General features: G+C 67.9%; 53 protein-coding genes (1 of these 53 cut by a window edge). 16 read left to right on the top strand and 37 right to left on the bottom strand.

Annotated elements, in window-relative coordinates:
* On the top strand, positions 1-925 hold the 3' portion of the coding sequence (locus AB4Z27_RS00765; RefSeq protein ID WP_177219914.1) for a glucan biosynthesis protein G. Its footprint begins 623 nt before the window's first position; the window shows 925 of its 1,548 coding nt (coding positions 624-1,548); its start codon lies off the left edge, out of view; the stop codon is at positions 923-925.
* Between the two features lie 40 nt (positions 926-965).
* On the opposite strand, the gene AB4Z27_RS00760 is transcribed toward AB4Z27_RS00765, so the two are convergent.
* Together AB4Z27_RS00760 and AB4Z27_RS00755 are read right to left on the bottom strand one after the other, a co-directional pair.
* Positions 966-1,223 carry a DUF3820 family protein gene (locus tag AB4Z27_RS00760; RefSeq protein WP_441643763.1) on the bottom strand — a complete coding sequence of 86 codons (258 nt, stop codon included), beginning with the start codon at positions 1,221-1,223 and terminating at the stop codon, positions 966-968.
* 51 nt (positions 1,224-1,274) lie between these two features.
* The gene (locus AB4Z27_RS00755; protein ID WP_441643762.1) at positions 1,275-2,003 is read right to left on the bottom strand and encodes a 2OG-Fe(II) oxygenase; all 729 of its coding nucleotides are present in this window, start codon (positions 2,001-2,003) and stop codon (positions 1,275-1,277) included.
* A 163-nt stretch (positions 2,004-2,166) separates the two neighbouring features.
* On the opposite strand from AB4Z27_RS00755, the gene AB4Z27_RS00750 reads away from it, so the two are divergent.
* Entirely contained in the window at positions 2,167-2,742 is a 576-nt protein-coding gene (locus AB4Z27_RS00750; protein ID WP_255370811.1) for a cupin domain-containing protein, read from the top strand.
* Between the two features lie 5 nt (positions 2,743-2,747).
* On the opposite strand, the gene AB4Z27_RS00745 is transcribed toward AB4Z27_RS00750, so the two are convergent.
* From AB4Z27_RS00745 to AB4Z27_RS00695, 11 genes are all read right to left on the bottom strand, one after another.
* Entirely contained in the window at positions 2,748-3,293 is a 546-nt protein-coding gene (locus tag AB4Z27_RS00745) for a MarR family winged helix-turn-helix transcriptional regulator (RefSeq protein ID WP_092294587.1), read from the bottom strand.
* 2 nt (positions 3,294-3,295) lie between these two features.
* Entirely contained in the window at positions 3,296-3,781 is a 486-nt protein-coding gene (locus AB4Z27_RS00740; protein ID WP_092294589.1) for a DUF3237 domain-containing protein, read from the bottom strand.
* Positions 3,778-4,923 (bottom strand): ABC transporter substrate-binding protein, encoded by a 1,146-nt coding sequence (locus AB4Z27_RS00735; RefSeq protein WP_092294591.1) that lies wholly within the window; start codon positions 4,921-4,923, stop codon positions 3,778-3,780. The genes AB4Z27_RS00740 and AB4Z27_RS00735 overlap by 4 nt, the downstream gene beginning before the upstream one ends.
* 25 nt (positions 4,924-4,948) lie before the next feature.
* Entirely contained in the window at positions 4,949-6,229 is a 1,281-nt protein-coding gene (locus AB4Z27_RS00730; protein ID WP_441643761.1) for a flavin-dependent oxidoreductase, read from the bottom strand.
* 120 nt (positions 6,230-6,349) lie between these two features.
* Positions 6,350-7,396 carry a DUF2955 domain-containing protein gene (locus AB4Z27_RS00725; protein ID WP_092294595.1) on the bottom strand — a complete coding sequence of 349 codons (1,047 nt, stop codon included), beginning with the start codon at positions 7,394-7,396 and terminating at the stop codon, positions 6,350-6,352.
* A gap of 16 nt (positions 7,397-7,412) precedes the next feature.
* On the bottom strand, positions 7,413-8,543 hold the full coding sequence (locus AB4Z27_RS00720; RefSeq protein WP_092294596.1) for an HlyD family secretion protein: 1,131 nt from the start codon (positions 8,541-8,543) through the stop codon (positions 7,413-7,415).
* Positions 8,540-10,069: an efflux transporter outer membrane subunit gene (locus AB4Z27_RS00715; protein ID WP_441643760.1), complete on the bottom strand. Its 1,530-nt coding sequence runs from the start codon at positions 10,067-10,069 to the stop codon at positions 8,540-8,542. Before AB4Z27_RS00715 ends, AB4Z27_RS00720 begins: the two co-directional genes overlap by 4 nt.
* A 17-nt stretch (positions 10,070-10,086) precedes the next feature.
* A complete protein-coding gene (locus AB4Z27_RS00710; protein WP_092294600.1) occupies positions 10,087-11,256 on the bottom strand; it encodes an AI-2E family transporter in 1,170 nt (389 codons plus the stop codon).
* Between the two features lie 220 nt (positions 11,257-11,476).
* Complete coding sequence (locus AB4Z27_RS00705) at positions 11,477-12,592, bottom strand: porin (protein WP_441643759.1); 1,116 nt, start codon at positions 12,590-12,592, stop codon at positions 11,477-11,479.
* Positions 12,593-12,638: 46 nt separating this feature from the next.
* Complete coding sequence (locus tag AB4Z27_RS00700; RefSeq protein WP_092294604.1) at positions 12,639-13,688, bottom strand: amidohydrolase family protein; 1,050 nt, start codon at positions 13,686-13,688, stop codon at positions 12,639-12,641.
* A gap of 27 nt (positions 13,689-13,715) precedes the next feature.
* Entirely contained in the window at positions 13,716-14,864 is a 1,149-nt protein-coding gene (locus AB4Z27_RS00695) for a 4-oxalomesaconate tautomerase (RefSeq protein WP_441643758.1), read from the bottom strand.
* A gap of 154 nt (positions 14,865-15,018) precedes the next feature.
* Between AB4Z27_RS00695 and AB4Z27_RS00690 the strand changes: the two genes are divergently transcribed.
* The 4 genes from AB4Z27_RS00690 to AB4Z27_RS00675 all read left to right on the top strand — a co-directional run bounded on the left by AB4Z27_RS00690 (position 15,019) and on the right by AB4Z27_RS00675 (position 21,020).
* On the top strand, positions 15,019-16,233 hold the full coding sequence (locus AB4Z27_RS00690) for a LysR family transcriptional regulator (RefSeq protein ID WP_441643757.1): 1,215 nt from the start codon (positions 15,019-15,021) through the stop codon (positions 16,231-16,233).
* A 234-nt stretch (positions 16,234-16,467) separates the two neighbouring features.
* Positions 16,468-17,796 (top strand): MFS transporter, encoded by a 1,329-nt coding sequence (locus AB4Z27_RS00685; RefSeq protein WP_092294609.1) that lies wholly within the window; start codon positions 16,468-16,470, stop codon positions 17,794-17,796.
* 9 nt (positions 17,797-17,805) lie between these two features.
* A complete protein-coding gene (locus tag AB4Z27_RS00680) occupies positions 17,806-19,131 on the top strand; it encodes a gallate dioxygenase (RefSeq protein WP_092294610.1) in 1,326 nt (441 codons plus the stop codon).
* A 143-nt stretch (positions 19,132-19,274) separates the two neighbouring features.
* Positions 19,275-21,020, top strand: a complete 1,746-nt coding sequence (locus AB4Z27_RS00675; RefSeq protein WP_441643756.1) for a tannase/feruloyl esterase family alpha/beta hydrolase — start codon at positions 19,275-19,277, stop codon at positions 21,018-21,020.
* 45 nt (positions 21,021-21,065) lie between these two features.
* On the opposite strand, the gene AB4Z27_RS00670 is transcribed toward AB4Z27_RS00675, so the two are convergent.
* The 5 genes from AB4Z27_RS00670 to AB4Z27_RS00650 form a co-directional block, all read right to left on the bottom strand.
* On the bottom strand, positions 21,066-21,416 hold the full coding sequence (locus AB4Z27_RS00670) for a hypothetical protein (protein ID WP_092294614.1): 351 nt from the start codon (positions 21,414-21,416) through the stop codon (positions 21,066-21,068).
* A 203-nt stretch (positions 21,417-21,619) separates the two neighbouring features.
* Positions 21,620-22,576, bottom strand: a complete 957-nt coding sequence (gene pip, locus AB4Z27_RS00665) for a prolyl aminopeptidase (protein WP_441643755.1) — start codon at positions 22,574-22,576, stop codon at positions 21,620-21,622.
* A gap of 55 nt (positions 22,577-22,631) precedes the next feature.
* Positions 22,632-23,297 carry a DUF2076 family protein gene (locus AB4Z27_RS00660; protein ID WP_092294618.1) on the bottom strand — a complete coding sequence of 222 codons (666 nt, stop codon included), beginning with the start codon at positions 23,295-23,297 and terminating at the stop codon, positions 22,632-22,634.
* 85 nt (positions 23,298-23,382) lie between these two features.
* Positions 23,383-23,793, bottom strand: coding sequence for a VOC family protein (locus AB4Z27_RS00655; RefSeq protein ID WP_441592815.1), 411 nt, complete (start codon positions 23,791-23,793; stop codon positions 23,383-23,385).
* An 86-nt stretch (positions 23,794-23,879) separates the two neighbouring features.
* A complete protein-coding gene (locus AB4Z27_RS00650) occupies positions 23,880-26,312 on the bottom strand; it encodes a DUF3772 domain-containing protein (protein WP_441643754.1) in 2,433 nt (810 codons plus the stop codon).
* A gap of 280 nt (positions 26,313-26,592) precedes the next feature.
* On the opposite strand from AB4Z27_RS00650, the gene AB4Z27_RS00645 reads away from it, so the two are divergent.
* Positions 26,593-27,660, top strand: coding sequence for a zinc-binding metallopeptidase family protein (locus tag AB4Z27_RS00645; protein ID WP_441643753.1), 1,068 nt, complete (start codon positions 26,593-26,595; stop codon positions 27,658-27,660).
* Here AB4Z27_RS00645 and AB4Z27_RS00640 read toward each other — a convergent pair.
* The 4 genes from AB4Z27_RS00640 to AB4Z27_RS00625 all read right to left on the bottom strand — a co-directional run bounded on the left by AB4Z27_RS00640 (position 27,644) and on the right by AB4Z27_RS00625 (position 32,499).
* Positions 27,644-28,888 carry an MFS transporter gene (locus AB4Z27_RS00640; protein ID WP_441643752.1) on the bottom strand — a complete coding sequence of 415 codons (1,245 nt, stop codon included), beginning with the start codon at positions 28,886-28,888 and terminating at the stop codon, positions 27,644-27,646. The two genes, AB4Z27_RS00645 and AB4Z27_RS00640, sit on opposite strands and share 17 nt — an antisense overlap.
* A 141-nt stretch (positions 28,889-29,029) precedes the next feature.
* Positions 29,030-30,100, bottom strand: a complete 1,071-nt coding sequence (gene mnmH, locus AB4Z27_RS00635) for a tRNA 2-selenouridine(34) synthase MnmH (RefSeq protein WP_441592812.1) — start codon at positions 30,098-30,100, stop codon at positions 29,030-29,032.
* Positions 30,097-31,164 carry a selenide, water dikinase SelD gene (selD, locus tag AB4Z27_RS00630; protein WP_092294630.1) on the bottom strand — a complete coding sequence of 356 codons (1,068 nt, stop codon included), beginning with the start codon at positions 31,162-31,164 and terminating at the stop codon, positions 30,097-30,099. The genes mnmH and selD overlap by 4 nt, the downstream gene beginning before the upstream one ends.
* 66 nt (positions 31,165-31,230) lie before the next feature.
* Positions 31,231-32,499, bottom strand: coding sequence for a cytochrome P450 (locus AB4Z27_RS00625; protein ID WP_441643751.1), 1,269 nt, complete (start codon positions 32,497-32,499; stop codon positions 31,231-31,233).
* 369 nt (positions 32,500-32,868) lie between these two features.
* Here AB4Z27_RS00625 and AB4Z27_RS00620 point away from each other — a divergent pair, with 369 nt between their 5' ends.
* Positions 32,869-34,125 (top strand): epoxide hydrolase family protein, encoded by a 1,257-nt coding sequence (locus AB4Z27_RS00620; protein ID WP_441643803.1) that lies wholly within the window; start codon positions 32,869-32,871, stop codon positions 34,123-34,125.
* A 76-nt stretch (positions 34,126-34,201) separates the two neighbouring features.
* Here AB4Z27_RS00620 and AB4Z27_RS00615 read toward each other — a convergent pair whose 3' ends face one another.
* The 5 genes from AB4Z27_RS00615 to AB4Z27_RS00595 form a co-directional block, all read right to left on the bottom strand.
* Positions 34,202-35,938, bottom strand: coding sequence for a protein kinase domain-containing protein (locus AB4Z27_RS00615; protein ID WP_441643750.1), 1,737 nt, complete (start codon positions 35,936-35,938; stop codon positions 34,202-34,204).
* A 34-nt stretch (positions 35,939-35,972) separates the two neighbouring features.
* Positions 35,973-36,785: a formate/nitrite transporter family protein gene (locus tag AB4Z27_RS00610; protein ID WP_092294636.1), complete on the bottom strand. Its 813-nt coding sequence runs from the start codon at positions 36,783-36,785 to the stop codon at positions 35,973-35,975.
* Between the two features lie 275 nt (positions 36,786-37,060).
* Positions 37,061-38,314 (bottom strand): nitrate- and nitrite sensing domain-containing protein, encoded by a 1,254-nt coding sequence (locus AB4Z27_RS00605; protein WP_441643749.1) that lies wholly within the window; start codon positions 38,312-38,314, stop codon positions 37,061-37,063.
* Between the two features lie 177 nt (positions 38,315-38,491).
* Positions 38,492-39,964: a YncE family protein gene (locus tag AB4Z27_RS00600; protein WP_441643748.1), complete on the bottom strand. Its 1,473-nt coding sequence runs from the start codon at positions 39,962-39,964 to the stop codon at positions 38,492-38,494.
* A 13-nt stretch (positions 39,965-39,977) separates the two neighbouring features.
* Entirely contained in the window at positions 39,978-40,424 is a 447-nt protein-coding gene (locus tag AB4Z27_RS00595) for a DUF305 domain-containing protein (RefSeq protein ID WP_441643747.1), read from the bottom strand.
* A 165-nt stretch (positions 40,425-40,589) separates the two neighbouring features.
* Between AB4Z27_RS00595 and AB4Z27_RS00590 the strand changes: the two genes are divergently transcribed.
* From AB4Z27_RS00590 to AB4Z27_RS00580, 3 genes are all read left to right on the top strand, one after another.
* Positions 40,590-41,213, top strand: coding sequence for a DUF2239 family protein (locus AB4Z27_RS00590; RefSeq protein WP_441643746.1), 624 nt, complete (start codon positions 40,590-40,592; stop codon positions 41,211-41,213).
* Complete coding sequence (locus tag AB4Z27_RS00585; protein ID WP_441643745.1) at positions 41,210-41,611, top strand: GFA family protein; 402 nt, start codon at positions 41,210-41,212, stop codon at positions 41,609-41,611. Before AB4Z27_RS00590 ends, AB4Z27_RS00585 begins: the two co-directional genes overlap by 4 nt.
* Before the next feature lie 77 nt (positions 41,612-41,688).
* Positions 41,689-42,165, top strand: coding sequence for a RidA family protein (locus AB4Z27_RS00580; protein WP_441643744.1), 477 nt, complete (start codon positions 41,689-41,691; stop codon positions 42,163-42,165).
* 7 nt (positions 42,166-42,172) lie between these two features.
* Here AB4Z27_RS00580 and AB4Z27_RS00575 read toward each other — a convergent pair whose 3' ends face one another.
* From AB4Z27_RS00575 to AB4Z27_RS00565, 3 genes are all read right to left on the bottom strand, one after another.
* Entirely contained in the window at positions 42,173-42,871 is a 699-nt protein-coding gene (locus tag AB4Z27_RS00575; RefSeq protein ID WP_441643743.1) for an RraA family protein, read from the bottom strand.
* Positions 42,872-42,879: 8 nt separating this feature from the next.
* Complete coding sequence (locus tag AB4Z27_RS00570; protein WP_441592805.1) at positions 42,880-43,875, bottom strand: Bug family tripartite tricarboxylate transporter substrate binding protein; 996 nt, start codon at positions 43,873-43,875, stop codon at positions 42,880-42,882.
* A gap of 101 nt (positions 43,876-43,976) precedes the next feature.
* Complete coding sequence (locus tag AB4Z27_RS00565; protein WP_441643742.1) at positions 43,977-45,182, bottom strand: pyridoxal phosphate-dependent aminotransferase; 1,206 nt, start codon at positions 45,180-45,182, stop codon at positions 43,977-43,979.
* A gap of 132 nt (positions 45,183-45,314) precedes the next feature.
* Here AB4Z27_RS00565 and AB4Z27_RS00560 point away from each other — a divergent pair, with 132 nt between their 5' ends.
* Positions 45,315-46,262, top strand: a complete 948-nt coding sequence (locus AB4Z27_RS00560) for a LysR family transcriptional regulator (RefSeq protein WP_255370812.1) — start codon at positions 45,315-45,317, stop codon at positions 46,260-46,262.
* Between the two features lie 126 nt (positions 46,263-46,388).
* Positions 46,389-46,850: a GNAT family N-acetyltransferase gene (locus tag AB4Z27_RS00555; protein ID WP_441643741.1), complete on the top strand. Its 462-nt coding sequence runs from the start codon at positions 46,389-46,391 to the stop codon at positions 46,848-46,850.
* A 138-nt stretch (positions 46,851-46,988) separates the two neighbouring features.
* Here the strand turns inward: AB4Z27_RS00555 and AB4Z27_RS00550 are convergent, their stop codons facing one another.
* Positions 46,989-47,930: a LysR family transcriptional regulator gene (locus AB4Z27_RS00550; RefSeq protein WP_092294656.1), complete on the bottom strand. Its 942-nt coding sequence runs from the start codon at positions 47,928-47,930 to the stop codon at positions 46,989-46,991.
* A gap of 110 nt (positions 47,931-48,040) precedes the next feature.
* On the opposite strand from AB4Z27_RS00550, the gene AB4Z27_RS00545 reads away from it, so the two are divergent.
* The 3 genes from AB4Z27_RS00545 (at position 48,041) to AB4Z27_RS00535 (ending at position 51,457) form a co-directional block, all read left to right on the top strand.
* Positions 48,041-49,870 (top strand): gamma-glutamyltransferase family protein, encoded by a 1,830-nt coding sequence (locus tag AB4Z27_RS00545; RefSeq protein ID WP_441643740.1) that lies wholly within the window; start codon positions 48,041-48,043, stop codon positions 49,868-49,870.
* A 96-nt stretch (positions 49,871-49,966) separates the two neighbouring features.
* Complete coding sequence (locus AB4Z27_RS00540) at positions 49,967-50,950, top strand: Bug family tripartite tricarboxylate transporter substrate binding protein (RefSeq protein WP_092294660.1); 984 nt, start codon at positions 49,967-49,969, stop codon at positions 50,948-50,950.
* Between the two features lie 6 nt (positions 50,951-50,956).
* Complete coding sequence (locus AB4Z27_RS00535) at positions 50,957-51,457, top strand: GAF domain-containing protein (protein WP_092294662.1); 501 nt, start codon at positions 50,957-50,959, stop codon at positions 51,455-51,457.
* Positions 51,458-51,493: 36 nt separating this feature from the next.
* Here AB4Z27_RS00535 and AB4Z27_RS00530 read toward each other — a convergent pair whose 3' ends face one another.
* From AB4Z27_RS00530 to AB4Z27_RS00505, 6 genes are all read right to left on the bottom strand, one after another.
* The gene (locus AB4Z27_RS00530) at positions 51,494-52,216 is read right to left on the bottom strand and encodes an MgtC/SapB family protein (protein ID WP_092294664.1); all 723 of its coding nucleotides are present in this window, start codon (positions 52,214-52,216) and stop codon (positions 51,494-51,496) included.
* Between the two features lie 45 nt (positions 52,217-52,261).
* Positions 52,262-53,203, bottom strand: coding sequence for a pyridoxamine 5'-phosphate oxidase family protein (locus AB4Z27_RS00525; RefSeq protein WP_441643739.1), 942 nt, complete (start codon positions 53,201-53,203; stop codon positions 52,262-52,264).
* A 36-nt stretch (positions 53,204-53,239) separates the two neighbouring features.
* The gene (locus tag AB4Z27_RS00520; RefSeq protein WP_441592802.1) at positions 53,240-53,851 is read right to left on the bottom strand and encodes a glutathione S-transferase family protein; all 612 of its coding nucleotides are present in this window, start codon (positions 53,849-53,851) and stop codon (positions 53,240-53,242) included.
* A gap of 121 nt (positions 53,852-53,972) precedes the next feature.
* On the bottom strand, positions 53,973-54,872 hold the full coding sequence (locus tag AB4Z27_RS00515) for a LysR family transcriptional regulator (protein ID WP_441643738.1): 900 nt from the start codon (positions 54,870-54,872) through the stop codon (positions 53,973-53,975).
* Between the two features lie 61 nt (positions 54,873-54,933).
* Positions 54,934-55,917, bottom strand: a complete 984-nt coding sequence (locus AB4Z27_RS00510; RefSeq protein WP_441643737.1) for a Bug family tripartite tricarboxylate transporter substrate binding protein — start codon at positions 55,915-55,917, stop codon at positions 54,934-54,936.
* 23 nt (positions 55,918-55,940) lie between these two features.
* Positions 55,941-57,665 (bottom strand): AMP-binding protein, encoded by a 1,725-nt coding sequence (locus AB4Z27_RS00505; protein ID WP_441592799.1) that lies wholly within the window; start codon positions 57,663-57,665, stop codon positions 55,941-55,943.
* Between the last annotated feature and the right edge of the window lie 6 nt (positions 57,666-57,671).

The raw sequence follows: 57,671 nt of genomic DNA, 5'->3' as shown, positions 1-57,671 counted from the left end.
GATGGATTCCCAGCGYGCCACGGGCGCCTACCGCTTCGAGCTGATGCCGGGCACGGACGCAACGCTGAAGGTCCAGGCGCGCGTGTTCATGCGCGGCGCGGTGACCAAGCTCGGCATTGCGCCGCTGACCAGCATGTTCCTGTTCGGCCCGAACCAGCAGCGCGACGCCAACAACTTCCGCCCGGCGCTGCATGACTCGAACGGGCTCTCCATCCACACCGGCGACGGCGAATGGCTGTGGCGCCCGCTGAACAACCCCAAGCATCTGGCGATCAGCACCTTCCAGGTGAACAACCCGCGTGGGTTTGGCCTGATGCAGCGCGGCCGYGAGTTCTCGGCCTACGAGGACCTCAAGGACCGCTACGACCTGCGCCCGAGCGCGTGGATCGAGCCGCAGGGCGACTGGGGCCGCGGCAAGGTCGAGCTGGTGGAGATTCCCACGCCGGACGAGACCAACGACAACATCGTCGCGTTCTGGACGCCTGACCAGCTGCCGCCGAAGGGCCAGCCGATCAGGGCCGACTACACCATGCACTGGACCATGGACGAGCGCGCGATGGTCGACAAGGACCTCGCMTGGGTCAAGCAGACGCTGCGCAGCGCGGGCGAGATCATGCAGGCCAACCTGATCCGCCATCTGGATGGCAGTCTGGGCTTCGTGGTCGACTTCGAGGGCGGCGCGCTGGCCAAGCTGCCGCCGAACGCGCCGGTGCGCGCGTCGTTCAGCGTCAGCGACAACGCCGAGGTCATCGAGAACATCCTGCAGCCGAACCCGGTGACCAAGGGCTACCGGGTGACGCTGCGGATCAAGGTCAAGGACCCGAAGAAGGTGGTGGAGATGCGCGAGGCGCTGGTTTCCGGCGACAAGGTGCTCAGCGAGACGTGGAGCTACCAACTGCCGCCGGATTCGATGCCGGCCAACTGATCACGGATCGCCGTACGGCGATGCACCCGAGCGGGCCGCCTTAGCGCGGCCCGTTTTTCTTGGGGAGGGGGATGCGCCCGGCGCCTTCCCGCAGCGGCTTGAGCAGGTCCGACAGCCCGTTGTGGTCGAGTTCGTGCATCAGCGCCAGCAGGCGGCCAATCTCGCCGGGCGGGAAGCCCTCGCGCGCGAACCAGTTCAGGTAGTTGCCGGGCAGGTCGGCAATCAGCGTGCCCTTGTGCTTGCCAAACGGCATGGTGCGCGTGACGAGCAGGCGCAGGGCTTYGGCGTCGGGAAGCATGGGCGGCTATCGGTTGGGTCGGGAAAGCGGGCATTGTAGCGCCGCCGCCGGTCACTCGGCGTCGTGGAAGATGATGCCGAGCGTGTGGCGCATGCCCGAGCGCAGGCGGCTCACGCCGTGACGCATGTTCACCCTGTAGGGCCCGCGCGTGCCCTGCACGGGCCGCTGGCTGACCGCGAAGACCACCGCGTCGCCCTGCGCCAGCGCCACCACTTCCGCGCGCGACTGCATGCGCGGGCGCTGCTCCGTCATCACGAACTCGCCGCCGGTGAAGCCGGTGCCGGGCGCCGACAGCAGGATCGCCACCTGGAGCGGGAACACCTGTGCGCCGTACAGGTCCTGGTGCAGGCAGTTGTAGTCCCCCTCGCCATAGGCCAGCAGCAGCGGCGTGGGCCGGCGCTGGCCGGCGCGGTGGCACGCGTCGAGAAAGACGGCGTGCTCGGGCGGAAATTGCCGTTCGATGCCCATGGCCGCGTGCCAGCGGTTGGCCACGGGCACCAGATGCGGATAGAGCGCCGTGCGCAGCCCTTCGACCAGCGGCGGCAGCGGGTAGCGGAAGTACTTGTACTCGCCCCGCCCGAAGCCGTGCCGGCCCATGACGATGTGCGACCGGTACAGGGCGTCTTCGTCGTAGCGCGCCGCCAGGGCGTCGCATTCGGCGGTCGAGAGCAGGCCCGGGATGGTTGCGCAGCCCTGCGCGTCGAGGTCTTGCGTGATGGCGTCCCAGTCGAGCGCGCTCACGCGCTGCGCCGGATCGTGCTGGTAGGAAGATGTCCGCATCCGCATACCTTAAGCCACCGGCGGGCGCCGCGCTCGCCGRATTCGGACCCCCGTTCCAAACTGTTGTTCCAAATGTCACCGATGGTGCGGCCCCGCACGGAGCGCGGGTGTCACGCTGGCTTATCTTTCGTCGGTCAGCAACCTCAAACAGGAATGATTGCCGATGAAAGACGAGCATATGGCGGCCCACGGAGCTGACCAGGCACCTGCATCCATTCGCGAAACCGGGGCCTTCAGCAAGGCCAGTGCCCTCCCGATGAAGCCCTGCGAGATCCAGCCCGGCTGGGTGCGCAGCGGCCAACCCGTGACGCACTACAGCGAGCATTCGACCGCGGCGGATGAACTTGCCTGGACCTCTGTGTGGGACTGCACACAAGGCGCCTTCGAGTGGCACTACGCGCTCGACGAGATCGTCTACATCCTCGAAGGCGAGACCCGCGTGACGGATGCCCACGGGCGCACCCACACGCTGCGGGCTGGCTCGATTGGMTACTTTCCGGCGCATACCACGTGGTACTGGGAGGTAGACCAGTACGTACGCAAGGTGGCGATCTGCCGGCGCGAGGTGCCTGTCGGCCTGCGCCTGGCCACGCGCTTGCTGGCGCGGATCAACCTCGATGGGCGGCTGCTGCGCCGCCTGCGCGCCAGGGGCCAGGTCACCGGCGCCATCACGCGCAAGCGCGCGGCRGCGTTGATGCTGATGCTGGCGGCGGCTGTCGGGGCCATCGCGGCCACGTAAGACGGCTAGGGTTCGCCCGGCGCCAGCTTGTCCAGCAGGCGCAGCAGCGTCTGCCGCTCTGCCTCGGAGAGCTGCGCGCCGATGCGGGCGTCGTGGTCGCAGACCGCCTCGGTCACGGCGGCCAGCGTCTGGCGGCCCGTGGCCGTCAGCGCCAGCGCGTACGCACGCCGGTCCGTGGGCGAAGGCTCGCGCGCGACCAGCTGCATGGCTTCGAGCGCATCGAACAGCATCACCGCCCCGGAGCGGGCGATGCCGAGGATGCGCGCGAGGTCCGTCAGCCGCACGCCGGGATTCCGCGCGATGATCTGCAACGCCGAGAAACGCGGCGGCGTGATCTGCCACGCCGCGAGCGAACGGACGAAATCCTCGTAGATGCGGATCTGCGCGCGGCGGATGGCGTARCCGGTCAGCGTGTCCAGCACGCCGTAGTCCACGTCGGGCAGATGGGGGTTGAAGTGCCCCTCGCCGTCTGCGCCCTCGCCGAGGGCCGGATCCGGCGCCAGCGGCTCGCGCGTCTTGCGCGTGCTAGACCCCTTACCTGTTGCCGTCATCGTCAGCGCACGACGAAATAGCGCAGCACCACGCGGTCCGGGTAGCGCGCGCCRGTGGCCACGAAGGTGTGGCGCATCAGCCAGAGGTAGGCGGGCGTGGCGGTCTCGAAGCGTGGTGCGGTGCGGAAATAGAGGCGGGACGGGTCCACCGTGCCGCCCGCGTTGAGCTGGGCGATATCGGCCTCCGTGCCGCTGCGCACGCCGGCGTTGACGATATAGATGCGCGCGCCGTCGTCGGTTTCCAGMACATAGCGCGCTTCGATGTCGGCCGTGGTCCAGCCGTCGCCGCTGCCGGGGCGGATCAGCTGGAAGTCAGCGCCGCCGGGCAGGATGCGGCCATTGAGCAACGGCCCGGACGCCGTGCCGGACAGGATCGGGATCACGCGGCGCTGGCCGAGCGGCCCGGCGCCGAGATCCGTGGCGGGTGCCACCGCGATCTCAAAGTCCGCCACCAGTTCCAGCGCCGGCGTGGGCAGGGCGAGCGTCATTTCAGCAGCTTCCAGTTGCCGTTGTCGATGGTCAGCATCACCCGGCCGCGATTGTCGAAGCCGAAATGGTCCTGCGCCGTGTAGTTCAGTACGCCGTGGGAGACGACGATGTCGCGCTCGCTTTCCAGGGCGTCGCGCAGCGCCTTGCGGAACTCGGGCGTGCCCGGCTTGGCGTGCTTGAGCGCCACTGGCACGATGCGCTGCAGCACCAGCCCCGCGTCATACGGATGGGCGCCGAACTGTGTGCGGGTTTCCGGCCCGTACTGCTTCTCGTAGCGCGTGACGTAGTCGAGGCCCGGTTTGCGCGGCGCGCTGTCCGCCGGCAGCTGCTCGGCCACGATCACCGGCCCCGCCGGCAGGATCGCCCCGTTGACAGCCTTGCCGCCRATGCGGATCAGGTCGCGCGTGGCCGCGCCGTGCGTCTGGTAGACCGGGCCGGTGTAGCCGCGCTCGCGCAGCGTGGTGTGCGGCAGCGCCGCGCCGGTGCCGGCGCCGGCAATCAGCATCGCGTCAGGCTTGGCAGCCATCATCTTGAGCACCTGGGCGGTCACGCTGGTGTCGGAGCGCGCGTAGCGCTCGGTGGCCAGGATGCGGATGCCCTTCGCCGACGCGGCGCTGGTGAACTCCTTGAGCCACGTTTCGCCGTAGGCGTCGGCAAAGCCGATAAAGGCGACGCTCTTGACGCCATTGGCCTGCGCCCGGGCGGCCACTGCGTCGGCCATCAGCTTCACTGGCTGGGCCAGCCGGTAGGTCCACGCGCCGCGCCCGGGCTTCAGTTCGATGGGCGAGAAGGCGAGCTGTACGGTCTGGCTCTCGTCCGCSACTTCCGAGATGGCGATGGACGGCGCCACCGACGACGAGCCSAGGATGATGTCGACCTTGTCCTCGGTCACAAAGCGCCGCGCCACCTTGGTGCCCTGCGTGGGGTCCGAGGCGTCGTCCATGAGGATGTAGCGGATCTTCTCGCCGCCGATGGTCTCGGGCAGGAACGGCATGGTGTTCTTCTGCGGAATGCCGAGCGAGGCGGACGGGCCGGTCGAGGAAATGCTGACGCCGACGGTGACCTCGGCATGGGCGAGGCCGGCGGCCAGCAGCAGGGCCGGCAGGGCATTCAGGCTGAGGCGGATGGGGTGCGGCTTCATGTTGTCTCCCTGTTTTGTTGTGATGTCAGGCGCGCGGGGCGTCGGCCTGGAGTTGCTGCTGGCCGAAGCCGGCCAGGTTCTTGTAGCGCTGGGCGATGGCCTCCAGCTCGGCGCGCGGAATCACCGCATCGATCTGGGAAAACCCCTGCGGCGCGCGCTCCTCGGCCATCTGCATGACCTGCTCGGGGCCGTTCATCCGGTTGCGCAGCACGATGCCGGCGGTGCGCGGCAGCCGTTCCGCCTCGTACTCGCGCAGCGCGTAGTCCAGGTCGGCGTGGCCGAGCAGGCAGTCGGTCAGGTAGCGGGCATCGACAATCGCCTGGGCGCTGCCGTTGGAGCCGATCGGGTACATCGGATGCGCCGCATCACCCAGCAGCGTCACGCSGCCGAAGGTCCAGCGCGGCAGGCAGTCCTTGTCCACCATCGGGAACTCGTAGATGGCCGGCGCGCCGTCGATCAGCGCGGGAATGTCGATCCAGTCCCAGCGCCAGTCGGCAAAGGCGTCGCGGAACACGGATTTGTCCACCTCACGGTTCCAGTCGCTGCGCGGCGGCTCGTCCGGGTAGCTGTCCGGCACGCGCAGCTCGGCAATCCAGTTGATCAGCGAGCGGCCCTGCCGGTGCAGCGGTGCGGAGATCGGATAGGCGACGAACTTCTGGTCCTGATGGCCGGCCATGAACATCGAACGCCCATCGAGGTAGGGCGCGGCCTCSGTGGTGGCGCGCCAGAGCAGGCGGCGGGAGAAGCGCGGTGCGTCGCCGGTCGGATAGAAGTGCCGGCGCACGGCCGAGTGGATGCCGTCGGCGCCCACCAGCACGTCGGCGTCGGCCTCGACGGTGGCGCCGTCGCTGCGGCGCCGCAGCACGAAGCGCGCGCGCTCGCCCGCCTTGCCGCCGCCCACCGAGGCGATGGATTCGATCGCATGGCCGGTATGCACCCGGTCCGCGCCCAGCCGCTGCACCGCCGTCTCGTACAGCAACATCTGGAACTGCCCGCGATGCACCGAGAACTGCGGCCAGGCATAGCCAGCGGCCATGCCGCGCGGCTCGTGCCAGATCTGCTGCCCGAGCTTGTTGTAGTAGGAAAGGGAGGATGTCTCGATGGCGATCTCGGCCAGCGCGTCCTGCAGCCCCAGCGCGGCGAGTTCCCGCACCGCATGCGGCAGCAGGTTGATGCCGACGCCAAGCGGGCGGATCTGCTCGCTGGCTTCCCAGACTTCCACATCCATGCCGTGCCGATGGCAGAGCAAGGCGAGCGTCAGCCCGCCAATGCCGCCGCCGGCGATGGCGATCTTCGGGGTCTTCATGGTCTCCTCCGCGGCCTTTTGTCCGGGCGTGGCGCGCCGGTGGCCGTTATCTGCGATGCCGAAATTGTTATGGAGTATAACTAAATGGCTCGCAAGTCCGGGGTGCCAGATCGCCCGTGTTTACCCGGGTGGCGGCGTGGCGGAGGGGTGCGCCTCGGCCTGCGCCCAGCGGCTGCGTTCGAGCCAGTAAACCATCCCCCACGCATACAGCGTGATGCCGATGAACAGCGCCATCCGCACGGCAAAGGCCGTGTAGACGTCCTTGCCGGCGGCGCTGTCCTGGATCGACTGGCCCAGCAGGATGATCAGCGTCACGAGGGTGTTGAGCCAGAACCCGGGCGTCAGCCGCGTGGGGCTGAGCCGGTAGAGCTTGCGCGCCAGCAGCAGCGCRAACAGCAGCATCCACAGGAAGAGCATCCACAGGTGCACGAACAGGCTCAGCGCGCACCAGAACAGGATGGCCAGCACGCCGCCGAGCAGCGTGGAGCCGAGCAGTTCGCGCCCGGCGTCGCGCGCGGTGGTCGTGCAGGTCTGCCGGCCCAGGCTCACGGCCTTCATCAACACCGGGGTATAGCCAGACGGGTCGGTCAGCGCCAGCAGGAACGCGGGCATCACCACCAGCGCGGCGCGCAGGGCAATCCACGTGGCCTGTAGTTCGGGCAGCGCAGCGGGCTTGGGCGCCGCCGCGCCGCCGGCCTCCGGAAACAGCCAGTGGCAGAGCGCCAGCACCGCCACCGCCATCAGCATGCCCTTGGCCAGCGCGCTGACCACCTCCAGCGCCAGGCTGAACTCGAATACGCCGGCGGAGGGAATCAAGGTGAGGCCGACGGCGAGGAAGGTCCCCACGAGGTTGCTCCCGCCGCGCAGGCCATAGCGGAAGGTGACGAACAGCCCCAGCGCGACCACCAGCACGCCGCTGAACGGCGCGTACTGCAACAGGGGAATCAGCAGCAGGCCCACGCCGGTGGTCAGCATGACCAGTAGCGTCAGCGCCACGCCGGCCTTCCAGGACAGCGGCTGGTTGACCATCGCCAGCAGGAAGGCGCACAGCACGGGCGCGAGCATCGGCACGGGCAGCGCCAGCCCGAAGCTGATCGCCATGCACAGCGCCGTGCCGAACGCCAGCCGGATGGGACGTTGCTGCCGGGGTGGGCGGGCGAGAGGCATGGCGGCGCGTGGGCGATCAATAGATGTAGGACAGCCAGCTCATCACGTAGAGGAACGCGCGGCCCAGCGGATTGAGCGGATTGCCCTGCGTGGGGAAGGCCATGACTTCGGCCTGGCCGCCGATGCGGATGCCGGTCAGTCCACGCAGCTCCGCCGTATCCAGTTCGATGACCACCGGGAAGCGCTGCGCCGGACGCAGCCAGTCGCGGCTGTTCTGCACCGTGGGCAGGGTGCCGGGCGGGGCGGGCTGCCCGACACTGACGCCATAGCCGACGCTGCGCACGCGGCCTTCGAAGATGCGCCCCGGCAGGGCGTCGAGCACCACCGACACCGGCGTGCCGGGCTGCACATGGCCGAGGTTGTTCTCGGTCATCTCGGCCGTGACCCAGATGTCGTGGATCGTGATCAGCGTCATCACCGGGTTGCCGGCGGCGGCGAACTGGCCGGTATCGGTGCGCAGGTCCGTCACCAGCCCGGCGGAACGCGCGCGCACCTGGGTGTTCGACAGGTCGAGTTCGGCCTTCTCCACCGCGCCCGCCGCGCTGCGCAGCTTGGCGTTGTCTTCCGCGCTGCCGCCTTCCTGCTCGATGGCGCGCTGCACCTCGGCGCGGGACGCCGCCACCTTGCTGGTGGCCTGTTCCAGATCGGCACGGGCGATTTCGAGCCGGCGCAGCGAGATGGTGCCGGCGTCCTCCCGATAGAGCCGTTCGAGCCGGTCGCTGTCCTGCCGCGCCTTGACCTCCAGCGCCTGCGCGGCGCGCAGCGAGGCGCGCGCCGATTCGATGCCGGCCGTGCTGGCCCCGATCTGCCGGCGCGTGGCCTCCAGGTCCGCACGGGCGCGGTCCACGGCAATCCGATATTGCCCCGGGTCCACCTCGAACAGCATGGCGCCGGCCTGCACGTCCTGGTTGTTGCGCACATGCACGCGCGTGACGCGGCCGGACACCTCCGAGGCCACCGGCACGATGAACGCCTGGATCCGCGCCTGCTGGGTGTAGGGAGTGAGCCGGTCGGCGAGCAGGTACCAGACCAGGCTGATCACGATCAGCACGACGACCCAGCGGATGCCCTTGCGCGCCGGATCGGCGGGCGGAGGCGGAGCGGTTGGCGAGGTCGGCGGGGGTGGGGCCTGCGTGGTGTCTGTCATGGGGCGGCACCGGTGGGTACGCGGCGCGGTTCGTCGAGCAGCACGCCCCAGTCGGTGCGCTGCTGCATCTGGGTGCGCGTGGCGGCGTCCACGAGCATCTGGTCCGTGTGCCAGCCGCCGCCGAGCGCCTTGTACAGCGCGATCAGGTTCGACACGGCGCTGCCGCGGTTGACCAGATAGGTGTCCTGCTGGGCCGACAGCGCGCGCTGCGCGTCGAGCACGCGCTGGAAATCGGAATAGCCCTCGCGGTACAGCGCATTGGCCAGCGTCAGCGAGCGCCGCGCCGAAATGGCCGCATCGCGCAGGATCACGTCCCGCTCGAACGCCTTGATCAGCCCGCTCGCCGCGTCGTCGGCCTCGCGCGCGGCCTGCCGCACGCTCTCCTGGTAGGCCACGATCAGTTGCTGGAGCCGCGCGTCCTGCATCCGCACGTTGTTGCGGATGCGTCCGTAGTCGAATACGTTCCAGCGCAGGCTCGGCCCACCCAGCAGCGTGAAGTTGTTGGGCGTGCCGCCGAGCGTGCTGGCGGACCAGCCGATGCTGCCGATCAGCGTCAGCGACGGATAGAGGTCCGCCAGCGCCACGCCAATCAGCGCCGACTGCGCGGCGATCTGCCATTCGGCGGCGCGCACGTCGGGCCGGCGCAGCAGCAGGTTGGCGGGCACGTCCTGCAGCACGGCGCGGCCGATCAGCGGCAGCTCGCCCTCGTGCGCGGCCAGCTCCGGCAGGTTCGGCAGCRTGCCGGGCGGGCGGCCGATCAGCACGGCCAGCGCGTTGCGCGTGCGCAGGATCTGGCCTTCGAATTCGGGGATGGTGCTCAGGGTGCCGAGGTACTGGGTGCGCGCCTGCTGCAGGTCCAGTTCGTCGGTCTGGCCGCTGCGGAACAGCTTCTCGGTGATYTCGAAGCTGCGATGCTGCAGCGCCGCGTTGTCCCGCGCGATGCGCAGGCGCGCTTCGGCCGTGCGCAGCGCGTAGTAGGTCTCGGCCATCTGCGCGTGGAGCAGGACCAGCACATCGTCACGATTGGCCTGCGCGGCGAAGTAGGCGGCATCGGCGGACTCGATGGCGCGCGCGAAGCGTCCCCAGAAGTCCAGTTCCCAGCCGATATCGAAGTTGGCGCTGTACTGCCAGAAGCGGCTGTTGGCGGGATTTCGGCCGCCGGACTGGCGGCGGTCCGTGTACAGCACGTCGGCGCCCACCTGCTGCACCTGCGGAAAGCGGCCAGCCTGCGCGATGCCAAGCTGGGCGCGCGCCTCCAGCACGCGCAGGCCGGCGATCTGAAGCCCGGCATTGTGGGCATCGGCCTCGGCCATAAGCCGTTCGAGCGCCGGGTCGGCAAAGACCTGCCACCACTCGCGGAGGTCAGGCTGCGCGCCGGTTTCCGTGACCGTGTCGATGGCCTCGCTGCGCCAAGTCGCGGTCCAGTCCTCGCGCTGCGGCGTCATGTCGGGGCCCAGCCGCGCGCAGCCGTGCAGGCAACAGACGCCAAGCAGCACCAGATGCCTTGTGCGGAGCGGGCCGGGCATGGACGCGCACGTCCGCGTCAGGCCCGCGGGATCTCTACGGGGGCAACGGTGGGTGTGCCAGGTGCGCCGGGCAGGGGCGCGCCGGACACCACCTCGATGGCCACGGGCTCGCTGGCCACGGGCGGCTCTTCTACCCACAGCCAGAACAGCCGATAGCCTACGGACAGCATCACGGGGCCGATGAACAGGCCGATGACGCCTCCGGTGACCATGCCGCCCAAGGCGCCGATCAGCACCACGGGCATCGGCACATCCACGCCACGCCCGAGCATCAGTGGCTTGAGCACGTTGTCGGCCAGCCCGGCAATGAACTCGTAGATCGCGAAGGTAATGGTCGCCACGTTCGGCCCTTCCTTGTAGAGCACGTAGGCGATCACGGGCAGGGTGATCAGCGTGGCCGGCAACTGCATGATGCCCAGGAGCAGCACCACCAGCGCCAGCACCCCGGCGCCCGGCACGCCCTTCATGATGAAGCCGATGCCGATCAGCAGCATCTGGATGAAGGCGATGCCCACCACGCCCTGCGCCACGGCGCGGATGGTGGCGGTGCACAGCGCGGCGATGCGCGGCCCACGGTCCAGCCCGAAGATGCGCGAGGCGATCTGCTCCGAGCTGCGGTGTCCTGTCTCGCCATAGGCCATGATCACGCCGGCAATGATCAGCGCGAAGATGAACACCAGCATGGCCACACCCAGCCCGGCCAGCTTGCCCAGCAGCAGCAGGCTCGTGTCGCGCAACTCGGGCAGGAACTTCTGCACCAGGCTGGTCATGTCGGTGGCGGCCTGCATCCAGACATCGTGCAGGCGCTGACCGATCAGCGGCCAGCCGGCCACGAAGTCCGGCGGCTGCGGAATGCGCATGTTGCCGCCGCGCACGGCGTTCATGGCCTCCTCCGCTGACTGGAGCAGCGCGATCCCGAGCAGGTAGGCCGGCACCATGATCAACGCCAGCGAGAGCAGGACGATGAGCGTGGCCGCACGGCCGCTGCGGTTGCCCATGCGGGCGCGTAGCCGGACGTGTAGCGGATAGATCGTGATGGCGAGGATGACCGACCACAGGACGAGGTCGAGGAAGGGGTAGAAGATCCGGAAGCAGAACACCGAGAGCACGGCGATCAGGCCGGCCCGTATCAGCACGTCGAGCATGCCGCGGGAGAGCATCCGTTCCGAGAGGGGCGTAGGCAGCATCGTTGGTCTCCTGACAGGCCGCCGAGTGCAGTCTAGACCAGCGATCCGGCAGGTACAACCAGTGCGTCACCCTCCGCGAAAACAGTCACATCGGCCCGCCAAAGTATTCATTGGCTTTTTACTGCACTTTGGCCGGGACCAGGCTACGGAACCCCGCCCAAGGGGGCGGGGCCCGCATGCCGCTACCACTGTGGCTGCTATTTGCTACCGCTCTTGCACATCAGAATGTGTGCTTGACCCCCACCATTGCCCCGAGCTGGTTGCCGCCCGCCACCGGGTTGGCCCCGGTRGACGCGCTGTCGACGGACAGCGACAGCGAACCATGATTGTCGATATAGCCGCCCGTGGCATAGACGGACGTGCGCTTGGAGAACGCGTARCTGGCGCGCAGCGCGCCCAGCCAGGCCTTGTCGTTGCTGTGGCGGTACTGGAGATAGTAGCCCTCCGCCGCCAGCGTGACGGCCGGTGCGATGTCGTACGCCACGCCCGCGTAGAACAGGTTGCTGCGCGGGGCGGCCAGCGCCTCGTTGCGGCGGCCGATCCAGCCGAGGCCGGCCTTGGCCTTGCCGACCAGCATGTAGCCGCCCAGCGAGAGGCGGTCGTCCTTGAGKCCGCTCGAGGTCAGCCCGGCAAAGGCGCCGGGGCCGCCGCGCAGGGAATCGTATGCGGCGTGCACCGACCACCAGTTGGTCTCGTACATCAGCAGCGCCGACCATTCGCGGCACGCCTTGCTGTCCGCCGCGTTCTCGCCGGCGCAGTTGGCGCCGGAGGGGCTCGGGCCGGCGTTCACCGTATCGCGCCCGAAACTGTAGGTGGCGCCCACCGTGAAGCCGCCGAACTTGCCCTTGTAGGCGATCGTATTATCGGCGCGCGTATTGGGGAGATAGTTGTCGAGCGAGCTGGAGCCGTAGGCGTTCGGCCCGAGGATGTCCGAGTCCAGCGTGGCCCAGAACAGCATGGTGTACTGGCGGCCGAAGCTGACCTGCCCCCAGTTGCTGGAGAGACCCACCCACGCCTGCCGGCCGAACAGGCGGCCGCCCTGGTTGGAGGTGCCGCTGTCCGGCGCGAAGCCGGACTCCAGCACGAAGTTGGCCTTCATGCCGCTGCCGAGGTCCTCCGTGCCGCGCAGGCCCCAGCGGGACGGCACCGTGCCGCTCAGGTTGGCCATCTTGACGACGGAGTTGCCGGCCGCGCCGACGTGGTTGAYGTACTCGACCCCGGTGTCGACCACCCCGTACAAGGTGACGGATTGTGCACTCGTCACCGCCGGCACGCCGGCCGCCAGCGCAAGCGCCGCTGCCGCCGTTCTTCGTTTTCCCAGTTTTCCCAGTTTCATGCTTCTCCTCCTTATGTTTTTTTTAAGGCTCGTGTGAAAGATCGTTCTAGCTGGCCGTGCGCTGCTCCCTGGCCTGCTCTTTGGCCTTGAGTTGGGCATCCAGCCGCCCGTAGACCCGCCGCGCGTTGCCTTCGTAGATCAGCTGGCGCTCGGCGTCGGTCAGCGCGGCCTGGTCGATGTAGCGGCGCGTGTCGTCGTAGTAGTGGCCGGTCTCCGGATCGATGCCGCGCACGGCGCCGATCATCTCGGAGGCAAACAGCACGTTCTCGACCGGCATCACCCGCGTCAGCAGGTCGATGCCGGGCTGGTGGTAGACGCAGGTATCGAAGAACACGTTGTTGAGCAGGTGCTCGCGCAGCGGTGGCAGCTTCATCTCCTGCGCCAGCCCCCGGAAGCGCCCCCAGTGGTAGGGCACCGCGCCGCCGCCGTGCGGAATCACGAACTTCAGGGTCGGGAAGCGCCGGAACAGGTCGCTGGTCAGCACCTGCATGAAGGCCGTGGTGTCGGCGTTGAGGTAGTGCGCGCCGGTGGTGTGGAAGCAGGCGTTGCAGCTCGTGCTGACGTGGATCATCGCCGGCAGGTCGTACTCGACCAGCTTCTCGTAGATCGGGAACCAGTACGGGTCCGACAGCGGCGGCGAGGTCCAGTGGCCGCCCGAGGGATCCGGGTTCAGGTTCACGCCGACGAAGTTGTAGTCGCGCACGCAGCGTTCCAGCTCGGGAATGCAGGTGGCGATGTCCACGCCCGGCGACTGCGGCAGCATGGCCGCGCCGACGAAGTGATCGGGAAACAGCTGGCTGACCCGGTAACAGAGCGTGTTGCAGATGGCCGCCCAGGTGGCGCTGGTCTCGAAGGTGCCGATGTGGTGCGCCATGAACGAGGCGCGCGGGGAGAAGATCGTCAGGTCCAAGCCGCGCTCGCGCATCAGCCGCAGCTGGTTCTGGGCGATGGCCTCGGCCAGTTCGTCGTCGCTGATGTGCAGGGCGTCCGGCGAAGGCGCCAGCGCCGGCGCGGTCAGGCTGGCGATCTGGCGCTGGCGCCAGGCTTCGAGGGCTTTGGGTGCCGTGGTGAAATGGCCGTGGCAGTCGATGATCATGCGTTACAGGTCCAGTCCRAAATCCAGTCAGGGGAGGGGCCACGCGCTGGCGGGAATCAGCACCTCGCCGCGCATGATGGGACGCGCGGTACGCACCAGCGCGCTTCTGACGATCGACCCCGGGCGTGCCGGGTCGGTCTCGAGTTCTACGGTGAATTCGCCGGTCGGGTGCGCCACGCTGATGGTGTGGACCGGCCCGGCGCCGCGCAGCACGGCTACGCCCGCCGCGACGGTGCCCGGCAGCACGCAGGCGGTGCCGACAGTGATCGCGGCCAGCACGCCAATCGCCTCGTGGCAGACGCGGGGGATAAAGCAGCGCGTGGCGATGCTCGCGGCGGCGTCGCGCGGTGGCGCGATCAGGCACATCTTCGGATAGCTCTTGGCCGACACGTCCCCCAGGCCCATCCTCTCGCCGGCCACCAGCCGCAGCGCCTCGATCACCGCCTTGAGCGCGCTGTCGGCGTTCAGTTCGGCAACGGACTCGTAGGCGGTGCGCTGGAGATCGGCGGCGCGCAGCAGCACCATCGGCATGCCGTTGTCGATCAGCGTGGCGGCCACGCGAAGCGGCTCGCCGGTCTGCGGGTCGCGGATGGCGAGGGTGTCGATGGCGTTGCCGGTGGGCAGCAGCGCGCTGCACACCGAGCCGGCCGTGTCGAGGAAGTCGATCACGATGGGCGCGGCGGTGCCCGGCACACCATCGATATGGGCGTCGCCGGCATAGCGCGGCCTGCGGCCGGGCGTCTGCATGGTGATGTCGCACAGCATGCCGGTGTTGCGCGTCAGCACACGCGCGCGGGTCACGTCGCCTTCGGCGGCCAGCAGGCCGCTCTCCAGCGCGAACGGGAGCACCGCCGCGAGCATGTTGCCGCAGTTCGGCGTGGTGTCCACGGTGTCGTTGGCCGGCTGCAACTGGGCGAACGTGAAATCGAGGTCGGCCTGGCCGGGCTTGCCGCGCGTGACGATGCCGGCCTTGCTGGTCAGCGGATGTGCGCCGCCCAGGCCGTCGATCTGGCGCGGGTCGGGGCTGCCCATGGCGGCCAGCAGGGCGCGGTTGCGCGCGGCGATGTCGGCCGGCAGGTCGCTGGCGAGGAAGAACGGGCCGCGCGAGGTGCCGCCCCGCATCAGCATGCAGGGCACGGCGCGCAGATCCGAATCCAGGGTGAAAGCGTGCGTCATGGGCGGCGGGTTTCCGGGTACGACAAGGTGCAGCGAGTATCGGCGCGCACCCGGCGGGCTTGGTTGCGATGTCGCATGACAACTGTTCTAATCTGCTTATCGCGCCGGGYGCCAACCGGCCAACCGCCCCAGCCCTCCGCCCCGATCCGCCCCCATGCTCTCCACCGATACCGTCAGCCTGCATCACCTCCACGTCTTCGCCGGAGTCGCGGCGGCAGGGGGCGTGCGCCGTTCGTCGGAATCGCTGCACCGGGCCTCGTCGGCCATCGCCCGCTCCGTGGCCGCGCTGGAATCGGCGTTGGGCGTGGCGCTGTTCGAGCGCAAGGGGCGCGGCATGCTGCTGACGCGGGCGGGGGAGATCGTGCTGGTGCGGGCGCAGCATATCGAGGCCGCGCTGCGCGAGGTGCGCGACGACGCCATGCGCATGCGGGGCCGGCAGGGCGCCCCCGTGGCCAGCCTGGAAGCGCTGCACAATGAACGGCGCCTGGAGGTGGCCGCGCTGCTGGCGGAGGTGCACCACATGCCCAGCGTGGCGGCGGCCATCGGGGTGTCGCAGTCGGCGGTGAGCCAGGCGATTGCCCGGCTCGAGGATGCGCTGGGCCAGCAGATCTTCACGCGCACGGCGCGCGGCATGGTGCCGACCGACCACGGCGCGCGCTGGGTGGTGCGCTTCGAGCGCGCGCTGGCCGATYTGCGCCATATCCGCGCGGACATGGCGGCGCTGCAGGGCGTGCTGGAAGGCGCGGTGACCATCGGCGCGCTGCCGCTGGGGCGGACCCAACTGCTGCCGATGKCSATTGCCGAGGTCCACGGGCGGCATCCGAAGCTGCGCTTCCAGTCGCTGGAAAGCCCCTATGAGGAGTTGACGGCCGGCCTGCTCAGCGGCCGCATCGATTTCATCCTCGGCGCGCTGCGTCCGGACCCGTCGCAGGGGCTGGCCACGGAAGTGCTGTTCGAGGATCGCATCTCGCTGATYGCGCGCGCCGCGCATCCGCTGGCCAGCCGCAAGCGGCTTTCGCTCGACGATCTGGCGCCGTACCCGTGGGTGGTCTCGCGCGGCGGCTCGCCCTCGCGCCAGGCGCTGGACGACGTCTTCGCCGCCCACGGCCACCCCCTGCCGCAGCCGCTGGTGGAAACCGGCGACCTCGCCCTGGTGCGCGGCCTGCTGCTGCGYGGCGACATGGTCACCGCGCTGTCCGCGCTCCAGTTGCACTACGAGATCGAGGCCGGCTGGCTGCGCGTGCTGGACCTGCCGATGCCGGGCACCTCCCGGAACATCGGCATCACCACGCGGATGGGGGCGCGGCTCTCGCCTGGCGCCGACGCGCTGATCGCCCAGCTGCGGGCGTCCAGCGCCGTCTGGCGCTGAGGCGCCCGGCACACCCCTGGCACCTCGCCCGCCAACATCAGGGGTTCCCACACCCCCGTTTTCCCGTCCCGATAAGCAAACGGCAACGCGGCCCAAGTCAGAAAGCAATACTGCCCGGCCGCCCCAAACGTAGACTGCCGTTGCCGTGAGCCGCTGCGTCACGGCGGGCCGCGCCCGCGGCGATTAGACATCTCGATAACAAGAACCGCTGAGCGGTTTGCTGCAGGAGACGGCATGACAACCAGACAACGGCTCGATATCCGGGCCCATATCAACGAGCGAAAAATGTCGGGGTACCAGTGGCTGYTGCTGGTGCTGTGCTTCATGATCGTGGCCACCGATGGCATGGACGTGGCCATCATGGGCTTCCTGGCCCCGGACATCACCCGGGAGTGGGGCATCTCCAAGGCCGCCTTCGGCATGGTGATGAGCGCCGCCCCGATCGGCCTGGCCATCGGCGCGCTGCTGGTGGGGCCGATGTCGGACCGCTTCGGCCGCAAGAAGCTGCTGATTGGCTCCATCGCGCTGTTCGGSACCTTCAACCTGCTGAGCGGCTTTGCCGACAGCGTGGCGATGCTGTCCTTCCTGCGCTTCCTGACCGGCCTGGGCCTGGGTGCCGCCATGCCGAGCACCACCACGCTGCTCTCCGAGTATGTGCCGGAGCGCTCGCGCAGCATGCTGCTGGCCACCATGTTCACGGGCTTCAACCTCGGCTCGGCGCTGGTGGGCTTCGGCGCCGCCGCGCTGCTGCCGCACTACGGCTGGCGCACGGTGCTGATGGTGGGCGGCGCGATTCCGCTGGCCTGCCTGCCGATCTACCTGCTGCTGATTCCGGAGTCGGCGCGCTTCATGGTCGTGAAGAACATGTCGCCGGAGCGGATTGCGCGCACGCTGCGCCGTGTCTGCGGCAGCACCATCGCCCCGGACACGACGTTCACCATCAGCGAGGTCCAGGTCTCGGGCAAGCAGCCGGTGCGCACGCTGCTCTCCAACGCGTTCCGTGGCATGACGCTGTCGCTGTGGATCACCTACTTCATGGGCCTGCTGGTGATCTACCTGCTGAGCGGCTGGCTGCCCACGCTGATCAAGGACGCCGGCCTGCCGATCGACCGTGCCGCCAACCTCACCGCGCTGTTCCAGCTCGGCGGCACCGTTGGCGCGCTGGTGGTGGGCTTCCTGATGGACCGTATCACGCCGAGCCGCGTGATCGGCACCGCCTACGTGCTGGGCGCCGTGTTCATCCTGATGCTGGCCTCCGGCTCTGTGACCTCGGCCATGTTCGCGTTCTACGTGCTGATGGCCGGCTTCTGCATGAGCGGCGCGCAGACCGGCCTGAACGCCTTCGCCCCGTCCTGCTACCCGACCCCGGTGCGGGCAACCGGCGTAAGCTGGATGCTCGGTATCGGCCGCTTCGGCAGCATCACCGGCTCCATGGCGGGCGGCGTGCTGCTGTCCATGGGCTGGGGCTTCAGCGCGGTGATCGCCATCCTGGCGATTCCCGCCACCATGGCGGCGATCTCCATTGTTTCCACCAAGGCGCAGCCTCGCGCCGTGACTGCCTGACAGCTTGATATGGCCACCATCATCGGCGCGATTGCGTCCTCCCATACACCGACCATCGGCTTCGCCCTGGATGCAGGCAAGCAACAGGACCCCGCCTGGGCGCCCATTTTCGCGGCGTACGCGCCGGTGAGCACGTGGCTGGCCGAAGCCAGGCCCGACGTCCTGCTGGTCATCTACAACGACCACGTCACGTCGTTCTTCTTCGATCACTACTCGGCGTTCGCGCTGGGCGTGGGGGAGTCGTGGTCGCCGGCCGACGAGGGCGGCGGGCCGCGCGCGCTGCCGCCGGTCAGCGGGCATCCGGCGCTGGCGCGGCACGTTGGCGCGTCGCTGATGGCGGACGAGTTCGACATGTCGTTCTTCCAGCACAAGGCGCTGGATCACGGCTGCTTCTCGCCGCTGTCCGTGATGGTGCCGCACGACGCGGAGGCCGGCTGGCCGGTCAGCGTGATTCCGCTGCAGGTGGGCGTGCTGCAGGCCCCGGCGCCGTCCGCGCGCCGCTGCTACAAGCTTGGTCAGGCCATCCGCCGGGCGGTGGAGAGCTATCCGGAAGACCTGCGCGTGGCCGTGGTGGCCACCGGCGGGCTGTCGCACCAGGTGCATGGCGAGCGCTGCGGCTTTAACAACACCGCGTGGGACCACAAGTTCCTGGACCTGTTCGAGTCCGACCCGGAGGCGCTGCTTGAGCTGACCCATGCCGACTACGCGCGCCTGGGCGGTTTCGAGAGCGCCGAGGTGGTGATGTGGATGGTGATGCGCGGCGCGATGGCGGCCCGCATCGAATGCAAGCATCGCGACTACTACCTGCCGTCGATGACTGGCATCGCCGTAGCCGTCTACGAAAACCATGCCGCCGACGACCGCGCGATGCAGGAAGCCCGGGCCGAGCGCCAGCGCGAACGCATCGGCCACCAGCTACGCGGCATCGAGCAGCTGGAAGGCACCTACCCGTTCTCGCTGGAAACCAGCGTGCGCGCCTACCGCATCAACCGCTACCTGCACCAGCTGGTGCTGCCGGCGTTCCGCGAGCGTTTCCGGGCCGATCCGGCGGCCACGTTCGACGAAGCCGATCTCACCGCCGAGGAGCGCGACCTCATCACCCGGCGCGACTGGCGCGGCATGATCCACTACGGCGTGATCTTCTTCCTGCTGGAGAAGCTCGGCGCCGTCAGCGGGGTCTCGAACCTCCACATCTACGCGGCGATGCGCGGGCAATCGCTCGAAGACTTTCAGAAGACCCGCAACGCGCCCGGCGCGCTCTACTCGGTGAGCGGCGGGGCAGGCCAGGGCGCCGACTGGGCCGGGCAGGCTGCCGGCGGCCCGACGCCCAGGTAGATCGCCACCTAGCCGGCCCGCCGCGTCGCCCACGACGCGTGCGCGGCCCGTCATCCCTCTTCACGGTTTCCACTGCACTGTGCGCCCCGCGCGCACGGTGTGGCCTGTTGTCGTCCAAAAAGAGATGAGAAGGAGACTTGAGCATGGCGTATTCCCGAAAGGTTTTCTCGGTCGGCGCGTTCTCGCTGGCCACGGCAGTCGCGGCGTCGCTGGCCGCATGTGGCGGCGATGACGCCGCCACCCCCTCCCAGAGCACGACGACCACCGTCCCCAGTACACCCGCCAACGCCAGCGCCGCCGAGAAGTGCAACGCCTTGGCGACGATGAGGATTGGTGCGCCGGACATCGGCCTGAGCACCAGCGGCGCGGTGGTCCAGTCGGCGCAATGGATCGCGGCCGACGCCGCGGGCAACGTCAATGGCGAGTACTGCAAGGTGCTCGGCGCGATCCGCCCCGTCGACGTGACGGCGCCCGACATCAACTTCCAGGTCAACCTGCCCACCAGTTGGAACAGCAAGACGCTGCAGATGGGCGGTGGCGGGCTCGACGGCACTGTCGTCACCGGCGACGGTGCGTTCACGGCGCAGCCGGCCAGCGTGGCCAATGCCATCCGGCAGGGCTACGTCACGTACGGCAGCGACAGCGGCCACGATGCTTCGGGCGGTGGCGCATTTGCGCTCAACGACGAGGCGCTCGCCAACTTCGGGCGCCTGCAGATCAAGAAGACGCACGACGCCGTGGCGGCCATCGTCAAGGCGCGCTATGGCGCTGCCCCTGCACGCAGCTACTTCGTCGGCGGCTCGCAGGGCGGGCATGAGGCGCTGATTGCGGCGCAGTTCTACCCCGAGGACTACGACGGCGTGGTGGCCGGCTATCCCGCCTACAACGTGACGATGATGCACGTGGCCAGCAACGACTTCGCCAAGGCGCTGTATCTCAATGGCGGTGCCGGCTGGATCAGTGCGGCGAAGATGAAGACGCTGTTCACGGCGGCGATGAATGCCTGCGACACGCTGGATGGCGTGGCCGACGGCGTCGTGAGCAACCCCAACGGCGCGGCYTGCACCGCACTCACCAGCAAGTTCGTCCTGACCGATGTCAGCAACCCGCTGCGCTGCGCCGGCGGCACCGACACCGGGGACACCTGCCTCTCCGACGCGCAGATCGCCACGGTGGCGCACCTGAACTCGCGCTTCAACCTCGGCTTCACGCTGCCTGGCGGCATCAGCAGTTACGGCAAGTGGCCGATCCTGGACGGCACGACGTTCACCGAGCAAGGCTTCGGCAGCAAGCCGGCCTATAGCACCCCGCCCAGCGGCGACGCGTTCCAGTACACCATCTCGGACACGACGGTGCGGTACATCATCACCAGGAATCTGTCGATCGATTCGATCCAGGGCTTCGATCCGGCCGACTGGAAGAATCGCATCACACAGGTCAGCGACATGCTGGACGCGAGCTACGTGGACCTCGACGCGTTCCGCGCCAAGGGCGGCAAGGTGCTGATGTTCCACGGCACCAACGATTCGTCGATCACGCCGTATAACTCGATCGACTACTACACGCGGCTCGTGCAGCGCTACACGCAAGCCACGGCGGACACGTTCTCGCGCTTCTACCTGATTCCGGGCTTTGGGCACGGCAGCGGGCAGTTCCAGAGCACGGTGGACTGGCTCGCGGCGCTGGACGGATGGGTGGTCAACGGCGCGGCGCCGGCGGGCCTGGTGGCGACGGACGGCAACAAGGGCGCCAGCACCACGGCGACCAACGGTCGCACGCGGCCGGTGTGCGTCTACGGCAGCTATCCGAAGTACACGGGGCCGGCCAATCCGACGCAGGCGCAGCAGAACGACGCGGCAAACTTCAGCTGTACCGCCACGACGARCTGAGCGCCGAGGGCCAGCCGTTGCCGCCGCGCGTCGCTCCGCCAATCCTTAGCAGATCGACCCCGGCACGGGCTTGCCCGAGCTGGTCATGCCCTGGCAGGCCTCGCCGGCCGCGAGGCCGTTGTCGGTGCCGGGGGCCAGCTTGAGCTTGCCGGCGACGGTGCAGCACAGGCGCGGGGCAGCGGCGGGCGCGGGGGCAGGGGTGGCGCGGGCGGCGGGCGCGGCGGGTGGTTTGGGCGCGGGCTCGGCGGCCTCCTCGGCATCGGGGGAGACGCACTGCCCCATCTGGCAGATCCGTTCCCCTTTGCACTGCATGTCGTACTGGCATCCGGCGGCCGGGGCGGGCGATGCCCAGGCGAGTCCGATGGAGGCGATGAACAACAGGCTACGCAGCGTCATGACCGCTCCCGCATTCGATGAATCCGGGCTGCCGCCGCTTGGTGCCGCATGGTGCCGCATGGTGCCGGGGGCGCCCGTGAGTTCAGGATAGGTCGCTGCCGTGGGGGGGGAAAGCTCGCGCCGGACACGCGCGCGAGGGGTCTGTGAGCTACCCAACACGGGCGTGCGGCGACGCCCTTGCAGTCATCGGAAACCGGCAGTCGTCAGGGCTGCACGGCGAACTTGTCGGTGGCGGCGATCAGCTGGTCCATGATGGCGGGCTCGGTCCAGGCATGCCCGGCACCCTCGATCAGATGGAACTCCGCCTCGGGCCACGCGGCGTGCAGCGCGAACGCGTAGCGCGCCGGGCACGGCATGTCGTAGCGGCCATGCACGATCACGCCGGGGATGCCGGCCAGCCGATGCGCATCGCGCAACAGTTGGCCGTCCTCGAACCAGCAGCGGTGCGTGAAGTAATGATTCTCGAGCCGGGCGAAGGCCAGCGCGAAATGCGCGTCGGCATGCTTGGCGCTGTTGTCCGGGCTGGGCAGCAGCGTGATGGTTTCCCCTTCCCAGACGCTCCACGCCTGCGCGGCCTCAAGCTGCTTCGCCTCGTCGGCGCCGGTCAGCAGCTTGCGGTAGGCGGCCATCATGTTGCCGCGCTCGGCTTCCGGCACAGGCGCCTGAAAGCGCGCCCACTTGTCCGGGAASATCTCGGAGACSCCGTACTGGTAATACCAGTCCAGCTCCGCCTGCGAGACCGTGTACACGCCGCGCAGCACCAGCGCGCTGGTCCGTTCGGGATGCGTCTCGGCATAGGCCAGCGCCAGCGAGGACCCCCACGAGCCACCAAACACGAGCCAGCGCTCCACGCCGGCCAGTTCGCGCAGCCGTTCGATGTCGTCCACGAGGTGCCAGGTGGTGTTGGCTTCCAGCCCGGCATGCGGGGTGGAGCGCCCGCAGCCGCGCTGGTCGAACAGCAGCACGTCGTAGCGCGCCGGGTCGAACAGGCGGCGATGGTCGGGCGAGATCCCGCCGCCGGGGCCGCCATGGAGGAACACGGCCGGCTTGGCGCCGGGCGTGCCCACGCGTTCGTAATACACCACGTGCCCGTCGCCCACATCCAGCATGCCAGTGGCGTAGGGTTCGATCGGGGGATAGAGCAGGCGCTGTTCGGACATGAGGGGCTCGCGAAGGTGGGCGGTGGCGCCAGTGTAGCGCCACCTTCCTCCGCCCTCAGACCTGCGACGAGTCGTCCAGGTAGTCGTCCAGCCCGGCRTCGAGGTTGCCGCTGTCGGCCGTGCCGCTGCCGAAGCCCTGCCCATCGTCGAAGTAATTGTTGACGACGGTTTCCGACGGCTGGCCTCCGAGGAAGCCGTTGCCACTGTTACCGGCGCCGCTGCCACTGCCGTTAAACAGGTGTTCGATCCCCTGGAACAGGAACGCGCCGCCGGCCACGCCGGCCGCGGTGGTGGCGATGCTGCCCAGCGCGCTGCCGAACCCGCCACTGAGGAAACCGCCGCGCGCGGGCGGGGCCGGCTGCATCGGAGCTGCGGGGGCGACGGAAACCGGCTGGACCGGAGCGGCCGGCGCCACGCCGCGCCCGACGCTGTTGCCCCAGGCCACGTCGCCATCGGCAAAGCCGCGCGCGCCGTAGCCCTGCGCGGCCTGCGCCTGCTGGAGTTGCTGGACTTGCTGTTGCAGCCCGGCGATCTGCGCGCGGGCGTCGGCCAGCGCGTGGTCGAGCAGCATGGCGCGCTGTACCAGCAGGTAGGCGGCGTCTGGCTGCCGCGCCACGGCGTCGGCGATCATCGCGGCGGCCTGCGGGTCCTTGGCCTGCAGGCGGGCCTGCGTCAGCTGGGTCAGGAAGTTGTCGAGTGCCTGGGTATCTTGAGGGGTCATCGCGTCACCTGTGTGGTGGTGGGTGGGATGGCCCCACTGTAGGTACGGAAGCTTAAGACAGACTTAAAAGCCGGCCAGGTCGCAATCAGGTCGCAGCCGGATAGCTGGCCACCTCGACCAGATTCCCATCCGGGTCGCGGCAGTAGACCGAGGTCATCGGCCCGAGCGCGCCCGAGCGCTGCACCGGCCCCACCTCCACCGGCACCCGGTGGGCCAGGAAGTGGGCCATGACCTCGGCCGGCGGCATATGCGTGATGAAGCAGAGGTCGTCGCTGCCGGCGGTGGGGTGCACGCCGGTGAACCACGCCACGGTGTCTTCGCCCACCGGGCGCAGGTTGATCTTCTGCTGGCCGAACTTCACCGCCACCCGCGTGCCAGTGCGCGACGCGAAATCCTCGCGCTGCATGCCGAGCACCTGCTCGTACCAGGCGGCGCTGGCTTCCACGTCTTTCACGTTGAGGACGAGATGGTCGAGGCGGTCGATTTGCAGCGTCATGTCCGGTTCCTTGTCGAAGGGGGGGAGGGGAGGCAGCCGGCTGGCGGCCTCCCGCACTCTACACCGTGTCCGACCCGGACCGTGGGCTAGGTGCCCAGCGCGGCGGCGGTGTTCTCCAGCCGCAGCGTCTGCGGCACCGACAGGGCGATATCGGCCGCGCGCAGCCGCTTGAGGATCTCGAACAGCAGGTCGCTCTTGGTGTTGGCGGCGATGCGCGGGCTGTTCACGTAGCCCGTCACGCTCAGCGTGATGCCGTTCGGCGCCAGCTGGCTGAACGTGACCGAGGGGGCGGGAATGTCGAGGATGGCCTCGTTCCCGCGGTAGGCGTCCAGCAGCAGGTCGCGCACCTCCTCGGGGTCGATGTTCAGCGGGAAGGTCAGCTGGAGCGTGGCCACCCCCTGCGTGCTGTTGCTCATCGTCACGTTGCGCAGGTTCTGGGAGATCAGCTGCGAGTTGGGCACGATCACCGTCGAGCGGTCGCCCAGCTGGATCTCGGTGGCGCGCACGTTGATGCGGCGGATATCGCCCTCCACGCCGGCCAGGCTGACCATGTCGCCCACCTTTACCGGCCGCTCGGTCAGCAGGATCAGGCCCGAGACGAAGTTCTTCACGATCTCCTGCAGGCCGAAACCGATACCCACCGACAGCGCGCTGACGATCCAGGCCAGGTTCTCCCACTTCACCCCCAGCAGCGACAGCATGAGCAGCACCAGCAGCACGTAGCCGACGTTGCTGAACAGCGTGATCAGGGAGGCGCGCAGGCCCGGCTCGCCACATACCTTGGGCAGCAGTTCCTGGTCCAGCCAGCGGCGCACGGCGCGCATCAGCCAGATCCCCACCACGAGCGCGATCRCCGCGTTCAGGATGCGGTCCGGCATGATGTTCAGGCTGCGCAGCTTCTCGCCGCCGAGCACGGTCAGCAGCGTGTTGAGCAGATCCGCCGGTGTGGTGCCAAAGCCACCTGTGAGCAGCGCCAGCACGGCCACCAGCAACAGCAGGCTGGCGCCGATGCCGGAGAGCACCGTCGATACCTGGTCCAGATGGCTGTCATCCACCCCGAACAGCTGCTTGATCACGCGCCCGCTGCGGTGCGCCGACGAGAACATCGTCTCGCAGACATCGCGCGTCAGTTGGGTGAGCAGGTAGAGCGTGCACAGGACGATGTCGAACCAGACCAGTTCGTAGGTCAGGAAGCGGGCCACGCTGATATAGCCGATCAGCAGCGCCACCATCGACACAATCACCACCACGGTCACGGCGGCGTGGATCAGGCCGGCCAGCGTGGCGCGCGCCTCGGGGCGCTCCCCGGCGGCGGCCAGTTCGGTCCGCACGCGGTTGGCGCGCAGCAGCGCGGCGCCGATGGTCAGCACCACCACCAGCGAGACCAGCCCCCGGCCCAGCAGCGTGACCTGCACGCTGGTATCGGCCATGCGGCTCAGCAGTTCGAGCGTGCCCGAGACCAGCAACAGCCCGGCCAGCACGGTCGGGAAGGGCTTCATGGCCAGCGCGACGGGGTCGGCCAGCGCCGGCAGGCGCCAGGACGGATGCTTGGTGCACAGCAGCGCCCGGCCCAGGCCGGCGATCAGCGCGCTGGTCATCATCAGCTTGCCCAGTTGGGCGATCAGTTCCTGGAATTCCGGCGTCAGTTCGTAGCCGCGCGTGAAGGTAGAGAAGACGATCTGCGCCGCGAGCGCTGTCGTCAGCACCGTGGTCAGGGCCGTGGCCAGCGCCAGCGCGCTGCGCCGCAGCCGGGTCTCGGGCAACTGGGTGAGGCAGAACCACGCCGCGCCGCGCTCCAAAAGCCGGCGACCGAGCGACCACACCGCCAGCGCGAACACCAGCCACAGCACCGTGCCCACGCGCTGTGCGGGCTCCCACGCCAGCGCCAGCAGCGGCACCACATCGTCCCGCAGCGCGCCCAGCCGCTCGCGGTCTTCGGCGGAGCGCTTGACCAGCGGCGCCCAGAACTGCGGATTGAGGATGCTGTCCGAGCGCAGCGCGAGCTGGTCGCGCAACTGGCTGCGGTGCAGCTTGGCCACCTGATCCTTCAGGTTGGCGATGTTTTCCTGGCTGTCGGCGGTCTGCTTGCGTTCCTCGTCGAGCTGCGCCTTGCGCGCGTTCAGCTCGGCACGCTGCCGCGCCACGGCGGGCGCTTCCTTGGCTGTGCCCGCGTCRGGTGGCGGACCSAGCACATCGAGCTGGGCCTGGAGCGCGGCGCGCTGGGCGGTCAGCGTGGCGGTCAGTTTGTCCACATCGGCGGCCAGCTGGCGCAGGGCGTCGTCCAGCCCGTCGAGCTTGGGGTTGTTCGAATTGCCGGAGGCCTGCTGCTTGATCTCGTCCTGCGCAATCTGCAGGCGCTTCAGTTCGGCCATCGCCTCGACGTGGGTCAGGGTGACGGCTGCGGGGGCCTCGGCGGCCGACGCCGATTCGGCGGCGAAGGCTGACGAGTACGAGAACGGGAGTAGCTGGATCAGAGCAACCAGCACAAGGCTGAGGGCGAGCCTGGGAAGTTTGCGCATGTCGGGGGCACGAAGGGGAGCAACAAGGGGAACAACAAGAAGTGACGGCCGCCGGGGGGGGCTGATGCACTTCCGCGAAGGTGGGCGGCGCTGCGCGCCGACCGGTATTGAATTGGCCCGGGGCCGGTCCGTGGCGCGTTGGCCACGGAAGCCCGGATTATACGCAAGCGAATGGATCACACGGCTTTTTCGGTCATCTTGCGTCGATCATGCCGCTCCGGCATGGCTCTTGCGATATGCTGACCCGGGGCCGGGTCCGACTGGCCAACACTCTCTGACCATGAAGACATTCCACTGCAATCGCTGCGGCAACCTCGTCTTTTTTGAAAACGTTACCTGCGAGCGCTGCAACGCCACGCTCGGTTTCCTGCCGGATATTTCCCAGATCGCCGCGTTCGAGGGCGMTGACGACGCCGGYTGGCGCAGCCTGCAACCGGACACGGCCGGCACGATCTACCGGCGTTGCCATAACTATCGCGTGGAGGCGGTCTGCAACTGGATGGTGCCGGCGAACAACGAGGAGACCCTGTGCCAGTCCTGCGTGCTGACCGATACCATCCCCAACCTCGATGTGCCGGACAACCGGCTCTACTGGTACCGGCTGGAGGTGGCCAAGCGGCGCCTGCTCTATACCCTGCTGGCCCTGAACCTGCCGATCGACTCGCGCGACGATGACCCCGATGGCGGCCTGCAGTTCGACTTCCTCCAGGACGCCGACGACCACAGCAGGGTCCTGACTGGCCACGACAACGGCCGCATCACGATCAACATCGCCGAGGCCGAYGACGCCCATCGCGAGCAGACCCGCACCGCCATGCACGAGCCTTATCGCACGCTGCTGGGCCAYTTCCGGCACGAGGTGGGGCACTACTACTTCACGCGGCTGGTGGTGGGCACGCGCTGGGTTGAGCCGTTCCGCGCGCGCTTCGGCGACGAGCGGGTGGACTACAACACGGCCCTGCAGCACTACTACGAGGGCAACCTGCCGCCAGACTGGCAGGACGCCTTCATCAGCGCTTACGCCACCATGCATCCGTGGGAGGACTGGGCCGAAACCTGGGCCCACTACCTCCATATCGTCGATACGCTCGATACCGCCGTGTCCTGCGGGCTGGTGCTGCGGCCCGAGGGGGCGCAGGAGCCGACGCTGACCGATCAGACGCCGGTGGAGGATTCGTCCTTCCGCAGCCTGATGAACCGCTGGTTTCCGCTCACCTACGCGCTGAACAGCCTGAACCGGAGCCTGGGCGTGCCGGACAGCTACCCGTTCACGCTGTCCCCGCAGGTGGTGGCCAAGCTSGARTTCGTCCACCGCGTGGTGGAAGACGCCGCTATGCAGCGGCCGTAACGCCCCGGCCGGACGTGCTGCGCAGCGACCACCCGAAGACCAGCAGCCCGCCCAGTGCCAGCAGCAGGCCCACCCAGCCGGTGGAGGTCCAGCCGTAGCCGGCGGCAATCGTCACGCCGCCGAGCCATGCGCCCAGCGCGTTGGCCAGGTTGAAGGCAGAGTGATTGAGCGCGGCGGCCAGGGTTTGTGCATTCCCCGCCACATCCATCAGCCGGATCTGCAAGGCCGGTCCCAGCGCGACGCCCGYGCCGATCAGCAGCACGTTGATCGACGCCAGCCACGGATGCGGCGCGGTGAAGACAAAGGCCGCCAGCACCAGCGCCGACCAGACCAGCACGCCGCCGATGGTCGGCATCAGCGCCTTGTCCGCCAGCCTGGCGCCGGCGAGGTTGCCCGCCACCATGCCCACGCCGAACAGCGCCAGTACCACGGGGATGCCGCCGGCGGGCAGGTGGGCGACTTCGAGCATGGTCGGTTTGATATAGCTGAACACGGCGAACAGGCCGCCGAAGCCGATGGCGCCGATGCCGAGCGTCAGCCAGACCTGCTTGCGCGCCAGCGCGCCCAGCTCCCGCAGCGGGCTGGCGTGGCGGTCAGCCGGCACGAAGGGCACCCAGGCCAGCACCAGCAGCACCGTCAGCACGCCGATGGCGCCCACGATCACAAAAGCCGCGCGCCAGCCGAGCCATGTGCCGATGGCGGCGGCAATCGGCACCCCGATCAGTGTGGCGATGGTCAGCCCGAGCATGACCAGCCCCACGGCCTGCGCGCGTTTCTCGCGCGGGACCAGGCCGGCGGCCACTAGCGCGGCCACCCCGAAGTAGGTGCCATGCGGGAAACCGGTCACCAGCCGCGCGACGATCATCGACGCATAGGTCGGCGCCAGSGCGCTGGCGAAGTTGCCGACGGCGAAGAACGCCATCAGCGCGATCAGCAGGTTGCGGCGCGGCCAGCGCGCGCCGAGCACGGCCAGCAGCGGGGCGCCGACGACCACGCCCAGCGCGTAGGCGCTGATCAGGTGGCCGGCTTCGGGAATGGAGATGGCCAGGTCGCGGGCGGCATCGGGCAGCAGGCCCATGATGACGAATTCGCCGGTGCCGATGGCGAAGCTGCCCACGCCCAATGCCAGCAGCGCGCGGCGGTCGGCCGAGCGGTTGCGGGGGGTGGAGGCGTCGGAGTCGGAGGAGAGGTCGGGTAGGGTGTCGAAGTTTCCGGAGGGCGCGGACATAAGGAGAGAGATCGCAAGCATTTATGGATCACCACGCACTGGCGGGCGGGATCTGTGTCCTGCCTCGGGGCTGCCAGCGTGCTCCGGTGTGGCGTCAGGGCGCTATTGTGAAGGAAGTTCGCCCGGCTTGCTGGCGGTGGCTTATCCGCCCTGTTTTGCTCGCTTTGCCGCTTCTCTTGCTGCAATCTCCCGTGCCAGGGCCACGATCCCCTCGGGGGACAGGTCGTCCGCCGTGATCACGGTGCGCGCATCCCACGCATAGAAGTGCTTGCGCTGGGAGCGCGCGTAGGCCGGGTCGTAGTGCCGCGTCGCCAGTTCGGCGAACAACTGGGGCAGGTTGCCGGCGTGGGCCATGGCCTGCCAGGCGGTGATGGTGTCCTTGCCATGCAGCGGCTTGAGATGCGCGAGCTGGTCGGCCAGCCATTGGGGCCGCTCGCCGAGGTAGGCGTAGTCCCGCAGCAGGAAGTCCAGCCGCGCCGGCAGCGCCGCCTGGATCTCCACGCAGGGGGCGGCGCGCATCCGGGCGACCAGCGGCACCGGCAGGTTCAGCTGGCCGATCCGCGGGCCTTCGCCCTCTATATATAGAGGGCGCGAAAAATCCAGCCCTTCGACCCCCGCCGCGAGGGCGGTTTCGAAGGCGGTCTGCGAGGGCTGGGGGTGATCCGGCAGGGCGCCCAGCAGCGATCCCTTGTGCCGCGCCATCCCCTCCAGGTCCAGGGTTTGCTCGCCCTGCGCGGCCAGCGCGTGCAGCAGCCGCGTCTTGGCACTGCCCGTGGCGCCGCACACCACCACCAGCGGCAGCAGCGGGGCCTGCACGGCGAGGGTGTCGATGACATGCCGGCGCCAGGACTTGTAGCCGCCGGCCAGTTGCTGGGCATCCCAGCCGACCAGGCGCAGCCACGTCGTCATCGACCCGCTGCGCAGCCCGCCGCGCCAGCAATAAATCAGCGGCTTCCAGTTCGCCGGGCGATCCGCGAAGGCTTCACGCAGATGGCGGGCGAGGTTGGCCGCCACCATCGCGCCGCCTACCCGCCGGGCCTCGAAGGCGCCGGCCTGCTTGTAGAGCGTGCCGACGATGCGGCGCTCCTCGTTGTCCAGCACCGGGTAGTTCACGGCCCCGGGAATGTGATCGATGGCGAACTCGGCGGGCGAGCGGGCATCGATCAGCGTATCGAAGGCGTGCCGATCCTCCACACGGACGACGGGCTTCATGCGCGGACCGTCAGGCCGGGGGTGCCGGCCTCCATGCGGCCGACCACGGCGGCCTCGCCGAAACCCTGTTCCCGGAAGATGCGCAGCACGGCATCCACCGCCTGCGGCGCGCAACTGACCAGCAGGCCGCCGCTGGTCTGCGGGTCGGTCAGCAGAGCCTGGGCGATGGCAGGCAGGCCGGCATCGAGTTGCACCTCGGCGCCATAGCCCTCCCAGTTCCGGCGCGACGCCCCGGTGACATGGCCTTGCCCGGCCAGCGCCGCCACCTCGGGCAGCAGGGGCAGGGCGGACCAGTCCAGCACCGCGCGCAGCCCGGCGCCGCGCGCCAGCTCCAGCGTGTGGCCGGCGATGCCGAAGCCGGTGACGTCGGTCAGCGCATGCACGCCGTCCAACGCCGCGAGGGCCATGCCGGGGGTGTTCAGGCGCGTGGTGGTGTCAATCAGCCGCGCGTAGCCGTCATCGGCAAGCTGGCCTTTCTTCAGCGCGGCGGACAGCACGCCCACGCCGAGCGGCTTGCCGAGCACGAGCACGTCGCCGGCGCGGGCGTCGCGGTTGCGGCGGATCTTCGACGGATGCGCGAGACCCATCACCACCAGCCCGTAGATCGGCTCGACCGAGTCGATGGTGTGTCCGCCGGCAATCGGAATGCCGGCCGCSCGGCACACCGCCTGCCCACCTTCCATCACCCGGCCGATCACCTCCAACGGCAACTGGTTCACCGGCATCGCCACCAGCGCCAGCGCCATGATCGGCCGCCCGCCCATGGCGTAGACGTCGCTGATGGCATTGGTGGCGGCAATGCGGCCGAAGTCGAACGGGTCGTCGACAATCGGCATGAAGAAATCGGTGGTCGCGATCAGCGCCTGGTCGTCGTTCAACTGGTAGACCGCCGCGTCATCGGCGGTCTCGATGCCGACCAGCAACTCCGGCGGCATCGGCAACCCGCCACTACTCCGCAGGATCTCGGACAGCACCCCCGGCGCGATCTTGCACCCGCACCCGCCCCCATGGGAAAAGCTGGTCAGGCGGATATCGGGGGGCGTGCTGGGCGTGGGGGTGGTCATGGTGGCTGGGGTAGGTGCGGAAGGGACACGCAAGGATACCCCAGCCCCGGGGAGCCGCCGCCCGCGTTACCGCGTGCGAACCCGCAGCGTCTCCACGCCGCGCAGGTTGTTGCGGCGGTGCCAGGACAGTTGATCGAGGTCAACCGGCTGSARGGCYGGGAAGCGGGCGAGCACGCCKGCAATCGCCGATTCGAGTTCGAGCGTGGCCAGCCGGGTGCCGAGGCAGTAGTGAATGCCGCCGCCGAAGGCGAGCGAGGGCGTGGCGTCGCGGGCGAGGTCGAGGCGGTCGGGGTCGGTGTACACGGCCGGATCGCGGTTGGCGGCGCCGATCAGCATAAAGACGATGCTGCCGCGCGGTACGGTCACGTCTTCGACCGTGACGTCCTCGAACGCCGTGCGCACCACCATCTGCACCGCACCGTCGTAGCGCAGGCATTCCGCCACGGCTTGCGAGACCGCCGTGGCGTCAGACAACTGCGACTTCAGGCGCGCCAGCTCGGCGGGCGCCCGGAACAACGCAATCATGCTGTTGCCGATCATGTTCGAGGTGGTTTCATGGCCGGCCACGAACAGCAGGATCACGTTCGAGATGATCTCGGCCTCGCTCAGGGTGGCGCCGTCGTCCTCCGCGCCGAGCAGGCTGGAGATCAGATCCTCCCCGGGATGCGCGCGCCGCTGCGCCACCACGGTCTGGAAGTAGGCCTCCAGCTCGAGCGCGGCTTGGTTCGCCGCCGCGAGCTGGGTGGCGTTGAGCGGCGCGAGGTCGAGCGCGGAGGCCAGCCGGCTGGCGGCCGTGCCGAGTGCGACGCCATCGGCGGCAGGGATATTCAGCAGCCGGCAGATGATCTCYACCGGCAGCGGCAAGGCGAAATCCGCAATCAGGTCGAATTCGGGGTTGTCGCCGGGGTTGTCGCCGGGGTTGTCGCCGAGTTTGTCGCCGAGTTTGTCGCCGAGTTTGTCGCCGATACGGTCGAGCAGCGCCTGCGTGGTGGTTTCGACAATCTCTCGCAGCCCCTCCACCTGCTTGCGGTTGAACGCCTGCATGAGCAGCGCGCGCAGCCGGGTATGCGCCGGCGGATTCATCATCAGGAAGGTGCGGCTCAGCGCCTGGAACACCGGGTCCTGCGTGGCGGCTTCGCCGTAGCGCGCCTCCACGCTCTGGAGGTAGGTCTTGCCCATGCGGCGGTCGCGCAGCAGGGCATCGATGACCGCGAAGTGGCCGGTGACAAAGATGTTGCGCCCGAGCGGCAGCAGGGCGCCCGCGCTGCGGATCTGGTCGTACAGCGGATACGGATTCGTGAAAAAGGCGGGGGAGGCGAATGATTCGAAGTTCATCACTTTTTTCTTGGTCTTGAGGAGGGGGACGAAGGGAATACCGGTGCCGAATTTCGGGCCATTTATATCAGCCGGCCGGCGCGCCATCCATCCGACTCTGTATCGCAATGTATCTGGCCGCGTGAGGATACATGGCGAGCCAAAACCGTGCATTGGCGACACGTTGGGCGGGCACTTGGCGGTCACACTGCGTGGGTTCGTACAAGCCCCGTACAAGCCCCGTACAAGCCCACTTCTTTGCATTGGGCGAATCAACCAGGAGAAATCTTTATGTCCCGTGCAGTGACCCCATCCGTTTGGCAATTCGCATTGGCCCGCCGGGCCATTTCTGGCACGGCAGTGCTCGCGGCCTTTGGCTTTGCCGGCGCCATGCAGCCGGCATTTGCCGCGGATTCGGCGCCGAAGGCTGCCGCCGCGCAGCGCGCCAGCACCGACGAGAGTATTCGTCCGTTCAAGGTGCATGTGCCCCAGCGCCAGCTCGACGATTTGCGCAAGCGGATTGCGGCCACGCGCTGGCCCGACAAGGAAATCGTCAGCGATCAATCCCAGGGCATCCAGACGGCGCAGGTTCAGGAACTCGTCAAATATTGGGGATCCCAATATGACTGGCGCAAGGCCGAGAAGGAACTGAATGCGCTGCCCCAATTCGTCACGACGATCGACGGGGTGGATATTCATTTCATCCACGTCCGCTCGCGCAACCCCAAGGCCCTGCCGGTCATCCTGACGCACGGCTGGCCGGGCTCGATTTTCGAGTTCACCAAGACGATTGGCCCGCTGACCGACCCCACCGCCTTTGGCGGCTCGGCGGATGACGCGTTCGATGTCGTGATTCCGTCGATTCCTGGCTACGGCTTTTCGGGCAAGCCCACCGAACTGGGCTGGGGGCCGGACCGCACCGCGCGCGCGTGGGATGTCCTGATGAAGCGGCTTGGTTATACGCACTATGTTTCACAGGGTGGCGACCATGGCTCGGTCATTTCCGATGCCCTCGCGCGGCAGGCGCCGAAAGGCTTGCTGGCCATCCATCTGAATATGCCCGCCACCGTGCCGGGTCCGCTGATGAAGTCGATTCTCAGCGGCGATGCGCCGCCGTCGGAACTGACCGCTCCGGAGCGCGATGCCTACCAGTCGCTGAGCACCTTCTTCGGCCGCAATGCCGCCTACGGCGGAATGATGGTGACCCGGCCGCAGACCATTGGCTACGCGTTGTCTGATTCGCCACTGGGCCTGGCCGCCTGGACCTACGAGAAAATCGTGCAATGGAGCGACAGCGACGGCGTGCCCGAGCGCGTGGTGTCCCGGGACGCGATCTTGAATGACATCACCCTCTATTGGCTGACGAATACGGGCGCCTCGTCCTCGCGTTTCTATTGGGAAAACAATAACAACAACTTCAGCGCCGACGCGCAGAAGACGCGCGAGATCAAGGTGCCGGTGGCGATCAGCRTATTCCCGCACGAGATTTACCGCGCGCCGGAAAGCTGGAGCAAGCAGGCCTACCCCTCGCTGATGTACTACCACCAGGCTGCCAAGGGCGGGCATTTCGCCGCCTGGGAGCAGCCGCAACTGTTTGCCGAGGAACTCCGCGCGGCATTCAAGTCCGTGCGCCAACCCGTGCGCTAACGCTTTCGCCGACCTTCCCGTGGAAGCGATTTCCCGTCCGGCCGCAAGGCTGGGCGGGTTTTTTACGTCCATTCCGCTACACCCCCATTGCCCGCAGCCCCAGCAAGACCACCACCGCCACCCCCAGCAGTGCCGCCAGCGCTTGCCAGAACCGCAGCGGGTTTCGCTCCAGCAGCGGGGGCGTGGCGCGTTGCCAGAGCGGCTCGGTGGGCGCCCGCAATGCCTGGATGAATTCCGACAGGGCTTCGTGCCGCTTCAGCGCGTTGGAGTGCAGGGCGCGCCGCAGGGTGTCGTCGACCCAGGCCGGGAGTTCGGGGCGCTGCTCGCGCAGGCTGGTGTAGCGCAGGCGGCGGACGTCGGCGCGGTCGCGGATGCGCGTGACTTGCAGGCCGTAGGGCAGCTTGCCGGTCAGCATCTGGTAGGCGAGGGTGGCCAGCGAGAACAGGTCGGAGGCCGCCGTGCCGTCATCGCCGACGAAGTACTCCGGCGCGGTGTATTGCAGCGTGCCGACCGGCATGGCGGCGTGGGGCGGCCGCGTGGCCTCGGCCAGCCCTGCCACGTGGACCGAGCCGAAATCGATGATCTTGACGGTGCCCGAGCGGTCGATCATGACGTTCTCGGGGCGGAGGTCCTGGTGCAGCATCTCGCGCCGGTGGAACGCCTGCAGGCCGGTGGCCAGTTGGGCGATGATGCCGCGCACGGCGTCCAGGTCGGGCTGGGGATGATCGATCATCCATTGCGCCAGCGTCTGGCCTTCGAGGTACTCCATCGCCACGAACAGGTGCTTGCGGGGCCGGTCCGCCGCGTGGGGGCGCAGCACGTGCTGGTTGTCGATGCGTCGGGCGACCCATTCCTCGAGCAGGAAGCCCTCCAGATGGGCCGCATCGTCGCGTTGATCGACGGCAGGCGTTTTCAGCGCCACGTGTTGTCCGCTGTGGTCGTCCGTCGCCAGATAGACGTGGCTGCGCGCGCTCCCATGCAGCGCCCGGACGATGGTGTAGCCCTCGAACTGCATGCGGGGCGTGAGCGGCGGCGGCAGGGTCAGGTGCCCGGTCTGCGCCATCGCGTTGCGGGCGCCGGGTTCGGGCAGGGCGTCGACACGGGCCAGCAGCAGCGTGACGTTGTCCTCGCTGCCGCGCGTCAGGGCCAGCGCCGTCAGCGTCTGCGCGGCGCGGTCCAGGTCGTCGTCGCTGGCGGTCAGGGCCTGGTGGACATCGGCGGCTTCCAGGTATTCGTAGGCGCCGTCGGTGGCCAGCAGGTAGATCTCGCCGGGCTCCACGCCCCACGTCCGATAGTCGATTTCGACAGACGGGCTCGCACCCAGCGCTCGGCCCAGATAGGCCTCAGAGGCCGACACGCAGACCCGATGATCGACGGTGAGCTGCTCCAGCGTGTGCCGATGCAGCCGATAGACGCGCGCGTCGCCCACGTGCAGCAGGTGGGCCTCCCGCGCCTTGAAGATCAGCGCGCTGAATGTGCAGACGTAGCCGCGGTCGCGRTCGAAGCGGGCTTCGCTGTGACGGCTCTGCGCGTGGAGCCAGGAGTTGACGGCGGCCAGCACGCACTGCGCCGCCCGCCGCACSGTCCAGGCTTCGGASGTGCAGTAGTAGTCCTCGAGGAAGGTGCGGACGGCGGCGGCGCTGGCGATCTGGCTGACCGCGCTGCTGCTGATGCCGTCCGCCAGCGCCAGCGCAACSCCCTTGGTCACGCGGTGGTGGCCGGCGGGGTGGGTCACGCCATGAAAGTCCTGGTTGACCGCCTTCCGGCCAGCGTCCGAGTGTTGGCCAACGCTGACCTGGAGCCCGCCGGACATGGCGCGGTCGCCTCGATACCGGGTAGTGATCCGATCAGCCCAGCGCGCGCTTGCTGGCCGACTTGTAGTGCGTGCTGTAGAGCGTGATGCCCACGAAGGTCAGGCCACCCACCAGGTTGCCCAGCACAGTCGGGATTTCATTCCAGATCAGGTAGTCCATGAGGGTGAAGTTGCCGCCCAGCATCAGGCCCGACGGGAACAGGAACATGTTCACGATGGAGTGCTCGAAGCCCATGTAGAAGAACACGAGCACGGGCATCCACATGCCGATGACCTTGCCGGACACCGAGGTCGACATCATGGCCGCCACCACGCCGGTGGAGACCATCCAGTTGCACATCACGGCGCGGATGAACAGCGTCAGCATGCCGGCGGCGCCATGCGCGGCGTAGCCCACGGTGCGGCCTTCGCCGATGTGGCCGATCTTCTGGCCGATGGCGTTCGGGGCTTCGGAGAAGCCGAAGGTGAAGATGATGGCCATGAAGAACGCCACGGTGACGGCGCCGGCGAGGTTGCCACAGAACACCAGGCCCCAGTTGCGCAGCACGCCGCTCCAGGTGGCGCCCGGGCGGCGGTCCAGCACGGCCAGCGGCGCGAGCGTGAAGACGCCGGTCAGCAGGTCGAAGCCCATCAGGTACAGCATGCAGAAGCCAACCGGGAACAGCAGCGCGCCAACCAGCGCGTTGCCGGTGTTGACMGTGATGGACACCGCGAAGGCTGCCGCCAGCGCCAGGATGGCGCCGGCCATATAGGACCGGATCAGCGTGTCACGCGTGGACATCAGCAGCTTGGACTCTCCGGCATCGACCATCTTGGTGACGAACTCGGTGGGGGCGAGATAGGCCATGGGGTATTCCTCTCCGTTTCCTTCGTTTGGCTCAGAAAAGACAAACGGCGTCCGTCCGCCCGGCCTCTGGCCGGCACGTGACAGGACGCCGTCATCCTTGATGCTTTACAGGGTGATGCACTGCCGGGCCGTCATCAGCCCGATGTCAGTGCTGACGCACGTTCCATGCCCGCCGCCGGGTGGGGCCGGGTTGGGCCGGGTTGGGGCAAGTGACGATCTAGGGGGCGTTGGTAGTGCATGGGCTGCCCGCTTTTGGTGCGCGCGGCCGGGCGGGTTCAATCCTGGTGCTGATCGTCGTCCTGTGGGGGCAGGGCGAGGCCGGTGAGCGAGAGGGTGGCTTCGGCAATGTCCGCCAGCCGGCGGTTGTTGTCCATCGACGCCTTCTGCAAGGCCCGGAACGCGGCGTCCTCGCTGAGCCCCATGCGGGCCATCAGCGCGTTCTTGGCGCGCTCGATCACCTTGCGCTCCTTGAGCGCGCGCCGGGCGGCATCGAGTTCCACTTCGGTCTGGGCCAGYCGCGCCGACTGCTGGCGCAGCAGGCGCTCCAGCGACGTGACGGTGGTGGCGTGCACCTCGGYGGGTCCGTTTCCGGCATCGGGCATGCCCGGCAGCACAGGGGCGGCGGCGGGTTGCTCGGCCACATCGAAAAAGCGCTCGACGGCATGGGTATGGGGCGGYGGGTTGTCCAGTAGCTGGCGCAGCAGCCCGGCCGAATCCTGGAGATCGGCCTGGGAACGCTGGATCTGCGCCTCGCAGGCCTTGCGCAGGTCCTGCACCACCTGCATCTCCAGCGTCCACATGCCCGTGATGACCTCGCTGCAGACTTCGAACCACTTCTCGCTGTCGTCGTGCACCAGCGCCGTGCCCGGCGGCGTGGTCAGCAGCGTGCGGCGCATGCCGTCCTGCGCGGCGACCGCGGCGCTGGCCTGCCGTTGCCGCCATGCGGCGAGCAGCGACGGGTCGGCGAAGCGCTCGAACATCTGGAAGCTGCGCTGCTGGGCTTCCACCAACTGCTGCACGCGCTGCGGCGCGGTGCCCGCACAGGTGCCGGAGGCGAACATCTGCGCCCCGACGGCCCGCTCCTGCCCGGCGGCTTCCTTGCCCTGCACGAGGTAGACGAAGGCCACCAGCGGCCGGGCGATGCCCGGATACATCGCCACATCGGCCAGATGGAAGATCAACTCCAGCAGCGCGGCAATCAGGCGGCTGAACGCCGCCACGGCGTCGTGCGCGGTGGTCTGGCATTGATCGATGGACTGGCGCAGCGCCGGCAGCGTGGCCAGATCGAGCTGGACCCAGGCCATCAACGACACCATCGACGCCGTACCCGTATGGCCCGCTTCCAGCTGGCTGGCGAAGCGCTCGCCCAGCCGGGAGGCGATGTGGACCGCCTCGCCCATCGCCGTCTGGCGCTCCTGCGCCAGCCGTTGCCCACCGGAGGCCAGGAAGATGCTGCTGGCCCCCCGTTCACGCTGCAAGGCGTGGATCAGCTGGCCGATCAGGTCGGCCAACTCCACGCGACTTGCCATCAGGCGGACGGCCTCGATTTCGAGCTGCTTGGCCCGAAGGACGAGGGTTGAGGCGGAAAGGGGCATTGTTCTGGGAATGTGGGCGCGGCCGGGATGGGTACTACGCATTTGCCMGGTACTACGCAAATGTCGTGCCATTTGTATCATCCGCCGTACCTTCCCGGCCCCCCGGACCGGCTACAGCGCCTGCACCTGCACAGGCGCGCCGGGTTTGCCGTTCTCGGACGGGGCGATCACGAGATAGCGGCGCGCGCCGGCCCCCGCATCGTCCCGCACCACCTGCCGGATCGGGCCAATCGCGTTGACGATGGCCGAGCCCGCCGGATTCGACATGAAGGCGGCGAGCGGCTCCAGCGGGCCGCTGCCGTCCGCGCGGGTGGCGAGCGCCAGCACGTAGGCGCGCTTSGGCTGCAAYCCGGTSGCCGAWGCCTGCAGGACCTGGAGCAGCCCCTGATCGAACAGCGTGACGCTGGTCGGCGCATGGTCGGTGGCCACAGGCTTGCCGTTCACGACGCCATGCAGCTTCAGCTGCGTGGTCTGCCCGGCCACCCCCAGCGGCTGGAGTCCCTGCGTGCCGTCGCCCTCAGGCACGGCGTTCGGCACATAGGCGATGGCCTGCGGCGCCTGCCCGACCGGCACGTTGGCGACTACCCGATTGGTGGCGGTGTCGATGGCGGCCAGCTGGTCGGCGTTCTCCAGCCCCACGTAGATGCGSGTGCCGTCGCCCGARGGCCAGATGCCGTGCGGCAGGCTGCCCACCGGAATCGTGGCCACCTGGGAGAAGTCATCGGTCCGGAACACCTTGACCTGATTCAGCCCGCCGACCGTGATGTAGGCGAAGTCGCCCGCCGCCGTGTGGGCGAAGTTCACGTGGTTGGTGATCGGGCCGGTCTCCAGCGTCTTGATCAGGCGGAAGGGCGGGCGGGCCTCGAACACCTGGGCCTTGCCGACGTCCTTGAGCGTGAACCAGACCTGCTTGCCGTCAGGCGTGGCGGCGATGTTCGGGCAGAACGGGCTCTCCTGCTTCACGCGCCCCACGATCTGATGGTCGGCCACGCTGACCACGGCCGTTTCCGGATTGAACGACGAGCAGATGTAGCCGTACTTGCCATCGGGGGAGAAGATCTGCATGCCCGGGCCGTCGGCCACGGTGATGCGGGTCTTTTCCTGGAACGTGGCGGCGTCGATCACCGAGATGTAGTTCTCCCCGCGCACGGTGACCCAGACCTCCTTGCCGTCCGGCGTGTAGAACGCCTCGTGCGGCGACCGTCCCACGTAGGTGACGTGCTTGACGGCGTTGGTAGCCGTGTCGATGAACGACACCGAGTTCGACCCAATCGACACGATGGCAAGCGTGCGGTGATCCGGCGAGAAGCCCATCCCGTGGACCAGCACCTGACCGCGATACAGCGGGCTGAAGTTGCCCGGCGCRGGGTCGCCCAGGCGGATGACGCCCAGCAGCCGGTTGTCCGCCGGGTCYGTCACGGAAACCGTGTTGGAGAACTGCTCGGCGGCATAGAGGCGGTCGCGGTGGCTGATGGGGACGTCMGGGGCCGTCGACGGTCCCGGCGCCTGCCCGGCCAGAACCGCGCTGGCCGCGCCGAGCAGCAGCATGAGGGAGAGGGTGTTCCTGAGGGAATGTCTTGTCATGGTCGTGGGCGCATCAGTGCGCGTGAGCGGAATGGCTGGGGGTGGTGGGTTGGCTGGCCGATTGGGCCGGATCGGGGCGGGTGGGCGCCGGCGCGGATGGGGGCAGGGGCTGTCCGAGCGCGAGCCGCATCGCGGCAATCTCCTGCAACTGGTCGACGATGATTTCCTGCGCGATGCGTCGGAGCTGCTCGTTCTTGCCGTGGCGCAGCTCGGCCATGGCCATGTCGATGGCGCCCTGATGGTGGGGAATCATCATCGCGACGAAGTCCTCGTCGACGTTGCCGCTGGGCTTGACCGCCATGTCGTCCATCATTTTTGTCATGGCGGYATCGCTTTCCGACAGGAACGCAGCGCTGTCAGGGCTGGCGGGCGGGGCGGCGACGGCGGGCAGCGCAAGGGCGGCCAATAACGGCAGGAGGAACTTTAGCGGTGGTGATGGGGATCGGTGATGACTGGGCACGGGGCTCCTCGTGAAGGGTGGCGGCCTGGTTGCGGCCGCATGCCCCGTAAACGCAGGACACCCTGCTGTTATTCCCTCGCCACCTCAGGGTAAATTTATACCCGGGTAATATTGACTTTAATTTTATCCGGGTATAAATTGCGGACGTCATCACGGGGAGCCACCATGAGCCCAATCGATCATCTTCCGTCCCATACCGCCTTCGAAGGCCATCGTCGCCTCGCCTCCGGCCCGCTCGGCGTGGTTGCGCTCGCGGTCAGGCGGGCGATGGAGGGGGGCACCAGCGACCCGGTGCTGGTGTTCGACAACGCCACCGGGCGCACCATCGACATCGACACACGCGGCAGCGAWGCGGACATCGTCGCCCGTTTTAGCCCGGAGGGTGGGCGTGCCGATGCCGCCGATCAGGAAGACGCCCCGGACGCGCCGCGCGGCAGGGGCCGCCCCAAACTAGGCGTCGTGGCGCGCGAGGTCACGCTAYTGCCGCGCCACTGGGACTGGCTCGCCCAGCAGCCGGGCGGGGCCTCCGTGGCGCTGCGCAAGCTCGTGGAAGAGGCACGCCGCGCCAATGCCCATGGCGATAACCGCCGCGTAGCGCGGGAGCGCGCGTATCACTTCATGTCCGCCATCGCCGGGGATCTTCCGGGCTTCGAGGAAGCGTCCCGCGCGCTGTTCGCGGATGACCGGCAACGCATGGACGAAATGATCGCCGGATGGCCGGAGGACGTGCGCGGGCATGTGGTGTGGCTGGGGTTTGGGGGTGGTGCGGAAGCCAGGAGGCAGCCATGAAACCATTGCTCGCTGGCGGATGCCTGTGCGGTGCGGTCYGTTACTCGGTAAATGACGAATTCGCCTACGCGTTGAACTGCCACTGTTCAAATTGTCGTCGCTCGACAGGCTCCGCGTTCAAGCCCTTCGCAGGGATCGAGCGCGAAAAATTGCAGATCACGCAAGGCGAGGACGAGGTATTGATTTTCGGTGACGCAAAGGCGTCTCACGATGTCCGTTGCAAGCGATGCGGAAGCCTGATGTTCTCGGTGGTTCGTGATGGCGCCTTCGTCCACGTCACCTTGGGCACGCTCGCCGACACGCCCAGCATTCGTCCCAGWGCGCATATCTTCGTGGGCTCCAAGGCGCCGTGGTATTCGATTACTGACCAACTGCCACAGTACGATGAATTCGATTAGACGGCCGGCGTCATCTCAGACAAACGCAGCGCAATCGATTACGCTTTACCCTTTCGACAGCGTTGGTGAAGGTGCTCATGACAAGAGACGACAAGCTGCGGCAGATCGCGGCGGAATTCGGATTTGATCCGGACGAGGAAATCAAGATCGGTGGAAAGTACACGCCTGTTTTGGTGGATGGGAACGTAGCCTACGTTGCTGGCCAAATCCCGCGAGTTGGGGAAACGGTGCGCTTCGTTGGCGTAGTGGGCGACTCCATTTCGCTCGACGAAGCGCGTCGTGCAGCAGGGACTTCGACGCTGCGTGCCCTGTCTCTAATCAAGAAAAGCTGCGGAACGCTCGACGCGATACAGGCGGTGCCGCGCATCACCGTATTTGTGCGAAGCGCGCCAGACTTCACGATGCAAAGCGAAGTCGCCGACGGCGCCTCTGACGTCTTGTATGCGGTGCTTGGCGACGTCGGCATACACACTCGCTCGTCTGTTGGTGTATTGCAATTGCCAAAAGGCGCGTCGATAGAAGTGGATTTTATTTTTACGGTGYGGCCTGTGTAGTGGGGCTCTATAGCACCTGCCCCGGCGCAAGCACCCCCGAGGCCGATAGCGCAGAGGCAAGCCAGGCGGGGCTTGTCTCCGCGCCGGATTGGATATTGGCAATCCGTTTGCGTTCTGCTTCCAGCTTATCCGCCGCAAGTTCAAGTATGGTGGCGACTTTCTCGCGTTCGATCACGACCACGCCGTCGGCATCTCCCACAATCAGATCGCCCGGGCGTACGGTCACGCCGCCGCATTGGACCGGGTGATTGATCAGGCCGGGGACAAGCTTGGTCGGGCCATTGGCATTCGTCCCGACGGCGTACATCGGGAAACCCAGTTCGCCAATCTCGTCGCGATCCCGCGCGGCCGCGTCCAGGACGACCCCTGCCACGCCCTTGGCCCGGCACTGGTTCGCCATGATCGCGCCCATCAGGGCGCACGTCTGATCCGCCTTGCCATCGACAACGATGACATCGCCGGGTCTGGCCATCGCAATTGCGGCATGAATCATGAGGTTGTCTCCGGGGCGAACCTCGACGGTCAGCGCCGTCCCGCACAAGCGGGATCGAGAATCCAGCGGCGCCACGCGGCCGTGCATGCCGCCGCGGCGGCCATTGACATCCGCCAGCAGCGAGGAGGCGAATTGCGAAGCACGTGCTACGAGGTCCGGTGATACACGCGCGATATCGGTCACGATGGCGCGGAAGTCCTGGCTGTCTTTCATCGGGATTCTCAGTTTGCGGTAACGTTGGCGGCCTTGATCACGCCCGCCCACTTCTGTCTGTCGGCCTTCAGGAATTCTCGGAACTTCTCCGACGAGTTACCCACGACCTCCATGCCATCCTGTTGCAGTCGCTGCGCGATATCGGGCTGCCGCAGYACCTGCTGCACCTCTTTTTGCAGCCGTGCGACCACCGGAGCCGGCGTCCCCTTCGGCGCACACAGGCCGGTCCAGGCCACGGGCTCGAAGTCCTTCACGCCCGCTTCGGCAAACGTCGGCACATCGGGCAAYCCGTCCAGCCGATGGGAGGCGGCGACGCCGAGTACCCGCAACTTGCCCGACTTCGCGTACTGCAAGGAGCTGATCGGCTGGTCAAATATGAGGGATACCTGGCCACCGAGCAGGTCGGCCATGGCCTGGCCGGTGCCCTTGTAAGGCACATGCACGATATCAATCCCGGTACGCAGCTTGAGCATCTCGCCCGCGAGGTGGCCCGCCGTGCCATTGCCAGAAGAGGCGTAGTTGAGCTTGCCGGGGTTCGCCTTGGCATAGGCGATCAGCTCCTTGACGTTGTGGATGTTCAGCGACGCGTTGACCAGGGCCACGTATGGCGTATTGGCAATCAGCGACACCGGCACGATGTCCGCCTGGGCGTCATAGCTCATCTTTTGCAGGCTTGGCTGGATCGACAACATGCCTGTGGTGCAGATCATGAGCGTATGGCCATCGGCGGGGGCCTTGAGCATGGTGTCGGCGGCGATGTTGCCACCCGCTCCCGGCCGGTTGTCGATCAGCACTTGCTTCCCSAGCGCATCGGCAAGTTTCGGCGCGATCAAGCGGGCGACGATATCGTTCGAGCCCCCCGGCGAGAAGCCGATAAGAATGCGGATCGGCCGGGTTGGCCAGGCTTCCTCCGCCGTCGCAACGCTTGTGGCGGCAAGCGAGACACAGACGGCAAGGAGCTTCAGAAAAGCTGGGCGAATCAGGGGGCTGGGCAGGCTGCGCATGATGTTTCGTTTCGTCGTTGTAGAGGAAGTGTTGCGCTGGCGGAACTGTCGGCGGATCTCTGCGGATCTCTGCATGTTTGTAAGGTGTCTTCGTGGCGGCGCTACGCAAGCAGGGTTTCGGCCGCGTGCGCAATGCGCCGGGTGCCTTCTGCCAGCACTTCCATGCTGGTGGCGAACGAGAGCCGGAAATGGGTATCGACCCCATAGGCAGAGCCAGGCAGGAAGGCGATGTTGGCCGCGTCAAGCGACCAGGCTGCCCATTGGTCACTGTTCCGGATGGCGAGGCCTTCGCTGGTCCGGCGTCCGAAAAGGCCGGCACATGACGCGAAGAGATAGAAGGCACCGGCTGGCGGTTTGCACGCGATGCCCTCGATACGGTTCAGCGCTTCCACCACGAAGTCGCGGCGTTGCCGATAGACGTCGCGGTTCGCCGCGATAAAGTCTTGCGGCCCTTCCAGCGCGGCGAGCGCAGCGGCCTGCGCCACGGCATTGGCGCACGAAGTGCTTTGCGATTGCAGCTTGGTCATGGCCTTGATCAACGCTGCCGGCCCGCCGGCATAGCCAATTCGCCAGCCGGTCATGGCATAGGCTTTCGATACGCCATTGATCGTCAGCGTCCGGTCGGCCAGTTGCGGGCACACCTGCGCGATGGTGAAAAACCCCGTGCCGTCGTACATCAGGTGCTCGTAGATGTCGTCGGTCATGATCCACACATGGGGGTGGCGGCTCAGGACTTCGCCGAGCGCGACCAGTTCGTCACGGCTATAGGCCGCGCCGCTCGGATTGTTCGGCGCGTTCAGCATGAGCCAGCGGGTACGCGGCGTGATGGCGCCCTCCAGCGACTGTGGCGTTAGCTTGAAGCCCATTTCCGGCGAGCCGGGAACGAATACGGGCGTACCGCCCGCGAACAGCGTGATGTCAGGATAGGACACCCAGTACGGCGCGGGAATGATGACTTCATCGCCGGCCTGCACCGTGCATAGCATCGCGTTGAAAATCACTTGCTTTGCGCCAGTGCTGACGATGATCTCGCTGGGCCTGTAGCTCAGCGCGTTTTCGCGTGAGAACTTGCGCGCAACCGCCTCTCGCAGTTCGGACGTTCCGCCCACATCGGTGTAACCGGTTTTGCCCGACTGCATCGTCACCMGGGCGGCCTCGCAGATGTGCGCGGGCGTGGCAAAGTCCGGCTCTCCGGCCGTCAGGCCGATGACATCACGGCCGGCGGCCCGCAGCTCGCGGACGCGCTGCCCTGCCATGGAACTGGGGGATGGTTTGATGCGGTTGAGTCTGTCGGCAAGCTTCAGCATGGGCGGTTCACTGGTGGATCGATGGACACCAGTATGTGAGCCCTCTCCGCATGCCACAAACGAGTAATAAGATTGCTTTGCTATTCTTTAAATTCCTGGATTGCTTCATAGTGGTGCCTAATCCGTCATTCAATGGGTGAAAAAACCGTGAATGTGACATTAAAGCAACTTGAAGCCTTCTATTTCAGCGTCACGAGCGCGTCATTCACCGTCGCGGCCGCMAAGCTGTTTACGACGCAATCAGCCGTCTCGAAGCGCGTGATCGAACTCGAACAGGCACTGGGCGTGCAACTGGTGCACCGCATGCCCAAGGGTCTCGTCCCTACGCAGGCTGGCGCGCGGCTCATGCCGATTGCCGAAGAGTCGATGGTGCTCAAGGACCGAATTGCGCGAGAGGTCGGCCTGGACAACGAAGTGCGCGGCACGTTCCGCATCGGCGTGACCGAACTCGTGGCGCTGACATGGCTGACACGCCTGTTGCGCGAATTGAAGTTGACGCACCCCGCACTCGAGATCGAGCCCGTGGTCGATGCTGGCCTAAGCCTGTTCGCCGCGCTGGAAGCCAATACGATTGATCTGACCATTTTGCCCGGGACGTACTGGGGCGATGCCTACCGGTGTGTCGAAGTTGGCCGGGTGGAGGATCTCTGGATGGCCAGCCCAAAGCTGGACATCCCCGATCGCCCACTCAAGCCCAATGAGCTTGCCGAATATCCGGTGTTGCAACAGGCGGCCGGCTCTGCAAAGAATGCGTTCTATGGTTCCTGGAACCGTGAACACGGATTCCAGTTCAAGAAGGTCTTTTCCACCAACAGCCTCACGGTGTTGCGGGAGTTAACGATCGAGGGACTGGGCGTCAGTCAATTAGCGGTCGACTACTTCGCCTCGGATATCAATGACGGCCTGCTGCGCGTAGTCCGGACCGATCCAATGCCGCCTCCCCTCATCTACTCGGCCGTGTATCGGCAATCCGGTTTCTCGCGGGCCCTGGATGTCATCTCAGAAACGGCTGGCAATGTATGCAATTTCAAGCGGGGACCCTATGACCTTGCGGAAAGGCGGGTACGCATGATGCGGTAAGACAGCGCACGCGAATCGCTCTTATCGGGACGCGATCCACACGCCGTACGCCACAGCAATCCACGCCGCCTCGCGGCTCACGTGTGACAGACTGGTGCTTTCCAACGTCGCCTTGCGAAGACCCCCGTGAACCTCCGAAGCTTCCAACCAGGCGATGAACCAGCGTTGTTCCGCGTGTTCTTCACCGCCATCCACGAAATCGCCGCCAGGGACTATTCCCCCGAGCAAATCGCAGCCTGGGCGCCAGCCGACTTTGACATGGCCCTATGGGCACCGCGGGTCCAAAAGCTCCGGCCCTTCGTCGTCGAACTMGAWAATGAGATCGTCGGTTATGCCGACGTTCAGCCCAACGGCTACATCGATCACTTCTATGTGTCGGGTTTCCATCCCCGGCAGGGAATCGGGACCCTGCTGATGACGCGTATTCACGAGGAGGCCGTGAATCTGGGGATAACGGCACTCACCTCAAACGTGAGCAAGACGGCCGAGCCCTTTTTCGCGCGCCACGGTTTTCACGTGGTCGAACGGAATTTCCCAGTCTGTCGGGGCGTGACGCTGGAAAACGCCCTGATGCGGAAGATGCTTTGACCAAAAAAAAGCCCGCGACGAAGCCGTCGCGGGTGCGGGTACAAATGTCGAGGGGTCAATCACGACAAGCACATTGTCCATGAATGTATGAGACATGGCGTCCCCTCGCACGGAGGGCACGCACTCTGAGTGAAGTGACTATTGAGCCGCTTCTCGCAGCGCCTCCACCAGCGACGTCATCAATTCGTTATCTTCCAGCCCCCGTCGCCACATGAGGCCGACGGGCGGCAAGTCCCAGCTCAGCGCAAAGGGCAGGGTGGCGGCACCGCCCAGTTCCACCAGTTCGGCGGCCACCGAGCGCGGCACGATGGTGATGGCGTCCGGCTGGCGGCGCAGCAGGGTGGCCATCGGCTTGATCGAGTAGGTTTCGACCGTGGGCAGCGGCGGCGCCACGCCGGCCACCGCGAACATCGTATTGATGGTGCGGCGCACCGGCGTGTGCGGGGGCGGCAGGATCCAGTCCCGCTCCGACAGGCGTTTCCAGTCCAGCCCCGCCCGGGAGAGCCGCGCGGCGGCGTCCGCCGGCACCACCAGCACCGGTTCCTCCCGATACAGCGGCTGCTGGACGATATCCTCGCCCGCCAGGTAGAACGAGCGCGCGATCACGCAATCGAGTTCGTGCTGGCGCAGCGCGTTGACCAGTTCGTCGGTGGTCCCCTCCCGTACCAGCATCGAGATGCGCGGCGTGTGGCGCAGGCCGAAGTCCAGCGCGGCATCGAGCACGCCGCGCGCCACGTAGGGAATCACGCCGATCCGCAGCCGCCCGCGCAGGCCGGCCTCGATCACCGTCAGCTCGCGCCCCAGCGCCTCGGCATCGGCCAGCGCCGTGCGCGCGTGGGCCAGCACGGCCACGCCGGTCGGTGTCGGCTCCAGGCCCTGCCGGGTGCGGGTGAACAGCGGCGTCAGGAAAATGTCCTCGATCTCGCGCAGCGCCTTGGTCACGGCCGGCTGGGAGAGATTGAGTTCGGCGGCCACGCGCGAGACAGAGCGCTGGCGCTCGAGCGCCAGCAGCAGCGGCAGATGGCGCAGGCGCAGGCGCGAGACCACGTTGTGGAGCAGCTTGTCGGACGAAATGGGCATGATGGCGAAGGAGCGATATAACCAAATGGTAATGCAACAATAATTTTTTCGCCGTTTGCAGTTATTCCGGGCTCCTATACTCAAATGCATTCGATACCAGTCATTAGGCCATGTTCACCACCCGTCCGGAAATCGTTGGCACCTTCGGCGTTGCCGCCTCCACCCACTGGCTTGCCACGCAGACCGCGATGGGCGTGCTCGAGCGGGGCGGCAATGCCTACGATGCGGCCGTCGCCGGGGGCTTTGTGCTCCAGGTCGTGGAACCGCACCTGAACGGCCCGGGCGGCGAAGTGCCGATCCTGTATTGGGATGAAAAGACGCGCGCGATGCGCTCGGTCTGCGGCCAGGGCCCCGCGCCCGCGCTGGCGGACCCCGAGGCGCTGCGCGCCCAGGGTATGGAGCTGATGCCCGGCATCGGCCTGATGCCCGCCACMGTGCCCGGCGCGTTCGGCGCGTGGCTGACCATGTTGCGCGACCACGGCACGTGGTCGCTGGCGGACGTGCTCGCGCCCGCCATCGGCTATGCGCGCGATGGCTTCCCGCTGGTGCCGCGTATCTCGCAGGCCATCCTGGCCGTGCAGTCGCTGTTYCGCGACGAATGGCACAGCTCGGCTGATACGTGGCTGCCGGACGGCAAGGTGCCGCGCCCCGGCGCGCTCCACCGGCTGCCGGTGCTGGCCGACACCTATACCCGCATTATCGAGACGGCCCAGTCCGCGAGCGACTCCCGCACGGGCCAGATCGATGCCGCCATGGACTGCTGGTACCGCGGCTTCGTGGCCGAGGCCATCGACGCCTACTGCCGCGACACCCCGGTGCGCGACACCACCGGCGAGAAGCACACCGGCCTGCTGCGCTACGACGACCTCGCCCAGTGGGCGCCCACGGTAGAAGCCCCGGTGACGCTGGACTTCGGCCGCTATACCGTGGCCAAGTGCGATATCTGGAGCCAGGGTCCGATGTTCCTGCAGCAGCTCGGCATGCTGCGCCACGCCGGGCTGGAAGCCCACGCGCCCACGTCCCCCGAATTCGTCCACAAGATTGCCGAGGCCGCCAAGCTGGCGATGGCCGACCGTACCGCCTGGTACGGCGACCCCCGCTTCACCGAAAGCAAGCTCTGCGCGCTGCTCAATCCGCACTACCTGGCCGCGCGCGCGGCGGGCATCGGCGAGCAGGCCGCGCTGACCATGACGGCGGGCACGCTGAAGGGCGAGGCGCCGCGCATGCCGGACCTCGACGTCGCCACGCGCACGCTGGCCACCGCCGACGTGCGCTTCGGCGTGGGCGAGCCCACCTTTGCCGCGCTGCCGCCCGTGACCGAATGGGCCGAGCGCGAGCTGTTCGTGGGCGATACCTGCCATATCGACGTGATCGACCGCCACGGCAACATGGTGGCGGCCACGCCGTCCGGCGGCTGGCTGTCGTCGAGCCCGACGATTCCGTCGCTCGGCTTCGCGCTGAACACGCGCCTGCAGATGACCTGGCTCGAGCCGGGCCTGCCGAACACGCTGGCACCGGGCAAGCGCCCGTGCACCACGCTGTCGCCGTCGATGGCGCTGCGCGACGGSGAGCCGTACATGGTCTTCGGCACGCCTGGTGGCGACCAGCAGGACCAGTGGTCCCTGGCATTCTTCCTGCGTCATGCCGTGCATGGCATGAACCTCCAGGAGGCCATCGACGCGCCGGCCTGGCATATCGATCATTTCCCGGGTTCGTTCTGGCCGCGCCAGACCGTGCTCAACCGCATCAGCATCGAGTCGCGCTTTCCGGCGGCCACGCTGGAGGCGCTGCGCGCGCGCGGGCACGAGGTGCGCGTGGGCGACGACTGGTCCGAGGGCCGCATGTCGGCCTGCTCGCGCGAGCGCGATGCCCAGGGCCGGCTGGTGCTGCGCGCGGGCGCCAATGCGCGTGGGATGCAAGGCTATGCCGTGGGCCGCTGACGGGGCGGCAGGCATGGAAGGTATCGCGATAGCGGTATCGCACAAACAGTCGGCCCGCACGGGGCGGTCCGCACGAAGACAGAGGGAGTTGCAGTCATGAGGTCCGTAGTCAAGAGCCTGCTGTGCGGCGCCGCCGCGCTGGCAATGTCGTTCGCCGCCATTTCGGGGGCTGGTGCCGCCGATGCCTATCCGACAAAACCGATCACGCTGATCGTGCCCTGGGCCGCCGGCGGCTCCACGGACATCCTGGCGCGCGTGCTGTCCGAACACCTGACCAAGTCGCTCGGCCAGCCGGTCATCGTCGACAACCGCCCCGGCGCCTCGGGCAATATCGGCTCGGCCACGGTCGCCCGGGCCCAGCCGGACGGCTACACGCTGCTGATTGGCTCGATGAGCACCCACGCGATGAACCCCTCGCTGATGCCCAACATGCCGTTCAAGGGCGTGGAGGACTTCACCCCGCTGGGGCTGCTGGCCTACGTGACGAACACCATGGTGGTGCATCCGTCGGTGCCGGCGAAGAACGTCAAGGAACTGATTGCCTACGCCAAGGCCAATCCGGGCAAGCTGGCCTACGCCAGCGCCGGCTCCGGCTCCACCAACCACCTGAGCGCGGTGCTGTTCGCCAAGATGGCCGGCGTGGACATGCTCCACGTGCCGTACAAGGGCGGCGCCCCGGCCGTGGTGGATCTCGTGGCAGGCCAGACGCAACTGCTGTTCTCCGCCGGCACCCAGACGCTGCCGCACGTGAAGGCCGGCAAGCTGCGCCTGCTGGCGGTGACCGAAGCCAAGCGCTCGCCGCTGCTGCCGGACGTGCCCACGGTGGGCGAGACGCTGCCCGGCTATGAGCTGTCCGTGTGGTACGGCGCCTTCGGCCCGAAGAACATGCCGGCCGAGCTGGTGACGCGCCTGAACAGCGAGATCAACCGGATCATGACGCTGCCGGAAGTGAAGGCCAAGATGGACAGCATCGGCGTGGAGACCACCACGTCCACGCCGCAGGCGTTCGGCAAGATCCTGCGCCGTGACGCGGACCGCTACGGCAAGCTGATCCGCGAACTCGGCATCAAGGCGGAGTAAGCGTCGATGGTAGAACTCGCCAACCTGGCGCGGCTGAATACGCTGTGCGACCAGTTGCGCCACGCGGCGACGCCGGTGGCCGTGATGGATGCGGTGGGGCAGGCCACGCTGGACCTGCTCGGCCCCGGCCTGCTGACGATCAAYACGTGGCAGGCCGAGACCGGCGAGATCGGGCGGCTGTGGTCGTCCGATCCGGCCGCCTACCCGGTGGGTGGGAAGAAGGTCAAGGGCGACACGTCCTGGACGCGCCAGTTGCTGGTGCGCGGCGAGGTGTTCGTCGGCGAGGGCGACGCGGCGCTGGCCGCCGTCTTCGACGACATCGCCGTGATCCGTGGCCTGGGTCTGAATGGCGTGGTCAACGTGCCGCTCTGCGAGGGCGGCCGGGTGATCGGCACCTTTAACTACCTGACCGCCGTGGAAAGCTGGACCGGTGACCAGATCACCGTGCTGCGGGTGCTCGGCCAGATGGCCCTGCCCGCCGTGGCGGCGCTCGCCGCCAACCGCTAAAGCCGCATAAGCCGYTGAACCCCGGCGCCGGCGCTGCTACTCGGTGGTGCTGGCGCTCCAGAAGGCCTGGCTGACCACGCTCGTGGCGCCCAGCCTGGCCACCATCGCGTCCAGCGCGTCGCCCTCCACCGAGGCGGCTGCCAGCACCGCTTCGATCTCCACATCCTGTTCACCGAACGCCCGCACCTCCAGGTCACGGGTGGGGAAGTCGGCCGCATCCAGCGCTTCCTCCAGCAGCCGCATGGCGAGTTTCTGGTGCTCGCGCGCGGTAATCACGTGCACGGTATGGGTGACTTCCACGGCAGGCGTGTCGATGGGCTGGCGGTTGATGCGGTCCACCACGGGCCGCAGCAGCGTGTTGGCGGCCAGCACGAACAGCGCGCCGATGGCCGCCTCCATGATCAGGTCCGCCCCGGCGCACGCGCCGACCGCCGCCGAGCCCCACAGCGTGGCCGCCGTGTTGAGGCCGCGCACATTGCCTTCCTCGCGCATGATCACGCCGGCGCCCAGGAAACCGATGCCGGACACCACGTAGGCCACCACGCGCACCGCGCCATCGTGGCCGGCGAGATGGTTGGCCATGTCCACGAAGATCGCCGCGCCCACGGCCACCAGCACATTGGTGCGCAGCCCGGCCGTGCGCTGGCGGTACTGGCGCTCGTAGCCGATCATGCCGCCGAGCACGAACGCGGCGGCGAGGCTGATCGCCGTATCGAGCAGCGATTGCGGATTGATGTTTTGCAGCGCTTCCAGGGACATGATCGCGGACTCCGGGGCCAGGCGTCGCGCGATTGTGTCACAGGGCTATGACCGGGGCAAAGCGTCCGGGGCGTGCCAGACCAGCGGCAGCGCCGCCTCGCGCCAGACCACGCGGTCCGGTATCACGCGCCAGAGCCGTTCGGCGCCTTCCCAGTTGGCGATCTCCGGGGAGTCGGTCAGCACCTCGGCCCGGCCCGAAAGCTGGAGCAGGTTGCCGGTGGTGTAGTCCACGAAGGCCAGTCCGGCAATCGGGTTGGCGGCCAGATTTCCCAGCGTATTGAAGAAGCGGTTGCCCGAGTAGTCGGGAATCGTCAGCCCGCCGTCCGCATCGAGCCGGACGAAGCCGCGCGGCCCGCCCCGATGSGATACATCCACCTGCCGGCTGCCATCGGCCAGATCCACGTAGGACGCCACGAAGAAGGTATCCGYGCCGGCGATCAGCGCGCGCGCCCGCTCGTCCAGGGCYGGCAGGACCTGCGGCGGCTGGTCGGACGCCACSCCRGGRTCGCGCGTGAAATCGAACGCGCGCTGCTGGATGTACTGCGGGCAGTTGCCGAAGCTCTGGCCCACGGCCAGCCGGAAGCCGTCCGGGCCGGTGCGCTCCACCCGGCCGTTCATGCGATTGCGGCGCCGCGTCATGGGATCGATGCCGAGCAGGCCGAGGGCGTTGCCGTCGTCCATGCCGGCGTCGGCCGGGTCGGCGGGCTCTCGCGCCACTGCCACGTCCAGCACGCGCGGGTCCGGGGAGTGGAGGAAGCCGGGCGCCCCGGCGCGCAGCGTGGCCCAGACGCGCCCATCCGGCGCCACCGTGCCGAGCACGACCAGCGGAAGCTGTTGGAAGAAGTCGCGATGCTGGTCGGGCATGTAGTCCCGCACCACGCGCGGGCCGACCTCTGCCATGCGCGCCTGCACGCCGGCGCGCTCCTGCAGCAGGCGTTCGCCGGTATGCCAGGGCAGATCCGGGAGGAGGGCGGCGTGGGAGGACATGTTGGGCTCCGGTAGGGTGGATGGCGGGGGCGGCAATCAGGCGGCGAGCCCGACGGCGGTCTTCTGGAACGGCACGAAGCCGGGCAGCGTTTCCACGCGCGCCAGCCATTGCCGCACGTGGGTGTAGTCGCTCAGGTCGACAAAGCCTTCCGGCGCGCTGGCGGTATAGCTGTACAGCGCCACATCGGCAATCGTCGGCTGATCGGCGGCAATCCACTGGCGGCCTGTCAGCGCGCGGTTCATGCGGCCCAGCACCAGATGTGCCCGGGCAATGACCTGCTCGCTGTTCAGCGGCGCGCCGAACACCGTAATCAGGCGTGCCGAGGCCGGCCCGGCCGCGAGGTCGCCCGCGGCCACGGACAGCCAGCGCTGCACGGCGGCGGCGCCGGCGGGGGTCTCGGGCAGCCAGTCGGTCCGGCCCAGCGTTTTGGCCAGATAGACCATGATCGCGTTGGAGTCCGGCAGCACCGTGTCCCCATCCACCAGCACGGGCACCTGGCCGAACGGGTTCAGGGCGAGGAATTCCGGGGCCTTYTGGGCGCCGGCGCGCAGGTCCACGTCGATGAGTTCGACTGGCTGGCCGATCAGGGCGAGGAACAGCCGCACGCGGTGCGAGTGGCCGGAGAGGGGGTAGGCATACAGTTTCATGTCGGATCCTGGTTGGGATGGTCCGACTATAGGTGCCTTTCGGCGCACGAAAAACCGCCGCCGGCAGAAGGCACTCTTGCGCCAACGCGAAGAATGCCCAGTTGCCGCCTGCCGAGCCGCTCTAGCGCAGGGACGGCGCGGCGCGCAACGTCTCGATGGCGAGGTCCAGGAAGGCGCGCACCTTGTGCATCGCGTGGCGGCCCTCGCGATGGATCACGTTGATCGGCAGCGGCGCCGGCTCGAAGTCGGCCAGCACGACCTGCAGGCGGCCGTCGCGCAATTCATCGGCAATCTGGTACGACAGCACGCGCGCCAGCCCGAAGCCGTCCACGGCCGCCGCGATGGCCGAATCGTTGGTGGTGGTGGCCATGCGCGGGGCGAGGCGCGTGGGCGTCATCTCGCCGCCGGCGAGAAAGCGCCATTCCGGCAAGGTGGAGATGCCGGTGGTCTGGATCACGGTGTGCGCCGGCAGGTCCGCCGGCGTCGCCGGCACCCCGTGCTGCGCCAGGTAGGCGGGCGACGCGCAGACCACGCGCCGCACATGGCCGACCGGCACCGCCTGGAGCGAGGAGGCGGGCAGCTCGCCAATGCGGATGCCGACGTCGATGCCCTCGTCGACGAAATTGACGATGCGGTCGATAAACAGGCAGTGGACGTCCACCTCCGGGTAGCGCCGCAGGTACTCGACCACGATCGGCGTGACGAAGCGGCGGCCGAACAGCACCGAGGCCGTGATCGACAGCTGCCCGCGCGGCGCCGCGTGGGCGCCCGTGGTGGCGAGTTCGGCGTCGTCGATCTCGGCCAGGATGCGCCGGCAGTCCTCGTAGTAGGTGGCGCCGGTGTCCGTCGGGCGCACCAGCCGCGTGGTCCGCGTGAGCAGCCGCACGCCAAGGTGGGCTTCGAGGTCGGTGACGATGCGGCTGACCACCGACAGCGAAATATCGAGCTTGCGCGCGGCCGCGGTGAAGCCACCGCTCTCCACCACGGTGACAAAGGTCTTCATGGCCTGCAATCGATCCACGCGAGGTCTCCCTGAAACGATCCGGGGAGTATATCGGGAGACGCCGGCCTATAGCATCGCCTTACGACGCCACCTTGATCCCCGACTGGCTGACCAGCGCCTGCCACACTTGCTGGTCCCGCTTGAGCAGGGCGCCGAACTCCGGCGCCGTGGTGCCGCGCGGCAGCATGCCGCTTTCGGCCAGCATCTTGGCACCGGCCGGGGATTTGACAATGGTCGCGATCTCGGCGGACAGCCGCTGCACCAGCGGGGCGGGCGTCTTGGCGGGGGCGAGCATGCCGATCCAGCCGATCGACTCGAAGCCCGTGAAGCCGGCTTCGGCGAAGGTCGGCACGTTCGGCATGGACGGCACCCGCGCCGGCCCCAGCGTGGCGAGCACCTTGATCCGGCCGGCGTCGCCATAAGTCTTGGCCATCACCGTGGAGACGAAGCCGGCGGGCAACTGCTTGGCGAGCAGGTCCGCGATGGCGGCGGTGTCGCCCTTGTACGCCGCGTGCACGATGTTGAGGTTGGCGCGGCGCTTGAGCAGYTCGCCGTACAGATGGCCGGTGGAGCCCACGCCCAGGCTGCCGTAGGCCGAGCCGGGGTTCTGRCGCGCGTACTCGACGTACTCCGCCAGCGTCTTGGCAGGGATGGCATCGCTGGCGACAAAGACCTGCGCGGCGTCCGCCACCAGCGTCAGCGGCTCGAAGTCGGTCATCGGGTTGTAGAGCGGCTGCGGCTGGATCAGCGGACTCTGGATCAGCGCGGTGTTGGTGAACAGCAGCGTGCGGCCGTCCGGCGCCGCCGAGGCCACAGCCGCCGCGCCGATCATGCCGGCGGCGCCGGGGCGGTTGTCCACGATCACGCTGGTCTTCAGCGAGGCACCGAGTTTGTCCGCGATAAAGCGCGTGATGGCGTCCGTGGAGCCGCCGGGCGGGTAGGGCAGTACGATCCGGATCGGACCGGAGGGGGTGGGCTGCTGCGCCCAGGCGGGGCGGCCGAGGGCCAGGCCGCCGAGCGTGGCGGCGGACAGTTTGAGCAGGGTGCGTCGCGGCGTGTTCATCGGGTGTCTCCTCTTTTGTCTTGTTAGTTCTGCTCGAACTGCGCCTGCAGTTCCACCTTGCGGACCTTGCCGGTGGCCGTCATTGGCAGTTCCGCCACCAGGCGGATCTCCGGCACCTTGTAGCTCGCCATATGCTCGCGGCACCAGCCCAGCAGGTCGTCGCCGGTGACGGCGGCATGCTCGGGGCGCAGCCGGATGAAGGCCACGGGCACCTGCCCGCGCTCCGGGTCTGGCCGCGGCACCACGGCCGAGCCGAGCACGGCCGGATGCCGGCCCAGCAGCACTTCCAGCTCGGACGGAAACACGCTCATGCCGCGCACCTTGATCATCTCCTTGCGGCGACCGAGGAAGTGGAGATAGCCGGCCTCGTCGTAGGCGCCGATGTCGCCGGTATGGAACCAGCCGTTGCGGAACACCTCGGCGTTGGCTTCCGGGCGGCCCCAGTAGCCCTTGAACAGCGAGGGCGTGCTGACCACGATCTCGCCTTCCTCGCCCACCGGCAGCACCTTGCCGGTCTCGAAATCGCAGATCTTGATGCGCGTGCCGGGCACGGGCAGGCCCACGAAGATCGGGCGGCCGTGCAGGTCCATGTCGTCGGTCTGCATGCCGGTGGTGAAGGTGTCGCTGGTGTGCGTCTCGGTCATGCCCCAGGCACCCTCGGCCAGGATGCCGCCGGTCAGCGCCTGCCACTGGCGGCGCAGGTCCGGCGTGAGCTTGCGGATAAACGACGCCACGCGCGTGTGTTGCAGCGTGCGCAGGTCGTGGCGGGGGAGGTCCGGGTGCTGGAGCAGTTCGACGATGCTGTCCACCACCATGAAGGTCCGGTTCACGCGGTAGCGGTCCACGGCGGCCATCACGGCCGAGGGGTCCCAGCGCGCCAGCAGCACCAGCGTGGCGCCGCTGAAGATCGGGTAGATCAGGCCGAGGTTCTCACCGGCGATCCAGAACATCGGCAGGAAGTTCAGCATCACGTCCGAAGAGGGCTGGGCCGGGTCGCGGCCCGCCTGCCCGCTGGCCACCGCCAGCGAGGCGGCGGCGGTGTAGAGCATGTCCCGCTGCGTGTGCATGCAGCCCTTCGGCATGCCGGTGGTGCCGCCGGTGTAGTTGAGCGCCGCCAGGGCGTCCAGATCCACCTGCGCGTCGCGCACGTTGCCGGTGCACAGGCGCACGGCGGTCATCAGGTCGATGGTGCCGGCGTGCTCGACGGGCGGCGCATCCAGCCCGGCGGGCACCGGCAGCGTCGGCTGGGCCGGCAGGAACTCGCCCGGCGAGGTGCGGAACACCGTGGCCACGGGCGTCTGCGCCTTCACGGCCATCAGCATCGGCACCAGCGAATCGAGCGCGATGACGGTGGTGGCGCCGGCATCGTTCAGCTCGTAGGCCAGCTCGTGTTCCTTGAACAGCGGGTTGACCGGCACGTAGACCGCGCCAATCTTGAGGATCGCGTAGAACACGATATGGAACTGGGGGCAGTTGCCGAGCAGCACGGCCACGCGCTCGCCCGGCCCGGCGCCGTGGCCGCGCAGCAGCTCCGCGCAGCGTTCGCTGAGGTCGTCGAGTTCGGCATAGGTCAGCGTGGTGCCGTAGTAGACCAGCGCCGGGCGGTCTGGCTGCACGCGCGCCCAGGCGCGCAGGGTGTCACCCAGTCCGATCTCGCCGTGCGGGTAGTGCGGGGCGGTAGGCAGGCCAGCCGGCCAGATGCGGGCGTGGCGGGCGTCCAGGTCGGCAAAGAAGGCGGTCTCTTCCATCGTGTC

The sequence above is a fragment of the Cupriavidus sp. KB_39 genome (genome assembly GCF_052114485.1).
GTDB lineage: Bacteria > Pseudomonadota > Gammaproteobacteria > Burkholderiales > Burkholderiaceae > Cupriavidus.
The sequence above is the reverse complement of the archived record's forward strand: the minus strand, read 5'-3'. Positions and strand labels throughout refer to the sequence as shown.

Coding starts and splice junctions, on each gene's coding strand:
- AB4Z27_RS00505 (WP_441592799.1), bottom strand. CDS start 57,665: ATGGAAGAGACCGCCTTCTTTGCCGACCTGGACGCCCGCCACGCCCGC.
- AB4Z27_RS00530 (WP_092294664.1), bottom strand. CDS start 52,216: ATGTCCCTGGAAGCGCTGCAAAACATCAATCCGCAATCGCTGCTCGAT.
- AB4Z27_RS00575 (WP_441643743.1), bottom strand. CDS start 42,871: ATGAAAGACAGCCAGGACTTCCGCGCCATCGTGACCGATATCGCGCGT.
- AB4Z27_RS00655 (WP_441592815.1), bottom strand. CDS start 23,793: ATGACGCTGCAAATCGACCGCCTCGACCATCTCGTCCTCAACGTGAAA.
- AB4Z27_RS00755 (WP_441643762.1), bottom strand. CDS start 2,003: ATGCGGACATCTTCCTACCAGCACGATCCGGCGCAGCGCGTGAGCGCG.
- AB4Z27_RS00680 (WP_092294610.1), top strand. CDS start 17,806: ATGGCCACCATCATCGGCGCGATTGCGTCCTCCCATACACCGACCATC.
- mnmH (WP_441592812.1), bottom strand. CDS start 30,100: ATGAAGCCCGTCGTCCGTGTGGAGGATCGGCACGCCTTCGATACGCTG.
- AB4Z27_RS00670 (WP_092294614.1), bottom strand. CDS start 21,416: ATGACGCTGCGTAGCCTGTTGTTCATCGCCTCCATCGGACTCGCCTGG.
- AB4Z27_RS00700 (WP_092294604.1), bottom strand. CDS start 13,688: ATGATCATCGACTGCCACGGCCATTTCACCACGGCACCCAAAGCCCTC.
- AB4Z27_RS00540 (WP_092294660.1), top strand. CDS start 49,967: ATGAGGTCCGTAGTCAAGAGCCTGCTGTGCGGCGCCGCCGCGCTGGCA.
- AB4Z27_RS00710 (WP_092294600.1), bottom strand. CDS start 11,256: ATGCTGCCTACGCCCCTCTCGGAACGGATGCTCTCCCGCGGCATGCTC.
- AB4Z27_RS00720 (WP_092294596.1), bottom strand. CDS start 8,543: ATGACAGACACCACGCAGGCCCCACCCCCGCCGACCTCGCCAACCGCT.
- AB4Z27_RS00550 (WP_092294656.1), bottom strand. CDS start 47,930: ATGCCCATTTCGTCCGACAAGCTGCTCCACAACGTGGTCTCGCGCCTG.
- AB4Z27_RS00695 (WP_441643758.1), bottom strand. CDS start 14,864: ATGACGCACGCTTTCACCCTGGATTCGGATCTGCGCGCCGTGCCCTGC.